The organism is Streptomyces sp. NPDC060194 (genome assembly GCF_042728285.1).
Taxonomy (GTDB): Bacteria; Actinomycetota; Actinomycetes; order Streptomycetales; family Streptomycetaceae; genus Streptomyces.
The window spans coordinates 1-55,901 of the sequence record NZ_JBHWZH010000005.1; the positions used below are offsets into that span (position 1 = coordinate 1).

General features: G+C 74.4%; 49 protein-coding genes and 2 riboswitches (1 of these 51 running past the window's edge). Of the genes, 23 read left to right on the plus strand and 26 right to left on the minus strand.

Annotated features, from left to right (window positions below; translation table 11 throughout):
• Positions 1–74: 74 nt before the first annotated feature.
• Positions 75–2,414 (minus strand): glycosyltransferase, encoded by a 2,340-nt coding sequence (locus ACFWEG_RS01830; protein WP_387208043.1) that lies wholly within the window; start codon positions 2,412–2,414, stop codon positions 75–77.
• Positions 2,411–3,883 (minus strand): hypothetical protein, encoded by a 1,473-nt coding sequence (locus tag ACFWEG_RS01835; RefSeq protein WP_387208045.1) that lies wholly within the window; start codon positions 3,881–3,883, stop codon positions 2,411–2,413. Before ACFWEG_RS01835 ends, ACFWEG_RS01830 begins: the two co-directional genes overlap by 4 nt.
• A gap of 197 nt (positions 3,884–4,080) precedes the next feature.
• Here ACFWEG_RS01835 and ACFWEG_RS01840 point away from each other — a divergent pair, with 197 nt between their 5' ends.
• Positions 4,081–5,253, plus strand: a complete 1,173-nt coding sequence (locus ACFWEG_RS01840; protein ID WP_387208047.1) for an acyltransferase family protein — start codon at positions 4,081–4,083, stop codon at positions 5,251–5,253.
• Here ACFWEG_RS01840 and ACFWEG_RS01845 read toward each other — a convergent pair.
• Together ACFWEG_RS01845 and ACFWEG_RS01850 are read right to left on the minus strand one after the other, a co-directional pair.
• Positions 5,201–6,601: a GntP family permease gene (locus ACFWEG_RS01845; protein WP_387208049.1), complete on the minus strand. Its 1,401-nt coding sequence runs from the start codon at positions 6,599–6,601 to the stop codon at positions 5,201–5,203. The genes ACFWEG_RS01840 and ACFWEG_RS01845 overlap by 53 nt on opposite strands.
• A 41-nt stretch (positions 6,602–6,642) precedes the next feature.
• Complete coding sequence (locus tag ACFWEG_RS01850; RefSeq protein WP_387208181.1) at positions 6,643–7,164, minus strand: gluconokinase; 522 nt, start codon at positions 7,162–7,164, stop codon at positions 6,643–6,645.
• A gap of 189 nt (positions 7,165–7,353) precedes the next feature.
• On the opposite strand from ACFWEG_RS01850, the gene ACFWEG_RS01855 reads away from it, so the two are divergent.
• Positions 7,354–8,061 (plus strand): FadR/GntR family transcriptional regulator, encoded by a 708-nt coding sequence (locus ACFWEG_RS01855; RefSeq protein WP_387208051.1) that lies wholly within the window; start codon positions 7,354–7,356, stop codon positions 8,059–8,061.
• A gap of 6 nt (positions 8,062–8,067) precedes the next feature.
• On the opposite strand, the gene leuE is transcribed toward ACFWEG_RS01855, so the two are convergent.
• The 5 genes from leuE to cobN form a co-directional block, all read right to left on the minus strand.
• Positions 8,068–8,718 carry a leucine efflux protein LeuE gene (gene leuE / locus ACFWEG_RS01860; RefSeq protein ID WP_387208053.1) on the minus strand — a complete coding sequence of 217 codons (651 nt, stop codon included), beginning with the start codon at positions 8,716–8,718 and terminating at the stop codon, positions 8,068–8,070.
• Between the two features lie 342 nt (positions 8,719–9,060).
• Positions 9,061–10,008 carry an FkbM family methyltransferase gene (locus ACFWEG_RS01865; protein WP_387208055.1) on the minus strand — a complete coding sequence of 316 codons (948 nt, stop codon included), beginning with the start codon at positions 10,006–10,008 and terminating at the stop codon, positions 9,061–9,063.
• Positions 10,009–10,189: 181 nt separating this feature from the next.
• Positions 10,190–11,500, minus strand: a complete 1,311-nt coding sequence (locus tag ACFWEG_RS01870; protein WP_387208057.1) for a hypothetical protein — start codon at positions 11,498–11,500, stop codon at positions 10,190–10,192.
• Complete coding sequence (locus tag ACFWEG_RS01875; RefSeq protein ID WP_387208059.1) at positions 11,497–12,138, minus strand: RNA polymerase sigma factor; 642 nt, start codon at positions 12,136–12,138, stop codon at positions 11,497–11,499. The genes ACFWEG_RS01870 and ACFWEG_RS01875 overlap by 4 nt, the downstream gene beginning before the upstream one ends.
• Before the next feature lie 421 nt (positions 12,139–12,559).
• A complete protein-coding gene (cobN, locus tag ACFWEG_RS01880) occupies positions 12,560–16,279 on the minus strand; it encodes a cobaltochelatase subunit CobN (RefSeq protein ID WP_387208061.1) in 3,720 nt (1,239 codons plus the stop codon).
• 55 nt (positions 16,280–16,334) lie between these two features.
• A riboswitch (cobalamin riboswitch) is annotated at positions 16,335–16,412 on the minus strand.
• 90 nt (positions 16,413–16,502) lie between these two features.
• Here cobN and cobG point away from each other — a divergent pair.
• From cobG to ACFWEG_RS01895, 3 genes are read left to right on the plus strand one after another with little or no spacing between them, the layout of a single operon-like run.
• A complete protein-coding gene (cobG, locus tag ACFWEG_RS01885; protein WP_387208063.1) occupies positions 16,503–17,924 on the plus strand; it encodes a precorrin-3B synthase in 1,422 nt (473 codons plus the stop codon).
• 56 nt (positions 17,925–17,980) lie between these two features.
• On the plus strand, positions 17,981–18,613 hold the full coding sequence (locus ACFWEG_RS01890; protein WP_387208065.1) for a precorrin-8X methylmutase: 633 nt from the start codon (positions 17,981–17,983) through the stop codon (positions 18,611–18,613).
• Complete coding sequence (locus ACFWEG_RS01895) at positions 18,610–20,112, plus strand: precorrin-2 C(20)-methyltransferase (RefSeq protein WP_387208067.1); 1,503 nt, start codon at positions 18,610–18,612, stop codon at positions 20,110–20,112. The genes ACFWEG_RS01890 and ACFWEG_RS01895 overlap by 4 nt, the downstream gene beginning before the upstream one ends.
• Before the next feature lie 55 nt (positions 20,113–20,167).
• Here the strand turns inward: ACFWEG_RS01895 and ACFWEG_RS01900 are convergent, their stop codons facing one another.
• The 6 genes from ACFWEG_RS01900 to ACFWEG_RS01925 all read right to left on the minus strand — a co-directional run bounded on the left by ACFWEG_RS01900 (position 20,168) and on the right by ACFWEG_RS01925 (position 26,821).
• On the minus strand, positions 20,168–20,947 hold the full coding sequence (locus ACFWEG_RS01900) for a cobalt-precorrin-6A reductase (RefSeq protein ID WP_387208069.1): 780 nt from the start codon (positions 20,945–20,947) through the stop codon (positions 20,168–20,170).
• Between the two features lie 201 nt (positions 20,948–21,148).
• A complete protein-coding gene (gene cobM / locus ACFWEG_RS01905; RefSeq protein WP_387208071.1) occupies positions 21,149–21,898 on the minus strand; it encodes a precorrin-4 C(11)-methyltransferase in 750 nt (249 codons plus the stop codon).
• Positions 21,895–23,187: a precorrin-6y C5,15-methyltransferase (decarboxylating) subunit CbiE gene (gene cbiE / locus ACFWEG_RS01910; RefSeq protein WP_387208073.1), complete on the minus strand. Its 1,293-nt coding sequence runs from the start codon at positions 23,185–23,187 to the stop codon at positions 21,895–21,897. Before cbiE ends, cobM begins: the two co-directional genes overlap by 4 nt.
• 179 nt (positions 23,188–23,366) lie before the next feature.
• A complete protein-coding gene (locus ACFWEG_RS01915) occupies positions 23,367–23,867 on the minus strand; it encodes a hypothetical protein (protein ID WP_387208075.1) in 501 nt (166 codons plus the stop codon).
• 80 nt (positions 23,868–23,947) lie between these two features.
• On the minus strand, positions 23,948–24,979 hold the full coding sequence (locus ACFWEG_RS01920) for a DUF4328 domain-containing protein (RefSeq protein WP_387208077.1): 1,032 nt from the start codon (positions 24,977–24,979) through the stop codon (positions 23,948–23,950).
• 216 nt (positions 24,980–25,195) lie between these two features.
• A complete protein-coding gene (locus tag ACFWEG_RS01925; protein ID WP_387208079.1) occupies positions 25,196–26,821 on the minus strand; it encodes a glycoside hydrolase family 20 protein in 1,626 nt (541 codons plus the stop codon).
• A gap of 341 nt (positions 26,822–27,162) precedes the next feature.
• Between ACFWEG_RS01925 and ACFWEG_RS01930 the strand changes: the two genes are divergently transcribed.
• From ACFWEG_RS01930 to ACFWEG_RS01955, 6 genes are all read left to right on the plus strand, one after another.
• The gene (locus ACFWEG_RS01930) at positions 27,163–27,831 is read left to right on the plus strand and encodes a 2-oxo-4-hydroxy-4-carboxy-5-ureidoimidazoline decarboxylase (RefSeq protein WP_387208081.1); all 669 of its coding nucleotides are present in this window, start codon (positions 27,163–27,165) and stop codon (positions 27,829–27,831) included.
• A gap of 135 nt (positions 27,832–27,966) precedes the next feature.
• Positions 27,967–28,347 carry a succinate dehydrogenase, cytochrome b556 subunit gene (gene sdhC / locus ACFWEG_RS01935; RefSeq protein WP_387208083.1) on the plus strand — a complete coding sequence of 127 codons (381 nt, stop codon included), beginning with the start codon at positions 27,967–27,969 and terminating at the stop codon, positions 28,345–28,347.
• A gap of 5 nt (positions 28,348–28,352) precedes the next feature.
• Positions 28,353–28,832 carry a succinate dehydrogenase hydrophobic membrane anchor subunit gene (locus ACFWEG_RS01940; RefSeq protein ID WP_387208085.1) on the plus strand — a complete coding sequence of 160 codons (480 nt, stop codon included), beginning with the start codon at positions 28,353–28,355 and terminating at the stop codon, positions 28,830–28,832.
• A gap of 21 nt (positions 28,833–28,853) precedes the next feature.
• On the plus strand, positions 28,854–30,608 hold the full coding sequence (sdhA, locus tag ACFWEG_RS01945) for a succinate dehydrogenase flavoprotein subunit (protein WP_387208087.1): 1,755 nt from the start codon (positions 28,854–28,856) through the stop codon (positions 30,606–30,608).
• Positions 30,608–31,384 (plus strand): succinate dehydrogenase iron-sulfur subunit, encoded by a 777-nt coding sequence (locus ACFWEG_RS01950; protein WP_387208089.1) that lies wholly within the window; start codon positions 30,608–30,610, stop codon positions 31,382–31,384. Before sdhA ends, ACFWEG_RS01950 begins: the two co-directional genes overlap by 1 nt.
• 175 nt (positions 31,385–31,559) lie before the next feature.
• A complete protein-coding gene (locus ACFWEG_RS01955; protein WP_387208091.1) occupies positions 31,560–32,108 on the plus strand; it encodes a hypothetical protein in 549 nt (182 codons plus the stop codon).
• Here the strand turns inward: ACFWEG_RS01955 and ACFWEG_RS01960 are convergent.
• Positions 32,080–32,796 (minus strand): maleylpyruvate isomerase N-terminal domain-containing protein, encoded by a 717-nt coding sequence (locus ACFWEG_RS01960; RefSeq protein ID WP_387208093.1) that lies wholly within the window; start codon positions 32,794–32,796, stop codon positions 32,080–32,082. The two genes, ACFWEG_RS01955 and ACFWEG_RS01960, sit on opposite strands and share 29 nt — an antisense overlap.
• Before the next feature lie 149 nt (positions 32,797–32,945).
• Between ACFWEG_RS01960 and ACFWEG_RS01965 the strand changes: the two genes are divergently transcribed.
• From ACFWEG_RS01965 to ACFWEG_RS01975, 3 genes are all read left to right on the plus strand, one after another.
• Positions 32,946–33,365 (plus strand): hypothetical protein, encoded by a 420-nt coding sequence (locus tag ACFWEG_RS01965; protein ID WP_387208095.1) that lies wholly within the window; start codon positions 32,946–32,948, stop codon positions 33,363–33,365.
• Positions 33,362–33,919, plus strand: a complete 558-nt coding sequence (locus tag ACFWEG_RS01970; RefSeq protein ID WP_387208097.1) for a thiol-disulfide oxidoreductase DCC family protein — start codon at positions 33,362–33,364, stop codon at positions 33,917–33,919. Before ACFWEG_RS01965 ends, ACFWEG_RS01970 begins: the two co-directional genes overlap by 4 nt.
• A gap of 86 nt (positions 33,920–34,005) precedes the next feature.
• Positions 34,006–34,788 carry a TetR family transcriptional regulator gene (locus ACFWEG_RS01975; RefSeq protein WP_387208099.1) on the plus strand — a complete coding sequence of 261 codons (783 nt, stop codon included), beginning with the start codon at positions 34,006–34,008 and terminating at the stop codon, positions 34,786–34,788.
• A 48-nt stretch (positions 34,789–34,836) separates the two neighbouring features.
• Here ACFWEG_RS01975 and ACFWEG_RS01980 read toward each other — a convergent pair whose 3' ends face one another.
• The 3 genes from ACFWEG_RS01980 to ACFWEG_RS01990 all read right to left on the minus strand — a co-directional run bounded on the left by ACFWEG_RS01980 (position 34,837) and on the right by ACFWEG_RS01990 (position 38,103).
• Positions 34,837–36,390: an ABC transporter substrate-binding protein gene (locus ACFWEG_RS01980; protein ID WP_387208101.1), complete on the minus strand. Its 1,554-nt coding sequence runs from the start codon at positions 36,388–36,390 to the stop codon at positions 34,837–34,839.
• A 112-nt stretch (positions 36,391–36,502) separates the two neighbouring features.
• Positions 36,503–37,846, minus strand: a complete 1,344-nt coding sequence (locus tag ACFWEG_RS01985; protein WP_387208184.1) for a metallophosphoesterase — start codon at positions 37,844–37,846, stop codon at positions 36,503–36,505.
• 2 nt (positions 37,847–37,848) lie between these two features.
• On the minus strand, positions 37,849–38,103 hold the full coding sequence (locus tag ACFWEG_RS01990; RefSeq protein WP_387208103.1) for an SCO4848 family membrane protein: 255 nt from the start codon (positions 38,101–38,103) through the stop codon (positions 37,849–37,851).
• 67 nt (positions 38,104–38,170) lie between these two features.
• On the opposite strand from ACFWEG_RS01990, the gene ACFWEG_RS01995 reads away from it, so the two are divergent.
• Positions 38,171–39,670: a D-alanyl-D-alanine carboxypeptidase family protein gene (locus ACFWEG_RS01995; RefSeq protein WP_387208105.1), complete on the plus strand. Its 1,500-nt coding sequence runs from the start codon at positions 38,171–38,173 to the stop codon at positions 39,668–39,670.
• A gap of 7 nt (positions 39,671–39,677) precedes the next feature.
• On the opposite strand, the gene ACFWEG_RS02000 is transcribed toward ACFWEG_RS01995, so the two are convergent.
• On the minus strand, positions 39,678–40,610 hold the full coding sequence (locus tag ACFWEG_RS02000; RefSeq protein ID WP_387208107.1) for a YihY/virulence factor BrkB family protein: 933 nt from the start codon (positions 40,608–40,610) through the stop codon (positions 39,678–39,680).
• A gap of 610 nt (positions 40,611–41,220) precedes the next feature.
• On the opposite strand from ACFWEG_RS02000, the gene ACFWEG_RS02005 reads away from it, so the two are divergent.
• Positions 41,221–42,621: an FAD-binding protein gene (locus ACFWEG_RS02005; protein WP_387208109.1), complete on the plus strand. Its 1,401-nt coding sequence runs from the start codon at positions 41,221–41,223 to the stop codon at positions 42,619–42,621.
• 74 nt (positions 42,622–42,695) lie between these two features.
• Positions 42,696–43,451 (plus strand): decaprenylphospho-beta-D-erythro-pentofuranosid-2-ulose 2-reductase, encoded by a 756-nt coding sequence (locus ACFWEG_RS02010; protein ID WP_387208111.1) that lies wholly within the window; start codon positions 42,696–42,698, stop codon positions 43,449–43,451.
• Between the two features lie 46 nt (positions 43,452–43,497).
• Here the strand turns inward: ACFWEG_RS02010 and ACFWEG_RS02015 are convergent, their stop codons facing one another.
• Both ACFWEG_RS02015 and trpS read right to left on the minus strand, forming a co-directional pair.
• A complete protein-coding gene (locus ACFWEG_RS02015) occupies positions 43,498–44,076 on the minus strand; it encodes a 2'-5' RNA ligase family protein (protein ID WP_387208113.1) in 579 nt (192 codons plus the stop codon).
• Positions 44,077–44,240: 164 nt separating this feature from the next.
• Positions 44,241–45,254 (minus strand): tryptophan--tRNA ligase, encoded by a 1,014-nt coding sequence (gene trpS / locus ACFWEG_RS02020; protein WP_387208115.1) that lies wholly within the window; start codon positions 45,252–45,254, stop codon positions 44,241–44,243.
• 202 nt (positions 45,255–45,456) lie between these two features.
• On the opposite strand from trpS, the gene ACFWEG_RS02025 reads away from it, so the two are divergent.
• The 3 genes from ACFWEG_RS02025 to ACFWEG_RS02035 all read left to right on the plus strand — a co-directional run bounded on the left by ACFWEG_RS02025 (position 45,457) and on the right by ACFWEG_RS02035 (position 47,945).
• Positions 45,457–46,017: an RNA polymerase sigma factor gene (locus ACFWEG_RS02025; RefSeq protein WP_387208186.1), complete on the plus strand. Its 561-nt coding sequence runs from the start codon at positions 45,457–45,459 to the stop codon at positions 46,015–46,017.
• Positions 46,018–46,022: 5 nt separating this feature from the next.
• Positions 46,023–47,036 carry a hypothetical protein gene (locus ACFWEG_RS02030; protein WP_387208117.1) on the plus strand — a complete coding sequence of 338 codons (1,014 nt, stop codon included), beginning with the start codon at positions 46,023–46,025 and terminating at the stop codon, positions 47,034–47,036.
• Between the two features lie 165 nt (positions 47,037–47,201).
• On the plus strand, positions 47,202–47,945 hold the full coding sequence (locus ACFWEG_RS02035) for a hypothetical protein (RefSeq protein WP_387208119.1): 744 nt from the start codon (positions 47,202–47,204) through the stop codon (positions 47,943–47,945).
• Between the two features lie 98 nt (positions 47,946–48,043).
• Here ACFWEG_RS02035 and ACFWEG_RS02040 read toward each other — a convergent pair whose 3' ends face one another.
• Complete coding sequence (locus ACFWEG_RS02040) at positions 48,044–49,504, minus strand: glycine hydroxymethyltransferase (protein WP_387208121.1); 1,461 nt, start codon at positions 49,502–49,504, stop codon at positions 48,044–48,046.
• 44 nt (positions 49,505–49,548) lie between these two features.
• Positions 49,549–49,639, minus strand: a riboswitch (ZMP/ZTP riboswitch).
• 196 nt (positions 49,640–49,835) lie between these two features.
• Here ACFWEG_RS02040 and rocD point away from each other — a divergent pair.
• The gene (rocD, locus tag ACFWEG_RS02045; RefSeq protein WP_387208123.1) at positions 49,836–51,068 is read left to right on the plus strand and encodes an ornithine--oxo-acid transaminase; all 1,233 of its coding nucleotides are present in this window, start codon (positions 49,836–49,838) and stop codon (positions 51,066–51,068) included.
• A 397-nt stretch (positions 51,069–51,465) separates the two neighbouring features.
• Here rocD and ACFWEG_RS02050 read toward each other — a convergent pair whose 3' ends face one another.
• The 3 genes from ACFWEG_RS02050 to ACFWEG_RS02060 all read right to left on the minus strand — a co-directional run bounded on the left by ACFWEG_RS02050 (position 51,466) and on the right by ACFWEG_RS02060 (position 54,996).
• Complete coding sequence (locus ACFWEG_RS02050) at positions 51,466–52,647, minus strand: glutathionylspermidine synthase family protein (protein ID WP_387208125.1); 1,182 nt, start codon at positions 52,645–52,647, stop codon at positions 51,466–51,468.
• 46 nt (positions 52,648–52,693) lie between these two features.
• A complete protein-coding gene (locus tag ACFWEG_RS02055; RefSeq protein WP_387208127.1) occupies positions 52,694–53,116 on the minus strand; it encodes a hypothetical protein in 423 nt (140 codons plus the stop codon).
• Positions 53,117–53,316: 200 nt separating this feature from the next.
• A complete protein-coding gene (locus ACFWEG_RS02060) occupies positions 53,317–54,996 on the minus strand; it encodes a PLP-dependent aminotransferase family protein (RefSeq protein WP_387208129.1) in 1,680 nt (559 codons plus the stop codon).
• On the opposite strand from ACFWEG_RS02060, the gene ACFWEG_RS02065 reads away from it, so the two are divergent.
• Both ACFWEG_RS02065 and ACFWEG_RS02070 read left to right on the plus strand, forming a co-directional pair.
• A complete protein-coding gene (locus ACFWEG_RS02065; protein ID WP_387208131.1) occupies positions 54,995–55,507 on the plus strand; it encodes a carboxymuconolactone decarboxylase family protein in 513 nt (170 codons plus the stop codon). The genes ACFWEG_RS02060 and ACFWEG_RS02065 overlap by 2 nt on opposite strands.
• 132 nt (positions 55,508–55,639) lie before the next feature.
• Positions 55,640–55,901 carry the 5' portion of a hypothetical protein gene (locus ACFWEG_RS02070; protein WP_387208133.1) on the plus strand. It continues 512 nt past the right edge of the window, so the window shows 262 of its 774 coding nt (coding positions 1–262); the start codon lies at positions 55,640–55,642; its stop codon lies beyond the right edge, outside the window.

The following is a 55,901-nucleotide window of genomic DNA, read 5'->3' on the forward strand; positions in this document are numbered from 1 at the left end:
CCGCCGAACTCCTCGGCGGAGGGCCCCGTCGCGTGCGGCGGGCCCGTCGGGTGCGGCGGGCCCGTCGGGTGCGCTCAGCCGGTCAGCCGGCGCAGCACCTCCGCGTTGGCCTGGGTCACCTTCCACAGCTCCTGCTGCCGCCCGTGGACGTCGGCGACGGCGGCTGCGTGGTCGCCGAGCAGCCCCGCGGCGCGCTCGACGAGGACCGCGCCGAGATCGCGGTCGTGCACCGAGATGCCCCACTCGGGGCGCTCGATGTCGGCGAGGAAGTACGCCATCTTCGGGTGCGAGATCAGGCTGACGATCGGCGTGCCGCAGCCGAAGGGGATCATCCCGGCGTGGCCGCGCATGCCGATGACCAGCTTCGTCCGGGCGTAGGTGTCGCGGATCGCGTCGTTGTCGAAGTCGTACATCGGGACCACCGGCAGCGAGATGCCGTGCACGCGCCGCAGGTCGAAGGCGATGGTCTCGTCGTCGAGCGAGTGGGCCGCGCAGAGCACCTCGGCGTGCTTGCCCAGCTCGCGGACGGCGTGCGCCATCTGGGCGAGGAAGTGGGCGTAGTCGTGGCCGAAGCGCAGCCCCGCGCGGTCGTACGCCGCGTTGATCATGACGGTGTCCTCCCGCTCGGCCGGGTCCGTCCAGCCGTCGACGAGCTGACGGGTGACGGTGGTCGGGCAGGGCTGGAAGCGCACCTTGTCGTGCAGCGAAGGGGGCAGCATCGCGCGGACCTTGGCGATGGATCCGTGGTTGCGCAGCCCGAAGAAGGACGACTTCTCCACCAGGGCCCGCAGGCTCTGCGAGAAGCGCGCCGCCCGGTAGGACTGGCCGTCGAAGGCGTTGAAGCCGACGGCGTAGACCATCACCGGCACGTCGATGCGCTCCAGGTGGGCGTCGGGGACGTTCCACTGCCAGGCGCTGTTGCCGTTGGGCATGGTGTCGGGGATGAAGAGGCCGCCCCCGCCGATGACCAGTCCGCGCCGGGCGTTGACGCGTTCGAGGGCCGCCTCGTCGAAGAGGCGGTGGGCGTGGACGGAGTGCCAGCGCCGGGCGGAGGCGTCCGGGTCGAAGGCGAGGCGGACGGACTCCGGCAGCAGCTTGTCGCCGGCGTTGCCCTGCCGCTCCATGTAGAACGCGACGTGGGCGAGCTGGTCGGAGGGCGAGCCCTCCTGCGGGGCGGGAACGGCCGAGGTGCGGGTGTGCATCAGCCGGGCGGGCCGGTGGGTCGGGTCGATCCCGAGCGCGGTGAGGGCGTGCGCCCGGGCGGTGGCGTCGTCGCCGTGGATCCAGGCGATCTGCGCGAGCCGGGAGTGGGCGGTGGCGCCCCGGTTGGGGGCCGAGGCGGCGAGCAGCAGGTGCGCGCGGGCCTCGTCGTAGCGCGAGACGCTCATCAGGGCGTGGCCGAGGACCTCGTGCGGCCAGGCGGCGTCGACGGGGATGTGCACCCGGCCGAGGATGTCGGCCGCCTCCTGGTAGTCGCCCGCGGAGATGTGCGCGGCGGCGACCCGGCGCGCGCTCTCCACGTCGGAGGTCCTGGCGACGTGCGCCGTGCCGAAGTGGACGAGGAGGTCGTGGTGGGCGCCCTTGCCCGCCGCCATGAACGCGGCGTGGAAGGCGGCCTCCGGCAGGTCGAACTCGTGCCAGCGCGCCTCGGCCTGCTCGTAGCCGGCCTCACCGCCCTGCCAGGGCTTGTGGCGGCCGGTGAAGTGCAGGATCGCGGTGTCCTCGGGGACGGGCTTGTCGCCGGAGAGCCGCCGCTTGACGAAGTTGTACCGGTGGTCGAGCCGGACGAAGTCGCCGTCCAGGGCGGCGTTCAGGATGCCCTGGTCGTGCTTGTCCAGCTCGTAGGCGCCGCTGCGGCCGATCTCGTCGATCCGGGCGCAGAACGCGTCGCTCAGGTACTCGCGCTGGATGACGAGCAGCCCGCTGTTGAGCTTGTGCTGCCCGTAGAAGAACTGCGGGACGGCCGCCAGCCCCTCGCGGAGTCTCAGCAGCTCGCCCAGGTCGTCGAGGACGACCATGTCGGTGTCCAGGGTGATGACGGTGTCGTAGTCGCGGATCCTGAAGACGTCCAGGATGAAGTACGCCTTGCGCACCAGGTAGTTGTCCTGGTCGCCCTTGGCGTACGCGTCGTAGCGGGCCGCGTCGACGCGGCGCGGCACGATCCTGGGGTGCAGGGCGCGGATCCGGGCGATCGACGAGGGCTTCAGGTCGTCGTGGAGGACGACGAAGTCCTCGCAGACCTCGGGGTTGGTGAGGGCGAGGCTGCGCAGCAGGGCGAGGAAGCCGGGCAGGTAGTTCTCGTCGACGAAGGACGCGAAGGCGATCCGGCGCCGGCCGGTGAGGGCGGCGGTGCTCGCGGCGGCCGCCCGGTCGGCGACGGCGGGGGCGGGCGGTGCGGTCGTGGTGGTGGTCATCGCAGGGAGATCCTCATGTCGGTGACGCTCCGGGCGCGTTCCATGACCCACGCCTTCTCGCTGGTGTACTCGTGCACGGAGGTGATGGGCATCTTCATGGCGCCGGCCAGCCGGTAGGCGCCGCTCTCGTAGAAGTCGAAGCCGATCAGGTCGAGCGTGGGGCTCACGTCGAGGAAGTCGAGCAGCCACAGCATGTTGAAGCCGCTGGTGGGGATCGACGGCCAGAGGTCGGTGCCGATCTTGCCGATGTTGCGCACCGGCCAGCGCAGGGACTCGTCGCCCAGGTGTATCTGCGCGCCGGGGACGAGCCGGTTGCGCAGGGAGTGCTTCCAGTCGCCGGAGATCCCGCCGAACACGAGCCGGGTGTCGACGTGCTGCTCCCAGTTGAACCCGTGCTTGTGGATGGTGGCGTGGATGTCCGTGCGGCGGCCGGTCGCCTTGGCGTCGATCTTGTAGGAGTTGAAGCGGACGACGAGGTCGTAGGCGTCGATCTCGGCGCCCATCGTGCTCTCGCCGACCCGGGCCGAGTTGGCGATCAGGCAGACGGACTTCCCCGCGATCCGGTTGCGGAACTCGCCGAGGGTGAGCCACCGGACCCCGCCGAAGGTGGGGTCCGCGACCGGGCCGCGGTGGCGGTTGCGGCGCTGCTCGGCGTAGTGGGCGAGGGCGGTGTGCAGACCCGCGGTGTCGCCGCCGGTCGCCGCGAGCCGCAGGTCGAGGTACTGGGTCAGGGCCGCGTGCAGGTCCGGCACGGGAGCGTTGTCGTCGCGGAGCCGGACCAGCGCGGCGACGAGCAGCGGCTCGGCGGCCGACCAGTCGCCGCGACCGTCGGCGTTCGCCTCAAGCCCCTGCGCCCACAGGTCGGTGGCGGGCCCCTCGGCGAGTTCCGCGGCGCGCGGGCAGCCCTGTGCGAGCAGGCCGACGAGGTCGTCCCGGTGCCGTCCTGCGAGACGCAGGCCCGCGATCCGCGGCGCCACGCCGAAACCGTCCTCGGTGGTGTTCGCGAGGTACTGCTGGTAGGCGGCGATGGCGGCCTCGTCGTCGCCGAGCGCCTCCAGGGTGCGGGCGCGCAGACGCCAGCCGGCCCGGGAGTTCCTGCGTTCGGTCAGGACGGCGTCGGAGATCAACCGGGCCAGCGCCAGCTCGTCGGCGTACCCGCACTCCAGGGCCTTGTTCCCGACGGCGAGCAGCGCGTCGAGCACGTTCGCGTCCAGGGCGGACGCGGGCTTCGCGGCGCGCCGGACCAGGGCGCCGACCCCTGAGGCGGCCCGTACGGGCGCGGGCCGCGCCTGCACCTGTGCGGCCAGCAACTGCCGCAGTTTCTCGCCCAGTTCGGCGCGGCGGCGGTCCATGGACCCGACCGTCTTGCCGCTGTGCACCGCACACGCGGCCAGGCACTCCTCCAGTGCGACGGCTCCGACCTCCGCGGTCGACTCCGTCCCGCGCGGCTCGGGCGGGTGGTTGCGCATTTTCGTCACGGTGCTCCCAGCATCTGCTCCCCCGCGACCGGACGGCGGGACAGCGACACGGTAGGAAGCCAGCGCGGCCGGGAGGTGAACTCCCCACGACGGCACGGGGAACGGAACCGCGGAGGAGGTTTCGCACCGGAATCGCTGGTCTACCGTCGCACGGAAGTCGATCGTCCGTTTCCCGAGGAAGAGCTCCGTTGCCCCGACCGTCGCACTCCCCCACCCTGCGGAAGGCGCCGCCCCGCGCCCCCACCGTCGCGCCGGCCGCGGTGCGGGCGCCCCGGCTGCGCGCGCTCGACGGGCTGCGGCTGCTGGCCGCGCTGATGGTGGCCGGCTACCACTTCGGCGGCCGCGGCGGGGAGGTCACCCAGGCCTGGGGCGCTTCCCCAAAGGCGCTCTTCCCCACCGCGCACGCATGGCTGGCCTACGGCTGCCTCGGCGTCCAGGTGTTCTTCGTGATCAGCGGATTCGTGATCGGCATGAGCGGCTGGGGGCGGACCCCGCGGGCGTTCTTCGCCTCGCGGGCGGCCCGGCTCTACCCGGCGTACTGGGCCGCGGTCGCGCTCGTCACGGCCGTGTTCGCGCTGCCGTGGGTGGCCTTCGAGGCGGTCTCGCCCAGCGACGCGCTGGTGAACCTGACGATGCTCCAGCAGCCGCTCGGCGTCGACCGGGTCCTCGGGGTCTGCTGGACGCTCTGGGCCGAGCTGCGGTTCTACGCCCTCTTCGCGCTCTTCGTGGTGGTGCCCGGGGTGACCCGGGGCCGGGTGGTGCGGTTCTGCGCGGGGTGGACGCTCGCCGCGGCGGCGGCCGCCGGCCTGGACGAGCCGCTGCTCGACCTGGTGCTCATGCCCGAGTACGCGCCCTTCTTCGTCGGCGGGCTCGGCCTCTACCTGGTGCACCGCGACCGGCGGGACCTCACGGCCTGGGGCGTCGTCGCGATCAGCTGGCTGATCGGCCAGCACCAGGCCGTGGCCGGGCTCTGGCACCCGGCGGACGCGTCCGCGTTCTCGTTCCGCTCGTCGCTGGTGATCGTGGCGGTGGTGACGTCCGGCTTCGCCGCCGTGGCGGCGGTGGCACTCGGCCGGCTCGGCTGGGCCGACCGGCCGTGGCTGACGGTCGCCGGGGCCCTGACCTACCCCTTCTACCTGGTGCACGAGCACCTCGGCTGGGTCGTCATCGACACCCTGCACCACCGGCTCGGCCTGCCGCCCCTCCCGACGGCCGCGCTGACCGTCACCGGCCTGCTCGCCCTCGCCTGGCTGCTCCACCGCTGGGTGGAGCAGCCGCTGACACCGCTGCTGCGGAGGGGGCTGAGTGCTACAGGACCAGCGACAGCAGCATCACGAAGCCAAGGCCCACCACCGAGATGACCGTCTCCATGACCGACCACGTCTTGATGGTCTGGCCGACGTCCATCCCGAAGTACTCCTTCACCATCCAGAAGCCCGCGTCGTTGACGTGGCTGAAGAACAGCGACCCGGCGCCGACGGCGAGGACGAGCAGGGCGACGTGCGGGACCGACATGTCCGCGGCGAGCGGGGCGACGAGGCCGGCCGCGGAGATGGTCGCGACGGTCGCGGAGCCGGTGGCGAGGCGGATGAGGACGGCGATCAGCCAGGCGAGGAGCAGCGGGGAGATGTTCCAGTTCTCCGAGAAGTCCATGATCATCTGACCGACGCCGATGTCGACGAGCGTGGTCTTGAAGCCGCCGCCCGCGCCGACGATCAGGACGATGCCGGCGATCGGGACCAGCGACCTGTCGACGGTCGAGGAGAGCCGCTCCCGGGAGAACCCCGCCGCCCGGCCGAGGGTGAACATGCCGACCAGGACGGCGGCGAGCAGGGCGATCAGCGGTGAGCCGACGACGTCGGTGACCCGCTGGACGTGGTTCTCGGGGTCGTTCACGACGATGTCGACGAGGGCCTTCACCAGCATCAGGACGACCGGCAGCAGCACGGTGGCGACCGTCGCGCCGAAGCTCGGGCGCCTCTCCAGGTCCTCGCTGGGCCGCTGCGGGATCATCTTCTCCGGCGGCGCGATGTCCACCCAGCGGGCGGCGTACTTCGAGAACAGCGGGCCCGCGATGATCGCGGTCGGGATGCCGATGAGGACGCCGAGCGCGAGGGTGACGCCCAGGTCGGCGTCGACGGCGTCGATCGCGGCGAGCGGTCCGGGGTGCGGGGGCACCAGGCCGTGCATGACGGAGAGTCCGGCGAGCGCCGGGATGCCGATCCGCATCACGGAGTGCCCGCCGCGCTTGGCGACCAGGAGCACCACCGGGATCAGCAGCACGATGCCGACCTCGAAGAACAGCGGCAGCCCGATGACGCCCGCGATCAGGACCATCGCCCACGGCATCGTCCGGTCCGACGCCCTGGCCAGGATGGTGTCGACGATCTGGTCGGCGCCTCCGGAGTCCGCGAGCAGTTTGCCGAGGATCGCCCCGAGCGCGATCAGCACGCCCACGCCCGCGACGGTGTCGCCGAGTCCGTTGCCGAAGCTGAGGAGCGTCTTGTCGAGCGGCGCGCCCGCGGTCGCGCCGAGGACGATCGAGCCGATCGTCAGGGCGAGGAAGGCGTGCAGCTTGAACATGGTGATGAGCAGCACGATGACGGCGATGCCGACCAGCACGGCGATGCCGAGCTGGGCCTGTCCGGCGGAGGTGATCGGCTCGGCGGCCGGTTCCGCCGCCAGCATCTCGACGCTGAGACGCGACATGGGAAGTCCCTACGGTGGTGGGTGGGATCGGACTGCGGGGGTCAGGGGGCGGCGGCCTCGGGGACGCCGCACCCGGGCGCGACGATCCGAGGGACCGCCGCCGCGGCCCGCTCGGCGATGGCCTGCGGCGGATGCGCGACGCTGATCGCGACGCCCTCCTCGTCGGCCGCGAGCGGTTCGAGCGCGGCGAACTGCGAGTCCAGCAGCGCGCCGGGGAAGAAGTGCCCGGTGCGGTCGGCCAGCCGGGACGCGATCAGCGCCCGGTCGCCGGTCAGGTGCACGAAGAACAGCCGGGCGCCGGGGACGGCCGCGCGCAGCCGGTCCCGGTAGGCGCGCTTGAGGGCCGAGCAGCCGATGACGCCGCCGCCCGCGCGGTGCGCGCGCGCCCAGTCGCCGACGAGGTCGAGCCAGGGGGCCCGGTCGGCGTCGTCGAGGGGCGTGCCCGCCGCCATCTTCGCGATGTTCGCCGGCGGGTGGAGGACGTCGGCCTCCGCGTACGGGACGCCGAGGCGCTCGGCGAGGAGCGTGCCGACGGTGGACTTGCCGGTCCCCGACACGCCCATCACGACCACGAGCGGCCCGCCCGGGTCCGGCGGCGTGCGATCTGTTCCCTGCACGGCGGCTTGCACCTCGCTGTCTCCCTCGACCTCGATGTCCCGTCCACCTAACGCCATACGTACGACATATTCAAGGGACTGTGGTCCATACGTCATACGTATTCGCTCCGTGGGATCCGCGTACGCTGGGTGACCATGGACAACAGCGGCACCCGGCCGGGCCTGCACGCCCGCCTGCTCGACGCCCTCGGCCCGGCCATCACGGCGGGCGAGTACCCCGCGGGCAGCGTCTTGCGCACCGACGAGCTCGGGGACCGGTTCTCGGTGTCGCGGACGGTGGTCCGGGAGGTGGTCCGGGTCCTGGAGTCGATGCACCTGGTGGAGTCGCGGCGGCGGGTGGGCGTGACCGTGCGGCCGCCGGAGGAGTGGAACGTCTTCGACCCGCAGGTCATCCGCTGGCGGATGGCGGGCGCGGACCGCCCCCGCCAGCTGCGCTCGCTGACCACCCTGCGCTCGGCGGTCGAGCCGGCCGCGGCGGGGCTCGCCGCCGTCCACGCGGACGCGGAGCAGTGCGCCGCCATCACCCGGCACGCGATGGACATGGTCGCCAACTCCCGCGGCGGGCGCCTGGAGGCGTACATGGTCCACGACATCGCGTTCCACCGGGAGGTGCTGCGGGCGTCGGGCAACGAGATGTTCGCCCGGCTCGGGGACGTCGTCGGCGAGGTGCTGACCGCGCGGACCCGCTACGAGGTGACGTTCCCGGACCCCGACCCGGCGGCCGTGACCCTGCACGTGCGGGTCGCGGAGGCGATCCGGGCGCGGGACGCGGCGGCGGCGGAACGCTACACGCGGGAGATCACCGAGGGGGCGCTGCAGGAGCTGGACGTCCTGGCCCCCTGAGGCGCGTCAGGCGCTGCTGAGCGAGAGCTTCGCCGCGAACCCGAGGAACAGCACCCCGGCCGCGGACGTCGCCCCCGCAGACAGCGCCTTGCGCCGGCGGAACGCGGCGGAGAGGCGGGTGCCGGCGAATATCAGCGTGCTCAGGTAGAGGAAACTCGCCAACTGCGCGAAAGCGCCCAGAGTGACGAACGAGAGCGCGGGATAGGCGTAGTCGGGGTCCACGAACTGCACGAAGAACGAGATGAAGAACAGGATCGCCTTCGGGTTCAGCAGGCTGACCACCAGCGCGCGCCGGTAGGGCCGCTCGTGGGCCGGCACCTCCTCGGTCAGGCTCTCCGCGGCCCGCTCCCGCCGGGTGCGCCACAGCGACCACGCCGCCCGCATCATCCCGACCGCGAGCCAGGTCAGATAGCCCGCGCCCGCGTACTTCACGATCCCGAACAGCACCGCGTTCGCCTGGAGCAGCGAGGCGACCCCCGCCGCCGACAGCGTCATCAGCACCGCGTCCCCGCAGAACACGCCCGCGGCCGCCACGTACCCCGTCCGCACCCCGCGGCGGGCCGCCACCGAGAGCACGTACAGCGAGTTGGGGCCCGGCAGCAGGATGATCAGCGCGAGGCCGGCGAGGTAGGTCGGGAGATCCGTGATGCCGAACATGTCCCGCAGTGTCGCACGCGGGTCCGACAACCGGCCGGGCAGTTTCGGAATGCGGTCCTCCGCATGGGGAGACCTCCGCGCGGCCGCAACGTTTCCGCGGCCCCTGCGCATCAGAGAGGTGAGGGGCGCGGACGGGACCGGGGGAACGTGTCCCGCCCGCGCCGGGTGCGCAGAGCCGTGGGTACGGGGGGAACCCCGGCTCGTCGCGCCGCCGATGACCAGTCGGCTCACTCCGTACTGCGCCGCCTCGACCGAAAGCGTTACACCGGCCCGCGCCCGGCGAACTGATCGGTCGGTCGGTATCCGAGGGCGGGCGGTTCCGGGGCGGCCGTGTGGCGGTCGTCAGCCGGCGTCCGTCCCGCGCGGGGCGAACAGCAGGTTGCGGCTCTTCTCGGGGCGCGCTTCCGTGATCGGGACGAGGCCGCCGTCCTTCTCCGCGATCCAGTGGAACGTGTAGTCGAGGCCCTTGAAGTGCGCGGTGAGGCCGTCCAGCTCGCTCTCGCGGAGCGCCTCCAGAAGGACGGTCGGGCGGTGGCGCTCCAGAAGGCGGCGGGCTCCGGTCAGGACGTGCGGCTCGTGCCCCTCTACGTCGATCTTGATCAGGTCCACCGGCTTCTCGGGGAAGGCCTCGTCCAGGGTGGTGAGCGGGACGCGGTAGGTGGAGGCGCCCTGGAGCGGCTCCGTGAACTCCTCCAGAGTGGATCCCGTGGAGAGCAGGTTGTTCATCCGGAAGCGGATGTTGATGTCGGCCCGCCCGCCCCGGTCCGAGACGCCCTCGGCGTGCAGGTGCAGGTTCCTGAGCCCGTTGGCGCGGTGGTTGACCGCGAGCCGCGCGTGGACCGGCGGCACCGGCTCGAAGGCGTGGACGGCGGCCTTCGGCGCGGACAGCGCGGCGACCATCGCGTAGTAGCCGACGTGCGCGCCGACGTCGACCACCGTGCTGGACGCGGCGGCCAGCCGGCTCCAGTGCCCGAGGCTCCCCCGCTCGTACCCGAAGCGCCCGTTCCAGACGGTGTCCAGGGCGACGGCCTCGTCGTTCCCGCAGAACATGACGAACGGCGGGCACAGGCCCGACTCGACGTCCACCCAGCCGTGGTACGGGAAGGCCTTGCGGTGGGTGTGCAGGATCTCCTTGGTGGTCACCGGCCGGACCCGCCCGCCCTCCTCGACGGCCCGCCGGTTCGCCGTGTCCAGGCCACTGGCCCGGACTCCCGCCGACTGCGCGGGCGACCGTTCCGGCCCGCTGCGCGCGGCCGTCGTACCCGACCGGATCTTGCGGAGGATCTTCACACGTACTCCTGGGGACGGTGCCGGGGAGGGTGGGTCCGTCGATCCTGCCGAAGTCCAGGGGCCTCCGGGTGAGGGGCGGGTGAACACGCGGCGAAGCCGCGGGCCCCGGCGGGTGTCCGAGGCCCGGCGGGCGCGGTGCGGGGCGGCGGTTGCGGGCGGGGCCCGGTCCGGTCCGGTCGGTTCAGGAGCGGGGCGCGGGTGCGTCGCGGGACGGCTGGGCCGGCTGGTCGCGGAGGTGGGGACGGGCCGTGCCGCGCCGCACGTCGGCGGTCTGCTCGCGGCCGTCACGGCCCGCGCGGGGCACCGCGGCGTGGCGGGGCCGCGTGCCGGGGGTGTCGTCGGTCGCGGGGGTGCAGGCCCTGCCGCGGGGGGAGTCACCGCGGGTGTCGCGCTTGCCGGGGCGGGCGGCGCCGCGGGCCTTGTCGGGCTTGGTGGCGCGGGCCTTGTCGGGCTTGGTGGCGCGGGCCTTGTCGGGCCTGGTCGCGCGGGCCTTGTCGGGATTGCCGCCGCGCCCGTCGCCGCCCTTGTCGTCGCGCTGGGCGTCACGCTTGACCTCGCGCGGCCCCGTCGCGGGCTCGGAGTGCGGGGCGGGACCTCCCTGGGCGAGGAAGCGGGTGCAGAAGCGGCGGGCCGCCTTCGCGCCGCCCGCGACGCGTTCCAGGAGGCGGCGGTCGGGGGTGTCGGGTCCGGGGCCCTCGCCGACGTACGCCCGGCAGACGTCGGCGGTCCTGGCGCGGCCGTCGGGGTCGGCGGACCAGGGGCCTTCGGGGGCCGGCGCGGCGAGGTCGGTGGAGCGGGGGGACGGCTGCGGGGACGGGGCGGGGCCGCCGGCCGTGGGGGCCGGGGAGCCGCCGGGGCGGGGGCCGTCGTCCGGGGCGGGGGCGCGGCGGGCGGTGCGGCCCGAGGAGCCGGCGCCGGCGGGGCCGGAGGCCTCGGACGATCCGGCGGCGGGGTCCCGCGGGTGCGCCCCGCTCGCGGCGACGGTCGGCTCGTCGCGGAACGGCGCGGGCAGCGCGCCGGTACCGGCCGCGACGGCGACCCCGCCGACGGTGCAGACGGCGAGCGCGGCGGCGAGCCCGAACCGCACGGGTCGCGCCCAGCCGGCGGCGGTCCGCGCGGACCGCCGGTCGGGGGCTCCCGCGGACGCGGCGAGCAGGACCGTGCCGCCGGCCCGCGCGGCGCGGTACGCGGCCACCGCGGCGGCCTCGCCGGGGAGTTCGGGCGCGGTCCGCGCGGCGGCGGCGGCGCGCGGGCGGGTGCCGCTCGCGTCGACCCCGGGCAGCGCGTGGGCCAGCACCCGCTCCAGGCGGGCCGCCCGGGCCCGGGCGTCGCCCATGGGCAGGACGGCGGCCACCGGGCGGCCGTCCAGGAGGCGTTCGGCGGTGTCGCGGTCGAGCCAGCTCAGGTCGGGAAGGACGCGCGGCAGGTCCGTCAGGCCGTGCGACCGCAGGTCCTGGACACCGTCCCGGGCGCCCCCGTGCTCGTCGGTCATCGCACGCCCCTCTGCGCCCTCGACCGCATGCGCAGCGCCCCGCCGGCGGCGGCCGGGGCGGGGACGGGGCGCGGGACGTGGTCGTAGGGGCCCTCGCCGATGAGTTCGGCGAGCCGCTTGAGGCCGCGGTGGGCGGCGGTGCGGACCGCGCCGGGGCGCTTGCCGAGGGTCCGGGCGGCGCTCTTGGCGTCGAGCCCGACGACGACCCTCAGGACGACGGCCTCGGCCTGGTCCTGGGGCAGTTGCGCGATGAGGGCGAGCGTGTGGTCGGTGGAGACGGACTCCATGGCCTCGCCGAAGGTGTCGGAGGGGGCGGGCCGTTCGGCGAGTTCGGTGTCGTCGCTGCCGACCGCGGGGCGCCGGCCGCGCATGCGGATGTGGTCCAGGGCGCGGTTGCGGCCTATCCGCGCGGCCCAGCCCCGGAAGCGGTCCGCGTCGCCGCTGAACGTGTCCAGGTCGCGGGCGATCTGGAGCCACGCCTCGGAGGCGACGTCCTCGGCCTCGCCCTCGCCGACGAGCGTCCGCAGGTATCCGAGCAGGCGTGGGTGCACGGCGCGGTACACAGTACGGAAGGCGGTCTCGTCCCCGTTCTGCGCTGCACGCACCGCGGCGGTCAGTTCCGCGTCGTCCCCCAGCACACCCTCACCCTGCCTGCCGGCGCGTTCCCCTGCGGTCCGCCGGCACGGATATGCACAGCACGCTACGACGTGTCACCGCCCCGCGTCCATGGCCCACGGACTTCGCGATCGTAGAACGTGCAACGATCGCGTCACGGGCCCCTCGCGCACCGCGCCGCGGCCGGTCGGCGCCCTGGTGTGACAGAAAACGCTTGCCCGGCGCTGAGTGGAGTACGGGCCGCTCGTCGGCCCGCGTGGCGGCGGCCGGGGTCTCTCCTGTGGGGGGTGGCGACCCCGGCCGTCTCCGCTCCGGGCCGCCGTCCGGTGCCGCGCCGGGAGGGGCGGCGGCGGGGCGGCCGGTTGCCGTCGCGACCGGGGAACGGTTGCGGACGGGACCGTGGAGCCATCAACCAGTCGCAGCAGCCAGCAGTTTGACGGAACGTCAGTCGCCGCCCTCCAGGTCGCCCTCCGTCTCCAGGTAGACCTCCCGCAGCGCCGCGAGGGCCGCCGGGTCGGGCTCGGCCCACATGCCGCGCGACTCGGCCTCCAGGAGGCGCTCCGCGATGCCGTGCAGGGCCCAGGGGTTTGCCTCCTGGAGGAACGCGCGGTTGACGGGGTCCATGACGTACGTCTCGGTGAGCTTGTCGTACATCCAGTCCGCGACGACGCCGGTGGTGGCGTCGTAGCCGAAGAGGTAGTCGACGGTGGCGGCGAGCTCGAACGCGCCCTTGTAGCCGTGGCGACGCATCGCCTCGATCCACCGCGGGTTGACCACCCGCGCGCGGAACACGCGCGAGGTCTCCTCGACCAGGGTGCGGGTGCGGACGGTCTCGGGTCGGGTGGAGTCGCCGATGTACGCCTCGGGGGCGCTGCCGCGCAGCGCGCGGACGGTCGCCACCATGCCGCCGTGGTACTGGAAGTAGTCGTCGGAGTCGGCGATGTCGTGCTCGCGGGTGTCGGTGTTCTTCGCCGCGACCGCGATCCGCTTGTACGCGGTCTCCATCTCCTCCCGGGCGGGACGCCCGTCCAGCTCGCGGCCGTAGGCGTACCCGCCCCAGACGGTGTAGACCTCGGCCAGGTCGGCGTCGGTGCGCCAGTCGCGCGAGTCGATGAGCTGGAGCAGACCGGCGCCGTAGGTGCCGGGGCGGGAGCCGAAGATGCGGGTGGTGGCGCGGCGTTCGTCGCCGTGCGCGGCGAGGTCGGCCCGGACGTGCGCCCGGACGTGGTTGGCGTCCGCCGGCTCGTCCAGGGAGGCGGCGAGGCGTACGGCGTCGTCGAGCAGGGCGACCACGTGCGGGAACGCGTCCCGGAAGAAGCCGGAGATCCGCAGGGTGACGTCGATACGCGGCCGCCCGAGCTCGGCCGCCGGGACGGCCTCAAGACCCGTCACCCGCCGCGAGGCGTCGTCCCACACCGGACGCACGCCCAGCAGCGCGAGCGCCTCCGCGATGTCGTCCCCCGCTGTCCGCATGGCGCTCGTCCCCCACAGGGACAGCCCCACCGACGTCGGCCACTCGCCGTTGTCCGCCCGGTACCGCTCCAGCAGCGAGTCCGCCAGCAACTGCCCCGTCTCCCACGCGAGCTTCGACGGCACCGCCTTGGGGTCCACGCTGTAGAAGTTCCGCCCCGTCGGCAGCACGTTCACCAGCCCCCGCAACGGCGACCCCGACGGCCCCGCCGGCACGAACCCCCCGTTCAGGGCGTGCACGGCGTGATCGATCTCTGCGGTGGTCCCGTCGAGCCGCGGCACGACCTCGGTCGCGGCGAACCGCAGCACAGCGGCGACCTGGTCGGCGGCGACGAAGTCGCTGCCTTCAGGGGCGCGGGGCTGTGACATCTGCGGCTCCGCAGCGTGGGCGCGACCAGCCCCGACGGCGGGAAGGTCGCGCGACGACCGATCCACCCCGACCGCCGCGTACTCCGCGACGACCCGCTCGACCGCCGCCGGATCCCACCCCGCGTCCTCCATCGCCTGGACCAGCGTCCGCGCATCCGCCTCGACCGCATCCGCCGCGGAGCGGGTCGCGGCGGACTCGTCCAGCCCCAACGCCTCCCGCAACCCCGGCAGCGACGCGTTGCCGCCCCAGATCTGCCGCGCCCGCAGGATCGCGAGGACGAGGTTGACCCGCGCCTCCCCCGCCGGCGCCGCGCCGAGCACGTGCAGCCCGTCACGGATCTGCGCGTCCTTGATCTCGCAGAGCCACCCGTCGACGTGGAAGATGAAGTCGTCGAAGCCGTCGTCGTCCGGCTGGTCCTCGAGCCCCAGGTCGTGGTGGAGCTTCGCGGCCCGGATGAGCGTCCAGATCTGCGCCCGGATCGCCGGCAGCTTCGCCGGATCCATCGCACCGATCTGCGCGTACTCGTCGAGCAGCTGCTCCAGGCGCGCGATGTCGCCGTAGGACTCCGCGCGGGCCATCGGCGGCACCAGGTGGTCGACGAGCGTGGCGTGGACGCGGCGCTTGGCCTGGGTGCCCTCGCCGGGATCGTTCACCAGGAACGGGTAGACGAGCGGCAGGTCGCCGAGCGCCGCGTCCGGCCCGCACGCGGCGGACAGGCCCGCGTTCTTGCCGGGCAGCCACTCCAGGTTGCCGTGCTTGCCGAGGTGGACCACGGCGTCCGCGCCGAACCCGCCGTCGTCCGCCCGCGCGGCGATCCAGCGGTAGGCGGCCAGGTAGTGGTGCGAGGGCGGCAGGTCGGGGTCGTGGTAGATCGCGATCGGGTTCTCGCCGAAGCCGCGCGGCGGCTGGATCAGGATCAGCAGATTGCCACGTCGCAACGCGGCGAGGACGATGTCGCCCTCCGGGTTCGCCGACCGGTCGACGAACATCTCCCCCGGCGGCGGCCCCCAGTGCTCCTCCACCGCCTCCCGCAGCTCCTGCGGCAGCTCGGCGTACCAGCGCCGGTAGTCCGCGGCGGGGATGCGGACCGGGTTGCGGGCCAGCTGCTCCTCGGTGAGCCAGTCCTGGTCGTGCCCGCCGGCCTCGATGAGCGCGCGGATCAGCTCGTCGCCGTCGCCGGAGGCCAGTCCGGGGACGTCCCCGGAGCCGAAGTCGTAGCCCTCCGCGCGCAGTCGGCGCAGCAGGGCGACCGCGCTCGCGGGGGTGTCGAGGCCGACCGCGTTGCCGATCCGGGAGTGCTTCGTCGGGTAGGCGGAGAGGACCAGCGCGAGCCGCTTCTCCGCGTCGGGTATGTGTCGCAGGCGTGCGTGGCGGAGCGCGATCCCGGCGACGCGCGCGGCCCGTTCGGCGTCGGGGACGTACGCCGGAAGGCCGTCGCCGTCGATCTCCTTGAACGAGAACGGGACGGTGATCAGCCGGCCGTCGAACTCGGGGACGGCGATCTGGGTGGCCGCGTCGAGCGGGGACACGCCCTCTTCGTTGGCCTCCCAGTCCGCGCGGGACGAGGTCAGGCAGAGCGCCTGGAGGATCGGTACGTCGAGGTCGGTGAGCGCGCCCGCGTCCCAGGACTCGTCGTCGCCGCCCGCGGACGCCTCCGCGGGGCGGGTGCCGCCCGCCGCGAGGACCGTGGTGACGATCGCGTCGGCCGCCCGCAGCTCCGCGATCAGCTCGGGCTCGGGGACGCGCAGGGAGGCCACGTACAGGGGCAGCGGGCGGGCGCCCGCCTTCTCCAGGGCGTCGCAGAGGGCGTGCACGAACGCGGTGTTGCCGCTCATGTGGTGCGCGCGGTAGTAGAGCACCGCGACGACGGGTCCCCCGGCCTCCGGTGCGGGGGTGCGCTCCAGGCGGCCCCAGGAGGGCGCGGGCGCCGGGGACTCGAAGCCGTGGCCGGTCAGCAGCACGGTGTCGGAGAGGAACCGGGCGAGCTGCTCCAGGTTCGCGGGGCCGCCGTGCGCCAGGTAGGCGTGCGCCTCGGCGGCGATCCCGACGGGGACGGTCGAGGCGGCCATCAGCTGGGCGTCGGGGGCCTGTTCGCCGGTTAGGACGACGACGGGACGGCCGTCGGCGAGCAGCAGGTCCAGGCCCTCCTGCCAGGCGCGCACCCCGCCGAGCAGGCGGACGACGACGAGTCCGGCGCCGTCCAGGAGCGCGGGCAGCTCGTCCAGGGCGGTGCGGGAGGGGTTGGCGTAGCGGTAGGGCACCGGTCCGTCCGCCGCGCGGGCGCTGAGCAGATCGGTGTCCGACGTCGACAGGAGCAGGATCATGCGGCGTCTGGCCTTCCTCGGGGTGTCCACGCCCCGGGCGGTTGAGAGACGGCGGGAGTTCCTGGCTCGTGCGGCCACACAGTGGCCGGACTCACAGTGGCGGGACCGCGCCGGATTCGCACCGGGCTTCCTCCCTGTCGCCGTCTCGGCGGCGGGGGCACCGGGTGGATCCCCCCGCAGGCATAGTAAGGGGCGCCGCAAGAGGTCAGGGAGTACGCCCGATATGACCATCGGTATGCTCGCCGCCATGTCCACCCCCCGCCCCGCTCCGGCCGCTCCGGCTGCCCGGCCGGTCGTCCCGCAGGCCGCCCCGGCGGCCCCGGACGCTGCCCCGGCGGGCCCGGCCGACGTCGCGCCGCGCGGCGCGCAGGAGGCCGTACGGGGCCGGCAGGACGCCTGTCCCGGCACGCTGCGGCTGCACGCGGCGGACGACGGTGCGCTGGCGCGGGTGCGGATCCCCGGGGGCGTGCTCGACGTGCGCCGGGCCCGCGCGCTGGCCGACGCCGCGGCGCGCCTCGGCGACGGCGACCTGCACCTCACCTCGCGCGGCAACGTCCAGCTGCGGGGCCTGCGCGACGGCTGCGGCGGGGAGTTGGCCGCCGCGCTCGACGCCGCCGGGCTGCTGCCCTCGCCCGCGCACGAGCGGGTGCGCAACGTCGTCGCCTCGCCGCTGTCCGGCCTCGACGGCCAGGGGTCGCGCGACGTCCGGCCGTGGCTGACGGCCCTGGACGCCCTGCTGTGCGGCAGCGCGCCCGCGCGGGACCTGTCCGGGCGCTTCCTGTTCGCGCTCGACGACGGCCGGGGGGACGTCGCCGGACTCGGTGCGGACGTCGTCGTCCAGGCTCTGGAGGGCGCGCACGCGCGGCTGCTCCTGGGGCCGCGCCGGGAGTCCCTGCGAGTCCCTGCGGAGCACGCCCCCGAGGCCGCGCTGACCGCCGCGCACACCTTCCTCGACCTCGCCCGGGACACCGAGGGCCGCACGTGGCGCATCAGCGATCTCGCGCTGCCGGACGGGGAGTTGCGGAACGCGGTGGCAGGACGGCTCGCAGCGGCGGGCATCCCCGCGCGCAGGGACGCCGAGCCGGCCCGCGAGCCGCACGCCGAGGGTGCCGCCGCGCGGGGGCCGCGCCCCGGGCGCGTCGGGGACGCGCTCTGTGTGCACGTCCCGTTCGGGCGGCTGACGGCCCTCCAGTGGGACGTCCTGATCCGGCTCGCCGCCGCGCACGCCGGGGAGTTGCGGCTGACGCCCTGGAGGGGCGTCGTCGTCCCCGTGCCGGGCATCGGCGCGGCGGACGCGGACGACGCGCTCGCGCGGTGCGCGGCCGCCGGTCTCGTGACGGGCGACTCGCCCTGGCTGCGCGTCGGCGCGTGCGTCGGCCGCCCGGGGTGCGCGAAGTCGCGCGCGGACGTGCGGGCGGACGCCGGACGGATGCTGCCCGCCGTCGTCGCGTCGCCGCTGCCGCTGTACTGGTCCGGCTGCGCACGGCGTTGCGGCGCTCCGCGCGGAGACCGTGTCGACGTCGTCGCGGCACCTGAGGGGGGCTACCGCGTCACCCGGGCCGGCGACGACGGCCAGGACGCCCGCGCGACCCCCCTGCGCACCCCCGGAGACCTCGCCGCCGCCCTCCGCGTGGCGGCCCCCTGACGCCTGATGACGACCGCCCGCCCACCGCACCACGACCGAGAGCAGCGAGACGCACCGTGACCACGTTCGACTACGAGAAGGACGGACCGGCGATCTACCGGCAGTCCTTCGCCACCATCCGCGCGGAGGCGGACCTGGGCGCCCTGCCGGCCGACGTCAGCCAGGTCGCGGTGCGGATGATCCACGCCTGCGGGATGGTCGACCTGGTCGCCGACCTCGGCTGGACCCCCGGCGTGGTGGCCCGCGCCCGCGAGGCCCTGCGGGGCGGCGCGCCGATCCTCTGCGACGTGCAGATGGTCGCCAGCGGCGTCACCCGCAAGCGCCTGCCGGCGGACAACGACGTCGTGTGCACCCTCTCCGACCCGTCGGTGCCCGACCTCGCGGCGAAGCTCGGGACCACCCGCAGCGCCGCCGCCATGGAGCTGTGGCGCGACCGCATGGAGGGCGCCGTCGTCGCCGTGGGGAACGCGCCCACCGCGCTGTTCCGCCTCCTGGAGATGATCGAGGAGGGCGCGCCCCGGCCCGCCGCCGTCATCGGAGTCCCCGTGGGCTTCGTCGGGGCCGCCGAGTCCAAGGACGCGCTGGCCGACCACCCCTCGGGCCTGGAGCACCTGGTCGTCCGGGGCCGTCGCGGAGGCAGCGCCATCGCCGCCGCCGCGCTCAACGCGATAGCGAGCGAGGAAGAATGAGCGGCAAGCTGTACGGGGTCGGTCTCGGCCCCGGGGACCCGTCCCTGATGACCCTGCGCGCCGTCGAGGCCATCGCCGGCGCGGACGTGATCGCCTACCACAGCGCGCGCCACGGCCGTTCCATCGCCCGCTCGATCGCGGCGGCGCACATCCGCCCCGACCACGTCGAGGAACTCCTCGTCTACCCGGTGACGACCGAGATCAGCGACCACCCGGGCGGCTACCAGGGCGCGATGGACGAGTTCTACACCGAGGCCGCCGCGCGGCTCGCCGTCCACCTGGACGCGGGGCGCACGGTGGCCGTCCTCGCCGAGGGCGACCCGCTCTTCTACGGCTCGTACATGCATATGCACAAGCGGCTCGCGGACCGCTACGACACCGAGGTCGTCCCCGGCGTCACCTCGGTGTCCGCGGCCGCCGCACGCCTCGGCACACCGCTCGCGGAGGGCGAGGAGGTGCTGACGATCCTGCCGGGCACGCTGCCCGAGGAGGAGCTGACGGCCCGTCTGGCCGCCACCGACGCGGCCGTGGTGATGAAGCTCGGCCGCACCTTCCCGAAGGTCCGCCGGGCGATGGAGCGCGCCGGGCGGCTGCCGGAGGCCCGGTACGTCGAGCGGGCCACGATGGCGGGCGAGCGGCTCGCCGGACTCGCGGACGTCGACGCGGACTCGGTGCCGTACTTCTCGGTGGCCGTGCTGCCGAGCCGGGCCGGCCGGGAGCGCCCCGAGCGGGCGACGGACGGCCACGGAGTCGGTCAGGTGACCGTCGTGGGGACGGGCCCCGCGGGGCCGCTGTGGCTGACGCCGGAGACGCGCGGTGCGCTCGCCGAGGCAAGCGACCTGGTCGGTTACACCACGTACCTGGACCGGGTGCCGGTGCGCGCCGGGCAGCGGCGGCACGGCTCCGACAACCGCGTGGAGGCCGAGCGGGCGGAGTTCGCCCTGCAGCTCGCCGCGCGCGGGCACCGGGTGGCCGTCGTCTCCGGCGGCGACCCGGGGGTGTTCGCGATGGCGACCGCCGTCCTGGAGGCCGCCTCGGCCGCCGATTACGCGCACGTGCCGGTGCGGGTGCTGCCCGGGGTGACCGCCGCCAACGCGGCCGCCGCCCGCGCGGGCGCGCCCCTGGGGCACGACTACGCGGTCGTCTCGCTCTCCGACCGGCTCAAGCCGTGGGAGGTCATCGCGGAGCGGCTGCGGGCCGCCGCCTCGGCCGACCTGGTCCTCGCGCTCTACAACCCGGGCTCCCGCAGCCGCACCTGGCAGGTCGGCAAGGCGCGCGAGGTGCTCATGGAGCACCGGGCGCCGGACACGCCGGTCGTCGTCGCCCGCGACGTCGGCGGCGCGGGCGAGGAGGTGCGGATCGTGCGGCTGGCCGAACTGGACCCGTCCGAGGTCGACATGCGCACGATCCTGCTGGTCGGCTCGTCCCGCACCCAGGTGGTGCGGCGGGGCGACGGCCAGGAGGTCGTCTGGACCCCGCGGGACTACCCCGAGGGGTGAGGGCGGCGGCCGCCGTCCCGCGCGGAGGCTCTCCGGGGCTGGGTCGCGACGGTGGTCACCCCTCCGCGGGCGGGCGGCCGTCGTGCCTCCGCGCGGACGCCTCCCGCACCCACCGCCGCGCCTGGAGCACGTCGGTGACGGCCGGGACCCCGGCGGGCCCCCGCGGCCGCCGCACCACCACCACGGGCAGGCCCGCCTCCCGCGCGGCCGTCAGCTTGGGCGCGGTGGCCGCACCGCCGCTGTCCTTCGTGACGACGACGTCGATGCGGTGCCTCTGGAGGAGCTCTCGTTCACCCGCCAGGGTGAAGGGGCCGCGGTCCAGGAGCACGTCCATCCGGGGCGGGTGAGGTGGCTCCGGGCAGTCGACGGAGCGGACGAGGAACCACAGGGCGTCCAGGCCGGCGAACGCGGCGAGTCCCGTGCGGCCGGTCGTCAGGAACACCCGGCGGCCGAGTGCCGGCAGCAGGTCCGCGGCGGCCGCCAGGGAGGCGGCCGGATGCCAGTCGTCGCCCGCGACCGGCGTCCAGCCGGGGCGGCGCAGCGCGAGCAGCGGGACGTGCGCGGCGGCGGCCGCCAGGGCCGCGTTCTCGCTGATCCGCCCGGCGAAGGGGTGGGTGGCGTCCACCAGGGCGTCGACGGCGTGCGCCCGCAGCCAGTCGGCCAGCCCCTCCGCGCCGCCGAAACCGCCGATCCGCACGCCGCCGGGCGGGGTCCTGGGAGCGGCGACACGGCCCGCCAGGGACGTGGTCACGCGGAGCCCGGGCAGCGGTTCGGCGGCCAGGGACTCGGCGAGCTGCCGCGCCTCCGTGGTGCCGCCGAGGATCAGCAGGTGCACGGCGGAGGTCCCTTCGGGCGCAGCAGGTTGACTCGGTTCACAGGGAGGACGATCGGGTCGGTTCACGGACCCGGCCCCGGGGCGCGGCAGCCGCCCGACGCGGCGCACGGGCTCGGCTCACGCACCCCGGTTCACGCAGCGCCCGGCACGGCTCGGTTCACAGCGGTCCGCGCGGTGAACGCGGGCGCACGCGGCCCGCTCTCAGCACGCGTGCCGGTCACGCTCCGGCGAGTACAGGTGGCTGTCCCGGAACTGCTCGGCCCCCAGTGTGCGCCCGACCATGATGACGGCGGTGCGCAGCACCCCCGCCGCCTTCACCTGGCCGGCGATCTCGCCCAACGGGCCCCGCAGCACCAGCTCCTCGGGGCGCGAGGCGTACGCGACGACCGCGGCCGGGCAGGCGGCGCCGTAGTGCGGCAGCAGCTCCTCCACGACCCGGTCGACGTACCGCGCGGCGAGGTGGAGGACGATCAGCGCGCCGCTGCGGCCGAGCGTCGCCAGGTCCTCGCCCTCGGGCATGGCGGTGGCCTGCTGCGCGATCCGGGTCAGGATGACGGTCTGCCCGACCGTCGGCACGGTCAGCTCCCGCTTCAGCGCCGCGGCCGCCGCCGCGAAGGCCGGCACCCCCGGCACGACCTCGTACGGCACCCCGGCCGCGTCCAGCCTCCGCATCTGCTCGGCGACCGCGCTGAACACCGAGGGGTCGCCGGAGTGCAGCCGGGCGACGTCCTGGCCCTGCTCGTGCGCCCGGACCAGCTCGGCGGTGATCTCGTCGAGGTCCAGCTCGGCGGTGTCGACCAGGCGTGCGCCCGGCGGGCACTCGGCGAGCAGTTCGCGCGGCACGAGGCTGCCCGCGTACAGGCAGACCCCGCAGGCGGCGAGGGTCCGCGCGCCGCGCACGGTGATGAGGTCGGCGGCGCCGGGGCCCGCGCCGACGAAGTACACGGTCATCGGTTCTCCTGGGGTGCGTGCGGGTCCTGGTCGCCGGGTGCGGGGGCGTCGTGCGGCTTGCGCGCGGTCCACTGGGTCACCGGCATCGCCTGCCGCCAGCCGGTGAACCCGCCCACCGGCACCGCGTGCGCGACGGCGAGCCTGACCAGCTCGCCCCCGTACCGCCGGCGGGCCTCCGCGAGGAGCGCCTCCGACTCCAGCGTCACCGTGTTGGCGACCAGCCGTCCGCCGGGCGGGAGCGCCGCCCAGCAGGCCTCCAGGAGCCCCGGCGACGTCAGTCCGCCGCCGATGAACACGGCGTCGGGGCGCGGCAGTCCGCCGAGGACGTCGGTCGCGGCGCCCGTCACGACCCGGAGCCCCGGTACGCCGAGCCGGTCGGCGTTGCGGGCGATGCGCGCGGCCCGCTCGGGGTCGCGTTCGACGCTGACGGCCCGGCAGGCGGGGTGGACGCGCATCCACTCGATGCCGATCGACCCCGAGCCGCCGCCGATGTCCCACAGGAGCTCGCCCGGCGCGGGGGCGAGGACGCCGAGCGTCACCGCGCGGACGTGCCGTTTGGTGAGCTGCCCGTCGTGCTCGTAGGCGTCGTCCGGGAGCCCCGGCACGGCGCCCAGGTGCGGCGCCCCGGGGGCGCGACGGCACTCCAGGGCGACGATGTTGAGCGGATCCCCGGAGGGCGCGTCCCAGGCGTCGGCCGTCGCCTCGTCGCCGACGTGCTCCTCGGGAGCGCCGAGTCGCTCCAGGACCCGCATCCGGCTCGGACCCCAGCCCCGCTCGCGCAGCAGGGCGGCGACGGCGGCGGGGGTTTCGGCGTTCGCGCTCAGGACGAGCAGCCGGCGGCCGTGGTGCAGCGCGGCGGCCAGCCGGGCCTCGGGGCGGCCGACGAGCGTGACCACCTCCACGTCCTCCAGCGGCCAGCCGAGCCGGGCGGCGGCGTACGAGACCGACGACGGGTGCGGCAGCACGCGCAGGGCGTCCGCACCAAGCTCCTCGGTCAGCGCCCGGCCGATGCCGTAGAACATCGGGTCGCCGCTGGCCAGGACGGCGAGGCGGCGGCCGGCGTGGGCGGCGAGCAGGGCGGGGACGGCGGGTCGCAGCGGGGTGGGCCAGGCGACCCGCTCGGCGGCGCATCCGGGTGGCAGGAGGTCCAGTTGGCGCTTCCCCCCGATCACTGCCTCCGCGTCGCGCAGGGCGTCCCGCGCGGTGCCGGAGAGGCCCGACCAGCCGTCGGCGCCGATGCCCACGACGGTGACGGGCGGCGGGGGCGGGGCCGTCGGGCCGGGAGTCACTGCGCGGTACCTCGTGCCTCGGAGCGTCGCTGTTCGAACGGACTCGGCGCAGTTTACGGTCCGCCGCCTGTAGCGGGGCTGTCGGGTGCGTCACGCCCTCGAACAGGTCCCGGACGGCGGACGGGCGGGAACCGCCCCAGGGGGTTCCCGCCCGACGGCCTCTCGACCGGAGTGCGGCCTCAGATGCCGAGCCGCTCCAGGAAGTGGAAGAAGAGCAGTTCGGCGGAGGGTTCGGCCGGGGCCCGGAAGACCGGGACGAGCACGTCCGCGGAGGTCTCCCGGCCGGTGCCCTCCTCCGCCCACGCCGCGGCCCGCTCGGCGGCGTCCTCCGGGCTGAGGAAGAGGTCCTCCACGCCCGGCCCCTCGGGGGCCAGGTAGTCGCCCATCGCGTCCCGCGCGAGCGCCGCGTTCCAGCCGCCGGTCTCCGGCGCCGCGGCCTCGACGACCACGCACGCGCTGTCCATGACGAACCCGAAGAGCGCCGGTGCGCCCGTCTCCTGCGCCAGCTTGTTCATGTCGCCGACGTCCGGCACGTCCGGGCGGCTCGGGTGCTCCCACACCTGCCAGCCGTCCGCGCGGCGTTCGTGCAGCGTCAGGCCCTCCCGTACGCCCGCGAGCGCGTCCAGCTCGTTCAGGGCGCGCTCGCTGCGCGCGACGACGTAGTAGCCCCAGTAACCCATGCCCGTATCCCCCACTGTGATCGACGGCCGCGGCACGCAGTGACTCCAGCACACACTTGCGATGTCCGCCACCCATACCGTCAGACGAACTGATGCCCGGTCCCGTTCCGTCCGTGCGCCTTGTCGTCCTGAAGCGCCGTCAGCTTGCGGACGAACAGGAGCGCGGACACGGCGGCGGCGAGGAGGAGCATGTCCCCGGCGATGCACACTCCGGTCGCCGACCGCACCTCCTCCGCACCCTCGGCCCGGTCGTACAGCCTGCCGCCGAACTCGGTGAACCAGCAGCCGAGCAGCCAGAACGTCCACCAGGCGTTGATGCCGCTGTTCGGCACGTCGACGGTGCCGTGGTCGGCGACCGGCGGGCGGCTCGCCTCCCAGACGTCCAGCGCGATCCGGCGCGGGAACCACAGGTTCACGATCGGCACGAACCAGGACCAGACGGTCCACCCACGCCTCTTGGAGTGGTACTCGGGCGCGAACACCTCGGCGTTGACGCGGACCCGGTGGAACCAGACCAGGAAGACGACCCCCGTCGCCAGCAGGCCGGCCGACCACACGAGGGACGCCACGGTCTCCAGGGTGTCGGCCCGGTCGGCCGCGGCCTGGACCTCGGCCCCCCAGGCGCCGCCGATCAGATCCGTCATCACGCCGTAGGTGTGGAACTCCGCGGCGAGGCAGAACAGTCCCGCCGCGATCATCACCGCGAGCAGCGTCACCACGGCCTGGCTCAGCCCCACCGGGGACTTCAGCACCGCGGAGGGCCCCGCCGGGTAGGCCCACGGCGGCGGCTCCGGGTACAGGGGCAGCGCGCCGGGCGCGGGATACGGGTGCGCGTACCCCGGAGGAACCGCCACGGCGGGCCCGCCGACGGAGACGGGCGCACCGGCGGGGACGGGGGCACCGGCGGGGACGGGCGCTGCGCGGTCCGCGCCGGCCGCCCCCTCGGCGTCGTCGGCCTCGTCGTCGTCGGCCCCGGGGCCGACCGCCGACTCCGGGTGCGGGTCCGCGTGGCCGGGCGCGGCCGTCGACCCGCCGGGCCCGTACGTGGCGCAGCGCGGGCACAGGCCGTCCGCGGTCGCCGCGGCTCTCGCCCGGCAGTGTGAGCACAGCATGATCCGGTCAACCCCCCACAGGTCCCGCCCCTCACCGAGCGGCGCGGGCGCCAGCGGAAGATACGTGACCTCAGGTGACCGCGTCCACCGGCTTCCGCGCAGCTCAGCGGGGTCCCGGGCGCCTCTCGACGCGGACCCGGGCCCGCCCTCCGCGCCGCGTCCCCGCGCACGGCCGGCGCACCCCGCGCCCCGCGCCCCGCACCCCGCGCCCCGCCCTCAGCGCACCGCGCGCGCCCGCGCCGCGAACTGGTCCCACGTCAGCGGCCGCTCCGTGTCCCACACGCGCTGGGCGAGCGCGGCGAGCGGGAGGCGGATCGCGGTGGCGATCTGCTCGGGGGTCTGCGCCTCGGCCTGGTCGCACCAGATCGCGAACACGCCGCCGAGGATCTGGTCGTCGTACCGCGCGGGCACCGGTTGCGTGCCGCGCAGGACGAGCGGGGACCACTCCTCGTAGATGCGCCGCCCGGTCGGGTACCGGAAGGTGTTGGGCTCGCCGAGGACGTAGTACAGGTACTCGTCGTTGAGGTTGACGACCTTCCAGTCGTCGTCCAGGTACTCGCGCGGCTCGCGGGCGCCGATCTCCTTGCCCGTCCAGTACTCGACCTCGCGGTCCCGGTTCGGCCGCACCGCGCCGTCGGGGTGCAGGCCGTCGTTCCAGACCTTCACCGTGGTCTTGCCGGCCTTCTCGACGGTCTCCTGCCGGTCGTTCAGCCACGCGGTGGCGAGGTCCTGGACGGTCGCGTCCGCCCCGTACCGCTCGCGGGCGAGCGCGGCGAGGCGGGGGTAGGACGCCTCGGGGTCGGACTTCACGAGCGCCTGGTACTCGTCGCCGCCCAGGTGCCAGGAGCGGCCGGGGAACAGCTCCGCGTACTCGCGCAGCAGCGAGTCGATCAGCCGCGCGGAGGCGGGGTTGCCGATGTCGATGGCCCCCCTGGTGGCCCGGCCGCTCGCGTCGCGCAGCTGGAGGTCCGGGTACGCGTCGATGACCGCTCCCAGGTGCCCGGGTGAGTCGATCTCCGGGACCACGGTGATGTGCAGGCTGTCCGCGAGCCTGAGGATGCGGCGCACCTCGTCCTTGGAGAGCGCGTCCTCGGACACGATCTCCGGGTGGTCGTCCGACTCGATGCGGAAGGCCTGGTCGTCGGAGAAGTGCAGTCCGAACTGGTTCAGCTTCAGGTCGGCCGCCTCGCGCAGCCGGTCCTCGATCCACCGCGCGGTGAACGGTTTGCGCGCGTTGTCCAGCATCAGGCCGCGCTGCGGCTTCGCCGGACGGTCCTTCACCGTGCCCTCGGGAACGCGCCCCTGGGCCCGCACCGACTGCTTGACGGTGCGGGTCCCGTAGAACGCGCCCGCCTCGTCGGCGCCGGTGATCCGCACCCGCCCGTCGCGGACGGTCATGGTGTACGACTCCGCGGGACCGCCGCCCGCCACGTCCAGCTCGACGTCGCCCGCCCGGGCGTCGGCGTCCCCGCCGTAGTCGATGCCGAGCTCCCCGGCGAGCAGCCTGCCCTCGTCGGCGAGGCCGTCGTCCCGGACGAGCACCCGGCTGTCCTCGGCCGGCCGCCAGCCAGGACCGCGGGCCGCGGTGTGCTCCCGGACGGCCGGGACGGCCCGGGGCGGCTTCGACAGGGCGTAGGAGCGGGACGGCGAGGGGGACGCCGACGCGGGCGCGGACGACGACGGGTCGGCGGCCTGTTCGCGGCCGGTGTCCTGCCCGTCGCCCCCGCACCCGGCCAGGAGCAGTCCCAGGGCCGCCGCTCCGGCGACCCCGGCCGTCACCGCCCCGGTGACCACCGCGCCGCGCGTCGGCCGCTCCGCCCGCCTGCGCCGACGGCCGGTCACCGGGCACCGCCGCCGCGCACGCGGTGCGCCCTCGCCTGGTGTCGCCTGCTGTGGGTTCCGGGGTTCACGTCGTCGACCTCGCCTCGCTCGTCGTCCTCCCGATCGTCGTCCCGCGCGGGGTGCTCCCGCACGGCGGCGACGGCCGTCCGTGGCTCCTGGGGCGCGCGCCCCGGGGCGGCACCGGATCGCGGATGGCCGGATTCCACCCCGGTCCTCGGCCGGTCACCGGCCGCCGGGTGTCGTCGAAGTCCACTCCGTGCATCCAAACTCTCCCGTTCAGGTGAAATTCGCGCATCCGTCGGACAACTCCCGTCACCCGCGGATACCGTGCCTCTGATGTCGTGACGCACTCCGGCTCGACGAGCCGCACCCTTCCGGCCACCCGCGGCCGGACCGCCGCGACCCTTCCGGCCGCCGCCCGCCCCTTCCACCGCCGGCACGCCGTCCTCCGCTCACCGCTCACCGCTTCCCAGGAGCCTCCGCTGTCCTCCCGACCCGACCGGCGCCCTCCGGGCCTCGACCGGCTCAACGCGGCCCCTCTCTCCGACGCCCTCGACCAGCTGCTGGCCTGCTGCGCCTGCCCCGAATGGGCCGCTCGCATCGCCGCCCACCGCCCCTACCCCGATCTGGGCTCCCTGCTCGCCGCCGCCGACGAGGCGGCCTACGACCTCTCCCCCGCGGCCCTGACGGCCGCGCTGGCGGCCGAGTCCGCGCCCCGGCTCCCACCGGGCTCCCCCGGCCCGCCCGCGGCCGCCCACACGGCGCTGAGCGCCGCTTACTCCGCCTACGAGAGCCGCTTCGGGCACGCCTTCGTGATCTGCCTGGACGCCTTCGACCCGTCCCGGCGCCTCGACCAGCTGCTCGCCGCCGTCCGCACGCGCCTCGCCCTGGCGCCGGAGGACGAGCGGGCGCTGGCCGCCGACGAGCTGCGCGCCCTGGTCCGCGGTCGGCTGGCCCGCGCGCTGGCCCGCCCCGGAACACGCTCCGATAGCCCGTACGTGCCTGTTTGATCACACCCGCAGGGCCGGGGTGAAGGATCCGACAGCGCGTCGATACGATGACCCACGGCCGGTGGACCGTACCCGGCCGGGTCAGACCGACATCGAAGCCGGCAGGCCCCCGATCCGCTCCCGGAGGGTATTTCCGTGCCGGCTGGAACGCTGTATCGCGGCCGGGAAGGAATGTGGAGTTGGGTGGCTCACCGAGTCACCGGCGTCCTCATCTTCTTCTTCCTGTTCGTCCACGTCCTCGACACCGCACTCGTGCGGGTCTCCCCCGAGGCGTACGACGAGGTGGTCGCCACCTACAAGACGCCGCTCGTCGCGCTCATGGAGTACGGCCTCGTCGCCGCCGTCCTGTTCCACGCGCTGAACGGCCTCCGGCTGATCGCCGTGGACTTCTGGTCGCAGGGCCCCCGCTACCAGAAGCAGATGCTCTGGACCGTGGTGGGCCTCTGGGGCGTGCTGATGCTCGGCGCGCTGTACCCGGTCCTCGGCCACGCCTTCGCTGAAGTCTTCGGGAGCTGACGACGATGTCCACTGACACCACCGCGTCCGGCGTCGGGCCCGTAGAGTCCGCGCCCCGCTTCGACCGCGACAACCCGGCGCCCTACATCGAGCCGCCGCGGCTGCGCACCTCCAAGACCCCCAAGTCGACCCGCGGCAACTTCGAGCTCTACGGCTGGCTGTTCATGCGCCTGTCGGGGATCGTGCTCGTCGTCCTGGTCCTCGGCCACCTGCTGATCCAGCTCGTCCTCGACGGCGGCGTCTCCAAGATCGGCTTCGCGTTCGTCGCGGGCCGCTGGGCGTCCCCGTTCTGGCAGGTCTGGGACCTGCTGATGCTGTGGCTGGCCATGCTGCACGGCGGGAACGGCCTGCGCACGGTCGTCAACGACTACGCGGAGCGCGATTCCACCCGCCTGTGGCTGAAGGGCCTGCTCTACACCGCCACGGTGTTCACCATCCTGCTCGGCACGCTGGTGATCTTCACCTTCGACCCGAACATCCGCTAGAGCCCGGGGCTGACGCGACCAATGAAGATCCACAAGTACGACACCGTCATCGTCGGCGCGGGCGGCGCCGGCATGCGCGCGGCCATCGAGTCGACCAAGCGCAGCCGTACCGCCGTGCTGACCAAGCTGTACCCCACCCGCTCCCACACGGGCGCCGCGCAGGGCGGCATGGCCGCCGCGCTCGCCAACGTGGAGGAGGACAACTGGGAGTGGCACACCTTCGACACCGTCAAGGGCGGTGACTACCTGGTCGACCAGGACGCCGCCGAGATCCTCGCGAAGGAGGCCATCGACTCCGTCCTCGACCTGGAGAAGATGGGCCTGCCCTTCAACCGGACGCCCGACGGCACGATCGACCAGCGCCGATTCGGCGGGCACTCCCGCAACCACGGCGAGGCCCCCGTCCGCCGGTCCTGCTACGCCGCGGACCGCACCGGCCACATGATCCTCCAGACGCTGTACCAGAACTGCGTCAAGGAGGGCGTGGAGTTCTTCAACGAGTTCTACGTCCTCGACCAGCTCCTGGTCGACGTGGACGGCGTGCAGACCTCCGCCGGCGTCGTCGCCTACGAGCTCGCGACCGGCGAGATCCACGTCTTCCAGGCGAAGTCCGTGATCTACGCCTCCGGTGGCACCGGCAAGTTCTTCAAGGTGTCCTCCAACGCGCACACCCTGACCGGCGACGGCCAGGCCGCCGTCTACCGGCGCGGGCTGCCCCTGGAGGACATGGAGTTCTTCCAGTTCCACCCGACGGGCATCTGGCGCATGGGCATCCTGCTCACGGAGGGCGCCCGCGGCGAGGGCGGCATCCTGCGCAACAAGGACGGCGAGCGCTTCATGGAGAAGTACGCGCCGGTCATGAAGGACCTCGCGTCCCGTGACGTCGTCTCGCGCTCGATCTACACCGAGATCCGCGAGGGCCGCGGCTGCGGTCCCGAGGGCGACCACGTCTACCTCGACCTCACGCACCTCCCGCCGGAGCAGCTCGACGCCAAGCTGCCCGACATCACCGAGTTCGCGCGGACCTACCTCGGCATCGAGCCCTACACGGACCCGATCCCGATCCAGCCGACCGCGCACTACGCCATGGGCGGCATCCCGACCAACGTCAAGGGCGAGGTCCTGCGGGACAACACCACCGTCGTCCCCGGCCTGTACGCGGCCGGCGAGGTCGCCTGCGTGTCCGTGCACGGCGCCAACCGCCTGGGCACCAACTCGCTGCTCGACATCAACGTCTTCGGCAAGCGGGCCGGCATCGCGGCCGCGGAGCACTCGCAGACCGCGGAGTTCGCCGAACTGCCCGAGGACCCGGCCGGCCTCGTCGTCGCCCAGGTCGAGCGGCTGCTGAGCTCCACCGGGTCCGAGCGGGTGGCGGACATCCGCCGCGAGCTCCAGGAGACGATGGACGCCAACGTGATGGTCTTCCGCACGGAGCAGACCATCAAGACGGCCGTCGCGAAGATCGGCGAGCTGCGCGAGCGCTACCTGAACGTGTCGGTGCAGGACAAGGGCAAGCGGTTCAACACCGACCTCCTGGAGGCGATCGAGCTGGGCAACCTGCTCGACCTGGCCGAGGTCATGGCCGTGTCCGCGCTGGCGCGCAAGGAGTCCCGCGGCGGTCACTACCGCGAGGACTTCCCCAACCGCGACGACGTCAACTTCATGCGCCACACCATGGCGTACCGCGAGGTCGGCGACGACGGCGCCGAGTCGATCCGGCTCGACTACAAGCCGGTCGTGCAGACCCGCTACCAGCCGATGGAGCGTAAGTACTGATGGCTACCCCCACCCTGACCAAGTCCGACAGCGCGGACGCGCCGGAGCCCGGTTTCGCCGACTCGCCGTACATCGCGGTCACCTTCCGGATCCGCCGGTACAACCCCGAGGTGTCCGCCGACGCCGAGTGGCAGGACTTCGAGATCCAGATCGACCCGAAGGAGCGTGTCCTCGACGCCCTTCACAAGATCAAGTGGGACGTCGACGGCACCCTGACGTTCCGGCGCTCCTGCGCGCACGGCATCTGCGGCTCGGACGCCATGCGCATCAACGGCCGCAACCGGCTGGCGTGCAAGACGCTGATCAAGGACCTGAACCCGAAGAAGCCCATCACGGTCGAGGCCATCAAGGGACTGACGGTCCTGAAGGACCTCGTCGTCGACATGGAGCCCTTCTTCCAGGCCTACCGCGACGTCATGCCGTTCCTCGTCACCACGGGCAACGAGCCGACCCGTGAGCGGCTGCAGAGCGCCGAGGACCGGGAGCGGTTCGACGACACCACCAAGTGCATCCTGTGCGCCGCGTGCACGTCGTCCTGCCCGGTCTTCTGGAACGACGGCCAGTACTTCGGCCCGGCGGCCATCGTCAACGCGCACCGGTTCATCTTCGACTCGCGCGACGAGGCCGGCGAGCAGCGCCTGGAGATCCTGAACGACAAGGACGGCGTGTGGCGCTGCCGTACCACGTTCAACTGCACGGACGCCTGCCCGCGCGGCATCGAGGTCACGAAGGCGATCCAGGAGGTCAAGCGCGCGCTGATCACGCGCCGCCTGTGACCAGGCGCTGACGCCCCCTCAGGGCCCGTCCCCGGTTCGTCCGGAGGCGGGCCCTTCGGCGTCGCGGTGTCCCGCGTATCCCACCCCGGGGCGATGGCTTCCCGGGCGACGGGGTCGGTAGGCTCGAAGGGCGGTCGACCAGGGCCGGCGGTGGCGAGATGGGGGACGCAGGGCGATGAGCGATCCGAACCAGAACCCGTACGCGGGCGACTCCGGGGCCTACGGGTACCCGGGCGGCGACCAGGGCCAGTACGGCTGGGGCCCCGGCAAGCAGCCCCCGCAGCCGCCGGGCTACGGCTACCCGGCCCCGGCCTACGGGCCGCCCGCCGGCGGCTACGGCTACCCGCAGGACGCCGGCTACCCGGTGCCGGCGGCGGGCGGCGCGCCCCAGGTCGCGATCGGCGACATCTCGGTGGTCGGCGACCAGATCCTCACCCCGAGCGGCCCGATGCCGCTGCGCGGCGCGGTCTGGAACGCCGTCGACATGTCGCGCACCGAGGAGAAGATGCCGGCCGTCGCGATCGTCCTCGCGGTGCTCTTCTTCTTCGTCTGCTTCCTCGGGCTGCTCTTCCTCCTGATGAAGGAGAAGACCACCACCGGCTACATCCAGGTCACCGTCACGAGCGCGGGCCGCACCCACCAGACGATGATCCCGGCCACCGGCCCGGACTCGTTCGCCTGGGTGATGGCGCAGGTCAACTACGCCCGCACGCTGAGCCTGTAGGCGCGTTCGCCGGGGGCGTCCCATACCAGCGCCAGGAGGTGCGTCGGGCGCGCCCCGGGAGGTCCCCGCGGCCGGTGGCCCACAGGAGCGCCGGCCAGGGGGCCGCCTCCGCGCGGGGGACGTCCGGGAAGAGCCGGTCCAGTGAGCGGGCGACCAGATCGGCGGGCGGCTCCCAGGGGAGGCCGAGTCCCGCGGCGATGTCGTGCGCGTGCACAAGGGTCTCGACGACGCCCATGGCGGCGAACCCCTCCGGGTCGGACGCCCCGTAGCCGTGGTGCGAGCGGACCGCGGGCGGCGTCGTGCGCGTCATGGCGACCAGCAGCGCGCCGCAGGCCTCCAGGACCTGCAGCAGGCCCGCCGGGCCGGCGGCGCGGTCGGCGTGGACGGCGTTTGCCGGTCCCCCGGGTCGCCGGGCCTCCCAGACGAAGGGCACCTCCGCGTCCCGCGGCGGCGTGCGCGGACCGAGCTGCGCCGCGTAGGCGAAGAGGTCGTCCGCCAGGTGCTCGACCGTCTCCCAGCAGGTCCACTCCAAGGTGCCCGCCGGCGCGTCCCAGGCGTCGTCCGGGACGTCCTCCAGAAGCGCCACCGCGAGCCCGACGGCCACGTCCACGTCGTCGGGTGCGACAGGGGCGCGTTCCGCGTCCGAGTCCCTAAGGGGCTGTGGCGCGCGTTGCGCTGATCCGTCCATGGCCGGACCCTACGGCGATCTCCATCGGGTGTCCAAGGACTTCCCTCTCCACTTGAACATGTTCAAAAGCAGGGCTACCGTCACTCCTGACAGCGTTTTTGAACGCGTTCAACGAGGCCGCCAACGGCCGCGCACAAGGGTGGGACCCCATGGACCTCACAGTCGTCTCGTACGTCGTCTACCTGCTCGTCAGCATCGGGCTGACCGTCTGGGTCGCCAGGACGCTCAGCCGGAACGGCAAGGTCTTCCTGTCGGACGTCCTCAAGGGCAACGAGAAGCTCGCGGACGCCGTCAACCACCTGCTCGTCGTCGGCTTCTACCTGGTGAACCTCGGGTTCGTCGCGCTCTTCCTGCGGGCCGAGCGCGAGGTCGGCGAGACGGCGGGGCTCTTCGAGGCCCTGTCGGTGAAGCTCGGCGTCGTGCTCCTCGTGCTCGGCGTGCTGCACCTGGGCAACGTCTTCGTCCTGAACAAGATCCGCCGCCGGGGCCTGATGGAGCGTGAGCAGACCCCGCCGGTCGACCCGCAGGGCTGGATCGGCGGGACCGCCCCCACCGGTGCGGGCGCGTGACCGCGCAACGCACCGCCGTAGGCCGGGGCGCCGCCCGCACCCCGGTCCGCGGGCTCACCGTGCTCTACGACGCGAACTGCCCGCTGTGCGCCTTCGTGCGCGCGTGGATGGGTCGTCAGCGGGCCCTGGTCCCGCTGACGTTCGTCCCGGCCGGCTCGCCCGCCGCCGTCGAGCGGTTCCCGACGCTCGACCCGGCGGCGACGCTGTCGGAGGTCACCGTCGTCGGCGACGCGGGGCAGGTCTACACGGGCCAGGCAGCCTGGGAAGTGTGCCTGTGGGCGCTCGCCGAACACCGCCCGATGGCGCACAGGCTCACCACGTCGGGGGGCGCCGCGTTCGCCAAGGGAGCCGTCCTGGCCGCGGCGAAGTACCGCCGGTCGCAACGGAAGCTCCCGGACCCGCCGCCGCCTCGGCAGCCCGCGGGCTCCTGGGGCGGCGGACCGTACATCAGCGCGGACGGCTGGTCGTACGACCCCGCCCGGGACTGGGTCCTGCGGCAGCCGCCCCCGCCCCAGGACCCCGACTGCGGCGGCTCGTGCCCCGCGCCGAGCTGAGCGCGCCGGTGGCGCGAGGCCGGGTTCAGGGGCCCGCGGACGGGGAGTCGCCCGAGGTCCGCGGGCCAGGCTCTAGGCTCGGGACCGTGTCGGAGAAGCCAGAGCAGAACGAGACCCCCGAGAACGCGACCCCAGGGCCGGACACGGCCCCGGCCGCGGGCGACGCGGCCGGGACCGGCCCCGCGAAGGGCGAGCAGACCAGGGCGCTCATCCTGGAGACGGCGCTGCGCCTGTTCCAGGAGCGGGGGTACGACAGGACCACGATGCGGGCCATCGCCCAGGAGGCCGGGGTCTCGGTCGGCAACGCGTACTACTACTTCGCCGGCAAGGAGCACCTGATCCAGGGGTTCTACGACCGGATCGGCGTCGAGCACCAGGCCGCCGTGCGGACGGTCCTGGAGCGGGAGACGGACTTCGAGGCCCGGTTCGCCGGGGTCCTCACCGCCTGGCTCGACGTGGCGGGTCCCTACCACGAGTTCGCGGCGCAGTTCTTCAAGAACGCCGCCGACCCGGAGAGCCCGCTGAGCCCGTTCTCGCCGGAGAGCGAGCACGCGCGGGTCGCGGCCGTGCGGACGCACCGGGAGGTGCTCGCGGGCTCCCGGGCCAAGGTCGCGCCGGAGCTGGCCGACGCGGTGCCCGAGCTGATGTGGCTGGCCCAGATGGGGCTGGTCCTCTACTGGGTGTTCGACCGCTCGGAGGACAGCGAGCGCACCCGCCTGCTCGCCCTGCGCGGGGCCCGGCTCACCGCCCACGGCGTGCGGCTGTCCCGCTTCCGCCTGCTGCGCCCCCTGGTCCGCGAGGTGCACGAGCTGTTCGTCGACTTCCTGCCCGGGATGGCGGAGACCGTCGCCCGCCGCGCGGGGGCGTGACGCGGGGGCGTGACCCGCGCGGACCGTCGTCCGCGCGGGGTTGTTCCGTCAGATGCGCTCCAGTTCCCACAGCCGGTACACGCCCGAGCCGTCGGTCATGTTCTGCGTCCCGCCGACTCCGTTCGTGCTGAGCACGTAGTCCTTGCGCTGCCAGAGCGGGATCAGCGGCACGTCCCTCGCCACCTCGCGCTGAAGCGCGGCGAAGTCGTCCACGGCCCGCGCCCGGGCGCTGTAGCGCTGGGTGTCGACGACGAGGGCGTCGATCGTCCGGTTGGAGTAGCCGTTGGAGAGGCTGTTCTCGGTGCCGACCAGCGGCTGGGCGAAGGTGTCGGGGTCGGGGTAGTCGGCGAGCCAGCCCACGACGTAGGCGTCGAACTTCCCGTTGAGGTAGCCGCTCTGGAAGTCCTGCCAGTCGTGGTAGCTGACGTCGACGTCGAAGAGGCCTCCCGTCTCCAGCTGCTTCTCGATGAGCGAGGCCTCCTTCCTGATCTCGCCGCCGCCCGCCCGGAACCCGATCCCGATCTTGACGGGCAGCTCGGCGCCCGATTCCTGGAGCAGCTTCCGCGCCTTGGCCACCGACGGCTTGGAGTAGGCGTCGAAGAACGGGGTACGGTGCCCCTCGATCCCGCGCGGGATGACCGAGTACAGCGGCTCCACGGTGTCGAGGTACGCGCCCGAGGCCACCTCGGGCCGGTCGACCAGCCACGCCGCCGCCTGCCGCGTCGCCCGCTGCGCGAACGGCGTCCCCTTGCGCACGTTGAGCACCAGGTTGCGGATCTCGGCGCTGTCGCCCTCCGCGACCCGCACGTCCCGGTCGGTCGCGTCCGTGTCGCTGATCACCTTCGGCGGCAGCTGGCGCGAGGCGACGTCGACGTCCCGCTTCTGCCAGCTCGCGTCGAGCGCGTCGGCGTCCTCGAAGTACCGGATGGTGACCGGCAGACCCGTCTTGTGCGCGGCGCCCCGGTAGTCGGGGTTCGGCGCCAGCTCGGCGTACTGCTTCTCCTTGTACTTCTTCAGGACGTACGGTCCCGAGCCGTCGACGCCGGTCCCCTCGCGCAACTTGTCTGCGGGGTACTCCTCGCGGTCCACGATCGAGCCGGCGCCGGTCGCGATACGCATCGGGAACGTGGCGTCGTCGGTCTTGAGCCGGAAGACGACGTCACGGCCGTCGGGCTCCACCGACTTGATGTTGGTGAGCAGCGAGGCGGCGCCGTTCTCGTCGTCGATGGCGAGCAGCCGGTCGAAGGAGTACTTGACGTCCTCGGCGGTCACCTCGCGGCCGCTGGAGAACTTCAGGCCCTCGCGCAGCGTGCAGCCGTAGGTGCGCAGTCCGTCGCCGATGAACGCGCACGACGACGCCGCGTCGGGGACGGGCTGGGTGCCGCCCGGTTCGAAGCTCAGGAGCGACTGGAAGAGGTTGCTGTAGAGGGCCCAGGAGCCGGTGTCGTAGCCGCCCGCCGGGTCCAGGGAGGTGACCGCGTCCACCGTTCCCACGGTCACGGGATCGGCCTTCTCCTCGCCCGGTAGGAGCTGCCAGGCGCCCACGCCGGCGGCCGCGAGGGCCGCACAGCTCGCCAGTATTCGTATGCCGACCGCTTTCATGACCTGTTCCTGTTTCGAGCCCCACCCGGAAGTTGCGGCACACTGAACCACAGGTGTTTCCGGTGAGGGAAGGGGATCGGGGAGCGGTCCGGTCAAATGTTCCCCAGCCGTGTCACGCCTGCCGGGAGGCGAGCTGGACGACGGTGATGTCGGCGGGGGCCCCGACCCGTACCGGGGGTCCCCAGGCGCCCGCGCCGCGCGTGACGTAGAGCTGGGTGTCGCCGTACCGGTCGAGCCCCTCGAGCGTCGGGTTCGCGGCGGCCGCCACGTAGTTGAGCGGCCACATCTGGCCGCCGTGGGTGTGCCCCGAGAGCTGCAGGTCCACGCCGTGCTCGACCGCCTCGTGGATCATCACCGGCTGGTGCGCGAGGAGGACGGACGCGCGCCCGGGGTCGCGGTCGCCGAGGGCCCTGCCGTAGTCCGGGGCGTCGCCGTGGTCCTCGCCGGAGACGTCGTTGACGCCGGCCAGGTCGAAGCCGGGGATCTCCACCCGCTCGTTGCGCAGCGGCCGCAGGCCCAGTTCCCGCACGTGGTCGACCCACTCCTCGACGCCGGAGTAGTACTCGTGGTTGCCGGTCACGAAGAAGGAGCCGTGGCGCGCCCGGAGGCCGGCCAGCGGCTCCGCCGCGGTGCCCAGGTCGGCGACCGTGCCGTCGACGAGGTCGCCGACGACGGCCACCAGATCGGGCCCGGTCGCGTTGATGGTGTCGACGATCCGCTGCGTGTGGGCGCGGCCCAGGACGGGTCCCAGGTGGATGTCGCTGACCACGGCGATCCGGTAGCCGTGCGCGGAGCGCGGCAGCTTGGCCAGCGGGACGGTGACGCGCTTGACCGTGGGTCCGCTCAGCACGTTGGAGGTGCCGTAGGCGACCGTTCCGGCGGCGGCCAGGGCCGCGGCGCCGCCGACGACGCGGGAGACGAACAGGCGGCGGGAGGGCAGGTGGAGGCCGGCGGCCGGGGCGGGGGCCTCGGGGGCGCGGTCGGGGCCCTCCGCGGCCGGTGCGTCCGCGGACGGCGGCGCCGGGTGCTCCGCGGCGGCGACGCCGGCCGGAGCCGCCGCCGGCACCGGCCGGGCGGCCGCATCCCCTTCCGCGCGGTCGTCGGCGGGCCGGGAAGCCCCCTCGGCCTCCCGCGCGGCGGCGCGACGGGCGAGCACCCGCAGCAGCACCGGGCGGACGAGTTCGGCCACCGCGAGCGCGAGCAGCAGGTAGAGCAGGAGCGCCGCCCAGAGGAAGCCCGGCCAGGCCAGCGTCTGCTTGAGCACGAACGGCAGGTCGGAGCGGGCGGAGACCTGCGCCGCGATCATGGCGAGCGGGAGCGCGACGAAGGCGGCGGCGCCGACCCGCCGCCAGGGCGAGCCCTCGCTCGTGGTGTCGCGCACCAGCCGCCGCCAGAGGTACCAGTGGGCCGCCCCCACGACGCCGAGCGCGACCAGGCCGACCAGCACGAAGACGATGATCACGCGGACCCCCCGGCGGTGCGGCGCAGGGCCCGCACACCGCGGAACCCGATCACGCCGACCGCCGTCCCCAGGAGGAAGGACGTGACGGCGAGCATCAGGTGCACCCAGAAGTACCCGGTCGGGTCACCGGCGTCGTCGAAGGCGAGACCGCTTCCGTCCTGCCACAGATTCTTGACGAAAGTGGTCCAAATGACCCACGACCAGGCTCCGAAGGCGAGCAGGAACCAGGAGACGGGGCGGCTGAGCTTCATGGCCCAAGTATGGACAAGGCCGGTCTCGGCGCAGTCACCACCCTCCGCACCCTGTACTTTCTCGAACATGTCCGCGTTCAGGAAAGCTTTTTCGACGGCCGTCGCCGCCGTTCTCGTCACCGTCCTGGCCGCCCCGGGGGCCCTCGCCGACGAGAAGCCGAAGCCGTCGAAGACGCCCGTCCCGCCCGCCTCCATGTCGACGGTCGGCGGCGAACTCCTCGGGCGGCCGGGCACCCAGGTGTCGCTGGGCGCGGGTGCGCCCGTGCTGCCGAAGGACCTGACGGGGCGCTCCTGGATCGTCGCCGACGCCGAGTCGGGGCAGGTGCTCGCCGCCCACAACGCGCACTGGCGGCTGGCCCCGGCGAGCACCCTGAAGATGCTCTTCGCCGACACCCTGCTGCCGCGCTTCCCCCGGGAGACCGTGCACAAGGTGGCGCCGGAGGACCTGCTCGGCATCGGCGCGGGCAGCAGCATGGTCGGCATCAAGGAGCGCCTCAGCTACACGGTGCACGACCTGTGGCTCGGAGTCTTCCTGAGGTCGGGCAACGACGCCGTGCACGTCCTGTCCGCGATGAACGGCGGCGTCCCGAAAACCGTCCAGGACATGCAGGCGCGCGCCGAGGAACTGCAGGCCCTGGACACCCACGTGAAGTCCCCGGACGGCTACGACGCCAAGGGGCAGGTGTCGAGCGCCTACGACCTGACGCTGTTCGCGCGGTCGGGCCTGCAGAACGCCGACTTCCGGGAGTACGCGGCCACCGCGACGGCGGACTTCCCGGGCGAGATGAAGAAGCCCAAGAAGGGCGACAAGGCCAAGAAGCCCGCCAAGAGGGAGAAGTTCCAGATCCAGAGCACGAACCGGCTGCTCACGGGGGACGCGGGCCTGGAGCCGTACCGGGGCATCGCCGGGGTGAAGAACGGCAACACCACGCACGCGGGCGCGACCTTCACCGGGGTGGCCGAGCGGAACGGCAAGTGGCTGCTGGTGACGGTCATGAACCCCTCGGGCAAGGAGTCGAACGCGGTCTACAAGGAGACCGCGCGGCTGCTCGACTGGGGGTTCGCGGCCGCGGACAAGGTGGCGCCGGTCGGCGAGCTCGTCCCGCCGCGGTCCGTGCCCACCGACGGCGGCGACGCGGGCGGTGTGCAGGCCTCCGCGGGGCCCGGCGCGTCCGCCTCGGCACCGGCGCCCTCCGGAGCCGCGGCGGCTCCCCGGGCGGGCACCAAGGGCGGCCAGGTGGCCGCGGGTGGCTCCGCCGGGGGCATGGGTGTGGCCGTGGCGCTCGCCGGCGGGGTGCTGGTCCTGGTGGCCGCGGCCGTCTTCCTGGTCAACCGCCGCTGGCCCGCCCGGGCGGCGGCGGTGTCCTCGGGGTCGCCTGCGGGCTCGGTGTCGTCGCCCCCCTTGGAGGCGTCCGCGCCCTCGAAGTCGTCGGCACCCTTGAAGGCGTCCGCGCCCTCGGAGTCGTCGGCGTCTTCCAAGTCGTCGGCGTCTTCGAAGGCGGCGCCCCCGGCGGACCCGGCCCCGGAGTCGCCGGCATCCTCCGAGCCGGGCTCCGCGAAGGACTGACGCGCGGCTAGGCCGTGCCCTTCGCGTCGGCGGCGGGTGCGGTCCCGGGGTCCGTCGCCGGATCGGCGTCGGCGTCCTTGCCGCGTTCCGGGGTGGCCGTCCAGGCCGAGCAGAACAGCAGCAGCTTCGCCATGAAGTTGATCCACAGGAGCAGCGCCACGGGCACGCCGAACGCGCCGTACATGCTCTTGCCGGCCACCCCGCTCATGTAGCCGCTGAGCAGCAGCTTCAGCAGCTCGAACCCGACCGCGCCGATGACGGCCGCGGTCAGCAGGTGACGGCGCGTCGGCTCGACCGAGGGCAGCACCTTGAGGATGTAGAGCAGCAGCAGGAAGCCCGCGAGGGCGGCGACCGCCAGCGCGGCGATCCTCAGGAGCACCGCACCCACGCCGTCGTCCGGGATGCCGATCGCGTCGCTGACCGCGCCGACCGCGAGCGAGGCCAGCCCGGAGGCGGCGAACGAGGCGAGACCGGCGGCGCCGAGCCCCAGCAGGATGCCGGCGTCCTTGGCCTTGCGGACGACCGGGTTCTCCTCGGTCCGGTCGTCGAGCTCCTCCAGCTCCCAGACGGCCCGCAGGCACTCGCGCATGGAGCCGATCCAGCCGACGCCCGTGAACAGCAGCAGCGCACCGGCGATCAGCCCGACCGTGCCCGCGTTGGCGACCAGGCTGTCCAGGCCGAGCTGGTCCGAGATGCCGGGCACCTGCTCGGCGAGCTTGTCCTGGAGGTCGTCCAGCTGCTTGTCGCTCAGCAGCGCCGCGCCGATCGCCGCGCCGACCGCGATCAGCGGGAACAGCGCCAGGAAGCTGATGAACGTCATCGCTGCGGCCAGCCGCGTCCAGTGCACCCGGTCCAGGCGCTCGTACGACCGCCAGGCGTGGGTGAGCATCAGCCGCTCCACCAGCGGGCCGATCACGGGGAGTTTCTTCAGCCAGTCCATGTCGGGCTCCTGCCCTGAGTCGTGCGGAACACCAGCGTGCGGGCCCGCCGGGAGCGGGGGACCGCCCAAGGGACCCTGCCCGCTGTCGGCGCGGTTACCTGGTCCCGGCGGAGGAGATCGTTCCGGGGTGATGCGCGGCCCGCCGTCACCGACCGCCGCCTGAGGGCGTACGGGCCTTCACGGGTCCGACCGGGCCGGCGGGGCCCTGGGGCCGCCGCAGCGCGTCCAGGGCCGCCCTGGCGGCGCTCCTGACGCTTCTGAGCGCGGCGAGCGGCCGGCCGTCGGCTGCCCGGGCGGCCGGACGTGCGTCCTGCCGTGCGGACTGCCGTGCGTCCTGCCGTTCCGGCGACGGGCGTCCGTCCGGCGCGCTCCCCAGGTGCGCGCACCGGCGGGCGCGCGCCCGTCCCCGTGCGGACGGGTCCTGCGGACCGCCCGGCGTGTCGCGTGGCTCGCTCATGTCGCCCCCTCGGCTCGGCTGGTACCCCGACTCTCGTCCGACGGCGGTGCGCGACGGCGCTGCAAAGCCGCGAAACACCATCAATCACCCATTTCGGTGAGGCGGCCTGGAGGGTCGCACAACCTTCGCGAAGCGGACGATACGGTCGCCGTCATGCCCGCCCAGACCGAACCCGCCGCGGCGACGCCGCGCCCCGCGCCCGCCGCCGACAGCGCCGTCCGGTCCGTCAGCGGCTGGGGGCGCACGGCGCCCAGCACGGCGTACGTGATCCGCCCGCGGACGTACCAGGAGGCCGCGGACGCCGTCCGCTCCGGCGGGGTGCGCGGCGGCATCCCGCGCGGACTCGGCCGCGCGCACGGCGACGCGGCGCAGAGCGCGGGCGGCTTCGTGCTCGACATGACCGGACTCGACCGGGTGCACACCATCGACGCCGGCCGGGGCGTCGTGGTGTGCGACGCGGGGATCTCCCTGCACCGCCTCCTGGAGGTGCTGCTGCCGCTCGGCTGGTTCGTGCCGGTGCTCCCGGGGACCCGCCACGTGACGGTCGGCGGCGCGATCGCCGCCGACGTCCACGGCGCGAACCACGCCTCCGCCGGGTCGTTCTCCCGGCACGTCGCCGCGTTCGAACTGCTCACGGCCGACGGGCAGGTGCGGTGGGTCGAGCCGGGCACCGACCTCTTCGACGCCACCACCGGCGGCATGGGGCTCACCGGCGTCGTCCTGACCGCCACCCTGAGGCTGCTGCCGGTGAGCACCTCCTTCATGGCGGTGGACACCGAGCGGGCGACGGACCTGGACGACCTGCTGGCCCGCATGACCGCGACGGACCGCCGGCAGCCGTACGCCACCGCCTGGATCGACCTCCTGGCACGCGGTGCGTCGACCGGGCGCGGGGTCCTCACCCGCGCCGACCACGCCCCCTTGGAGGCGCTCCCGCCCCGCGCGCGCCGGTCGCCCCTGGCGTTTCGCCCGGCCGTGCTCCCCGCGGCGCCGCGCTTCGTCCCCGAACGGCTCGCCGGCCGCACCACCGCCGGCCTGGCCAACGAGCTGCGCTACCGCACCGCGCCCCGCTCGCGCACCGGCGAGATCCGCCGCGCGTCGGCCTTCTTCCACCCCCTCGACGGGGTGCCGCACTGGAACCGCGTCTACGGCCGCGGCGGGTTCGTGCAGTACCAGTTCGTCGTGGGGCACGGCCATGAGGAGACGCTGCGCAACGTCGTGCGGCGCGTCTCCCGGCGGGGCTGCCCGTCGTTCCTGGCCGTCCTCAGGCGGTTCGGGGAGGGCGGTCCGGGGTGGCTGTCGTTCCCGGTGCCCGGCTGGTCGCTGGCGCTGGACGTCCCGGCGAGGCTGCCGGGCCTCGGGGCCTTCCTGGACGAGCTGGACGAGGAGGTGGCGGCGGCCGGCGGGCGGGTCTGTCCGGCGAAGGACGCCCGGCTGCGGCCGGAGGCGCTCGCGGGCATGTACCCGCGGCTGGCGGACTTCCGCGCGCTCCGCGCGGACCTCGACCCGCACGGCGTCTTCCGCTCCGACCTCTCGCGCCGGCTCGGGCTCTGACCGCGGCCCCTCGAGGACGCCCGGCCGCACTCCGCCCGAAACCCGTACCCCACCGCCCGCAAAGGAGACCTCCCGTGAAGGACGCGTTCGGCGCTCCGCAGTCCCTGCTCGTCCTCGGCGGCACCTCGGAGATCGCCCTGGCGACCGCCCGCCGGCTCGTCGCCCGCCGCACCCGCACGGTCTGGCTCGCCGCCCGCCCCTCCCCCGCCCTCGACGCCGCGGCGGACGGGCTGCGCGCCCTGGGAGCCGAGGTGCGCACCCTGGAGTTCGACGCGCTCGCGCCCGACACCCACGAGGAGGTCCTCGGCAAGGCGTTCACCGAGGGCGACATCGACATGGTGCTGCTCGCCTTCGGGGTGCTCGGCGACCAGGAGCACGACGAGTGCGACCCGATGTCCGCCGTGCGCGTCGCGCAGACCAACTACACCGGCGCCGTGTCGGCGGGCCTGATCTGCGCCGGCGCCCTGCAGGGCCAGGGCCACGGAGCCCTGGTGGTGCTCTCCTCGGTGGCCGGGGAACGGGTGAGGCGCTCGGACTTCATCTACGGCTCCAGCAAGGCCGGCCTCGACGCCTTCACCCAGGGCCTCGGGGACGCGCTGCACGGCTCCGGGGTGCACGTCATGGTGGTCCGGCCGGGATTCGTCCGCACGAGGATGACCGCGGGCCGCGACGAGGCCCCGCTGGCGACCACCCCCGAGGCCGTCGCGGAGGCGGTCGAGCGGGGGCTGCGCCGGCGGGCGGAGACGGTGTGGGTGCCCGGGGCGCTGCGGGTCGTGATGGCGGGCCTGAGGCACGTCCCCAGGCCGGTGTTCCGGCGGCTGCCGCTCTGAGGGACGCCACGGGGCCCCTTCGGAGGGCCGGTGGTACGGGGGCGGCTCAGCTCGTCGGCAGCGTGCCGCGGGTGCGGGGCGGGGCGGACTGCGGCGGGACGGCGCCGCCGAAGCGGTAGGTGTGCAGCGTCCGCCAGACGCCGTCGGGGCCCTGCTCGTAGAGCGCGAACCCGGTGCACGCCCAGGCGGCCTCGTACTCGGCCAGCTCGGCGTAGGCGCGGTCCATGGCCTCCTCGGCGATGCCGTGGGCCACGGTGACGTGCGGGTGGTAGGGGAACTGCAGCTCCCGGGCGACCGGCCCGGAGCCGTCCCGCACCTGCTTCTGCAGCCAGGTGCACTCGGCGGCGCCCTCGACGACCTGCACGAAGACCACCGGCGACAGCGGCCGGAACGTGCCCGTCCCGGACAGCCGCAGCGGGAAGGGGCGCCCCGCGGCGGCGACCTCCGCGAGGTGGCGCTCGACGGCCGGCACGTCCTCCGCGCGGGCCTCGGTCGGCGGCAGCAGGGTGATGTGCGTGGGGATGCCGTGCGCGGCCGGGTCCCCGAAGCCCATGCGCCGCCGCTGAAGCAGGCTGCCGTGTGGCTCCGGGACCGCGATCGAAACGCCGAGCGTTACGGTCCCCACGTCGTTCTCCTCCGTCGTGTCCGTCGTCCGAGGCCGTCGTCCCTGTCGCGCCGGCCGGTGAAACGGGTTCCTCCAGTGTGCCGGGAGCGCGGGGCGACCGGCGAGGGCCCTTGGTCCGTACCTCGCCGCCCGGCGCTCGGGGCGCCGGGCGGAACGGGGGCCCTTCAGTGCTTGGCGGGCAGGAAACCGACCCTGTCGTACGCCTGCGCGAGGGTCTCGGCGGCCACCGCGCGGGCCTTGTCCGCACCCTCGGCCAGGATCGAGTCCAGCGTCTCCGGGTCACCCATGTATTCCTCGGTGCGCTCCCTGAAGGGCATGACGAAGTCCACCATGACCTCGGCGAGGTCGGTCTTGAGCGCACCGTAGCCCTTGCCCGCGTACCGCTGCTCCAGTTCCGCGATACCCGCACCGGTGAGCGCGGAGAAGATCGTCAGGAGGTTGCTGACGCCGGGCTTCTGCGCCGCGTCGAAGCGCACCTCGCCCTCGGTGTCGGTCACCGCGCTCTTGATCTTCTTGGCCGTGACCTTGGGGTCGTCGAGCAGGCTGACCAGGCCCTTGGGGCTGGACGCGGACTTGCTCATCTTGATCGTCGGGTCCTGGAGGTCGTAGATCTTGGCGACCTCCTTGACGATGTGCGGCTGCGGCACGACGAAGGTCTCGCCGAGCCGGCCGTTGAACCGCGTCGCGAGGTCGCGGGTGAGCTCCACGTGCTGCCGCTGGTCCTCGCCGACGGGGACGTGCGTGGCCTGGTAGAGCAGGATGTCGGCGACCTGCAGGACCGGGTACGTGAACAGGCCGACGGTGGTGCGGTCGGCGCCCTGCTTCGCGGACTTGTCCTTGAACTGGGTCATCCGCGACGCCTCGCCGAACCCGGTCATGCAGTTCATGATCCAGCCGAGCTGGGCGTGCTCCGGGACGTGGCTCTGCACGAACAGGGTGCACCGCTGGGGGTCGAGCCCCGCGGCCAGGAGCTGCGCGGCCGCGAACCGGGTGTTCGAGCGGAGCGCGGCGGGGTCCTGCGGGACGGTGATCGCGTGCAGGTCGACCACCATGTAGAAGGCGTCGTGGGTGTCCTGCAGGGCGACGTACTGCCGGATCGCGCCGAGGTAGTTCCCGAGGTGGAACGAGCCTGCGGTGGGCTGGATGCCGGAGAGCGCACGGGGTCGGTCAGAGGCCATGCGCACATTGTCTCAGGTGCGACGACCCCGGACGGAACCGATCGGGCGCGGGCGGTGTATCAACCGTGTGAGGACACTGGAGGGGGCCGGAAAAGGGGGGACGGTCGCGGGCATCATCGCGGGCGAGGACGCCGCCGCGGCCGCCGAGGCCGAGGCGATCACGCGGGTGCGGGCCGGGGAGGCCGAGGCGTACGCGGCGTTGATGCGCGCCCACACCGCGGTCGCGCTCCGGGTCGCGGTCGCCCTCGGCGCCGGGTCCGACGCCGAGGACGTGGTGCAGTGCGCGTTCATCAAGGCGTACCAGGCGCTGGGCGGCTTCCGCGCCGGCGAGCGGTTCCGTCCCTGGCTGCTGCGGATCGTGGCCAACGAGGCGAGGAACGCGGTGCGCGCGGCCCAGCGGCAGCGCTCGGCCCTCGGCCGCGAGGCGGGGACGCTGGAGGCCGAGCCGCTGATACCGGAGGCGGTGGACCCGGAGCTGGAAGCCCTGCGCCGGGAGCGGTGGTCGGCGCTGTCGGCCGCGCTCGGCGCGCTGAGCGAGGAGCACCGGCTGGTCGTGACCTACCGCTACCTCCTGGAGATGGACGAGCCGGAGACCGCCGCGGCCCTGGGCTGTCCGCGGGGCACGGTGAAGTCCCGGCTGAGCAGAGCGCTCAGGCAGCTCCAGCGGCTGCTGCGGGAGGCGGAGGCGGGCCCGGGGGCGGCGTCGGAACCGGGGTCGGCGTCGGGACATCGGTCGGCATCGGAAGGGGGCGGAGGGAGGTGAGGGACGTGGGAGCGGACGACGAGCGGCCGGCGGGCGAGCGGTCCGGCGGTGCGGTGCCGGACGGCTCCGGGCCGGGCGGGCTGGAGGCGGAGCTGCGCGAGCTGGGGCGCGGGCTCAGGGTGCCGCAGGTCAGCGGGGAGACGATGGCCGAGCGGGTGCTGGCGCAGATCATCGCCGACGGGGTCCGGGTCGAGGAGCCCACGGCCCGGGACGAGGCCGGCTCCGGCGCCCGGCGGCGCGCCCGGGCGGGCGTGCGGCCCCGGGCGGGCGTGCGGCCCCGGGCGGGCGCGCGGCCCCGCGCGCCCCGGCGGCCACCGACCTGGTCGGACCGGCTGCGGGCCCGGCGCAAGGCGCTGGCCACCGCCCTGTGCGGGCTGCTCACCGTGCTGGCGCTCACCCCGCCGGTCCGGGCGGCCGTCGTCGACTGGTTCGACTTCGGCGGGGTCGAGGTGCGCTACGACCCCACGGTCCCGGCCCCGGGTGCGGCGGTCGTGCCCGGCTGCGGGGAGCCGGTGCCGCTGCCCGAGGCCGAACGGCTGGCCGGGTTCCGGCCGGCGGTGCCCGAGAGCGAGCTCGGGGCCCCGGACGCGGTGTCGGTGTCCGGGGAGGAGGGGCGCCGGGTGGTCAGCCTCTGCTGGCGGTCGGGGTCCGGCGGCGTCGCGGGGGCGGTGCGGCTCGACCAGTTCGAGGCGTGGCTCGACCCGGCCTTCGGGAAGGTGTCGTCCGCGCGGCCCGAGTGGGTGCCGCTGGGTACGGGCAGCGGGCTGTGGTTCGCGGAGCCGCACCGGCTGGAGATCCCGCTGCGGGACCCCGCGGGCCGCACCTGGGTGACGGAGCACCGCACGGCCGGGCCGACGCTGCTGTGGGTCCACGGCCGGGGGCTGACCCTGCGGCTGGAGGGGATCGGATCGGTCGGCGAGGCGATCCGCGTTGCCGACGCGGCGGAGGACGCGGCGGAGGACGGGGCGGACTCGACCACGGCGGCCCCGGCGGAGTCCGCCCGGAGAAGTCCGCCGTGAAGGGGAACCCCTCGCCCTCGGGCGGTGTACCAGGAGTGACCGGCGCGGAGGGCCGCGGCGGCGGACCTGGCAGGGGGAGCGATGCGGATGTCATGGCGAACGGAAGGGACCTGTCGCGGCGGGCGGGGGCCGAGCGGGGGCCGGGGCCGCCGACCGCGGTCGGCGATGCGGACGTGGTGGGCGCGGGCCCTGCGGGGCCCCGCCGCGCTCCTGGGGGCGCTGGCGATACTCCTGGCCCTCGGCCCCTCCGCGGCGGCCGGCGGACCGACCAGCGTGCTCCTGGTCCAGCCGGGCAGCACGGAGGCGGTCGCGCTCTACTACTCGCACGAGGACTACGAGCGCCTGCGGGAGCTGCTCGGGGAGGCCGAGGGTGATCGCGGGGAGCGACCGCTCATGCCGGAGAGCGGTGTCGGGGCCGGCGACGCCCGGGTGATCAACGCGACCTGGCTCCTCCACGACGTGCAGCCCTGGCGGGTGGACCGCATCCACGCCTCCCCGAGGAAGGGGCAGCCGGTGTGGATCCACTCGGCCACCGGCTGGAAGGACGACGCGCTCGACATCAGCCAGGGCTACTGGCACCAGGCGGACCGGCCCGACGAGCTCAGGACCCTGCTGAGCGAGCTGGGCGTGATGGGGCTCCCCTCGGCCGACGGAGGCAACGCGGTGCCGTGGCCGAGGGCCGACTCCGCGGCCCCCTCGGCCACCGGGGACGGCGGGGCGGGCGATCCGTCCGAGCGGGCCGAACCGGTCGCGGCGGCCGGGGCCGGCGCCACCACCGGATGGTGGTGGGCCGGACCGGGGCTCGTGGTCGGCGCGGCGGCCGCGCTGCTGATCCGGTCCGGTCACCGGATCCCCTGGCCCCGCCGGACCAGGGAGCCGGGCCCGCGTCAGCAGGTGCTGGACCTGTGAGCGGGGCCGCCGCCCGGGAGCCCGGCCCGCGCGCACCCCGCCGGAGCGCGCGTCGTCGGAGCGCACCCCGCCGGAGCGCGCGCCGCGGCCGCCGCGGTTCAGCTCAGGTCGATGCCCGGGTAGAGCGGGAAGCCGTCGAGGAGGTCGGCCGCCCGGCGGGAGACCTCGTCGGCGATCTTCGGGTCGAGGACGTGCTGGGCCTTGGACGGGGCGCCCTTGGCGGTGGTGCCGGGGCGGGTCTCCCGCAGGACCCGGTCGATCAGCGCGGCCGTCTCGTCGAGCTGCTCGGGACCGAAGCCGCGGGTGGTGAGGGCGGGGGTGCCGATGCGGATCCCGGAGGTGTACCAGGCGCCGTTCGGGTCGGCGGGGACGGCGTTGCGGTTGGTGACGATGCCGGAGTCGAGCAGGGCCGCCTCGGCCTGGCGGCCGGTGAGGCCGTAGGAGGCGGCGACGTCGATCAGGGAGAGGTGGTTGTCGGTACCGCCGGTGACGAGGGTGGCGCCCCGCCGGATCAGCCCCTCGGCCAGCGCCCGGGAGTTGTCCACCACCCGCTGGGCGTAGTCCCGGAAGTCGGGGCGGCGGGCCTCGGCGAAGGCGACGGCCTTGGCGGCCATCACGTGCGGCAGCGGTCCGCCGAGCACCATCGGGCAGCCGCGGTCGACCTGCTCGGCCAGCGAGTCGTCGCAGAGGACCGCGCCGCCGCGCGGGCCGCGCAGCGACTTGTGGGTGGTCGTGGTGACGATCTGGGCGTGCGGGACCGGGTCGAAGTCGCCGGTGAAGACCTTGCCGGCGACCAGGCCCGCGAAGTGCGCCATGTCGACGAGGAGCGTCGCGCCGACCTCGTCGGCGATCTCCCGCATCAGCCGGAAGTTCACCTTGCGGGGGTAGGCGGAGTACCCGGCGACCAGGATGAGCGGCTTGAACTCGCGGGCGGTGGCGCGCAGGGCGTCGTAGTCGACGAGGCCGGTGGCGGGGTCGGTGCCGTAGCTGGCCTGGTGGAACATCTTGCCGCTGATGTTGGGGCGGAAGCCGTGGGTGAGGTGGCCGCCGGCGTCGAGGGACATGCCGAGCATCCGCTGGTTGCCGAGGTCGGAGCGGAGCTGCGCCCAGTCGGCCTCGGACAGGTCGTTGACCTGGCGGGCGCCCGCCTTCGCCAGGGCGGGGGCCTCGACCCGGGCGGCGAGTACGGACCAGAAGGCGACCAGGTTGGCGTCGATGCCGGAGTGCGGCTGGACGTAGGCGTGGGAGGCGCCGAAGAGGTCGCGGGCGTGCTCGGAGGCGAGGGACTCGACGGTGTCGACGTTGGCGCAGCCGGCGTAGAAGCGGCGGCCGACCGTGCCCTCGGCGTACTTGTCGGAGAACCAGTTGCCCATCGTGAGCAGCACGGCCGGGGAGGCGTAGTTCTCGCTGGCGATGAGCTTGAGGGAGGCGCGCTGGTCGGCGAGCTCCTGGCCGATCGCGTCGGCGACGCGCGGCTCGACGCCCCGGATCACGTCCAGGGCGCTGCGGAAGGAGGTGGAAGCGGTGGTGGCGGAAGCGGCTGCGGGGTCGGGCGACATGGTGTCCTCCGGGGGCGATCCGACGTGGGTCTGCGGTTCGGTTCCCGGAGTGCCCAGGCGGTCGGCACGTCCTGCGGTCCTGCGCGCACGGCTCCCTCGCGGTCGATTCCGCGTGCGCCAGTCACCGTGCGTGGGAACAGACTAGCGGGGTGCCGGTCGGCGTGCCGGGGAGAAGCGGTCGCCGCGGGCGCGAGCGGCGCGGGCGACGGGCCGGTCGGCGAGGTTTCCCCGCCCGGCCGGCTGCGCGACGATACGAAGGGACCCCACCCTCGGTCCCAGGCCGCGCCCGCCCCGGCTCGGTGCGGCTCCCCCCGCGTGAACGGAGACCCCGTTGACCCACAGCGAAGCCACCCCAGGAAGCCCCACCCGGCAGGCGATCGCCGACGCCGAGGCGCACAGCGCGCACAACTACCACCCGCTCCCCGTCGTGGTCGCCTCCGCCGAGGGGGCGTGGATGACGGACGTCGAGGGCCGCCGCTACCTCGACCTGCTGGCCGGCTACTCGGCCCTCAACTTCGGCCACCGCAACCGGCGCCTGATCGACGCCGCCCGGGACCAGCTGGAGCGGGTGACGCTCACCTCGCGTGCGTTCCATCACGAGCGGTTCGCGGAGTTCTGCGCCGAGCTGGCGGCGCTCTGCGGCAAGGAGATGGTCCTCCCCATGAACACGGGGGCGGAGGCCGTGGAGACCGCCGTGAAGACCGCCCGCAAGTGGGGCTACCGGGTGAAGGGAGTGCCCGACGGCCGGGCGAAGATCGTCGTCGCGGGCGACAACTTCCACGGCCGGACGACGACGATCGTCAGCTTCTCCACCGACCACGAGGCGCGCGCGGACTTCGGCCCGTACACCCCCGGCTTCGAGATCGTCCCGTACGGCGATCTGACGGCCATGGAGGCGGCGCTGACCGCGAACACGGTCGCGGTGCTGATCGAGCCGATCCAGGGCGAGGCGGGTGTGCTCGTCCCGCCGGCCGGCTATCTCGCGGGGGTCAGGGAGCTGACCCGTGAGCGCGGGGTGCTGCTGATCGCCGACGAGATCCAGTCGGGGCTCGGCCGGACCGGAAGAACCTTCGCCTGCGAGCACGAGGACGTGGTGCCGGACGTCTACCTGCTGGGCAAGGCGCTCGGCGGCGGGGTCGTCCCGGTGTCCGCGGTGGTGGCGGACCGTTCGGTCCTCGGTGTGTTCCGGCCGGGCGAGCACGGTTCGACGTTCGGCGGGAACCCGCTCGCCTGCGCGGTGGCGCTCGAGGTGATCGCGATGCTGCGGACCGGGGAGTTCCAGGTGCGGGCGGCGGAGTTGGGCGACCACCTCCACCGCGAGCTGGGGGTCCTCGTGGGGCAGGGGGCCGTCACCGCCGTCCGGGGCCGGGGGCTGTGGGCGGGGGTGGACGTGGACCCGTCGCTGGGCACCGGCCGGGAGGTCTCCGAGCGGCTGATGGCCCGGGGCGTCCTCGCCAAGGACACCCACGGCTCGACGATCCGGTTCGCCCCGCCGCTGGTGATCAGCAAGGAGGACCTGGACTGGGGCCTGGCCCGGTTCCGGGAGGTGCTCGACGCGGGCTGACCGCGACGACCCAGGGGTGCGGGGCGCACCGTCGCACCGGCTCCGCACCCCGCGCGCCGTGCGCCCGCCCCGCGGCGTGCGATGCGAGCCGGGCGCCCCGGACCGAGCCGTCCTCGCCGCACCCGCCCCGTGCGGCGCACCACCCGCACCGTGCGGCGCGCGCCCCGCCCCGCGACGGCGCCCGTCCCACCCCGCGCCGTGCGACGCGCAGCCGGGCGCCCCGGACCGAGCCGTCCTCGCCGCACCCGCCCCGTGCGGCGCGCGCCCCGCCCCGCGCGGCGCCCGGCCCCCCGCCCCGCGCCGTGCGACGCGCAGCCGGCCGCCCCGGGCCGGGCCACCCGCGCCGCGCGCCGTAGCGCCCCGCACTCCGTCCCGCCCGCCGCCCGCACCGGCCCCCTCAGAGGATCACGTGCGGCAGGAACCTCGCGTACTCGTCCGTCACCAGCCCCGCCGACTCCCGGATGCCGAGCCCCGCCGCCTCGTCCTCGACGACCCAGGCGCCGAGCACGACCCGGTTGCCGTCGAAGTCGGGCAGCGGGGCGAACTCCTGGTAGCACAGCGGCCCTTCGGCGACCGCGACCTCCGGACCGCCCGCCTGGTGGACGCTCACGCCCGCCCCCTCGCGCCCGAGGAGCGGCTTGGCGACGTACGCCGCCATGTCCCGCGGACCGTCCAGGTAGGCGGGCAGGAGGTTCGGGTGGCCCGGGTAGAGCTCCCAGAGGATCGCGAGCAGCGCCTTGTTGGAGAGGAGCATCTTCCACATCGGCTCGATCCACAGGGTCGAGCCGGTGCCGCCGCCGTTGTCGAGGGTGTCCAGGACGTGCGGGCCGAAGCGGTCGGTGGTCAGCCACTCCCAGGGGTACAGCTTGAAGCAGCTCCGCATGAACTTCAGCCGTTTGTCGACGAATCGGCGGGACATCCGGTCCCAGCCGATCTCCTGCATGGCGATCTGCTCGGTCTCCAGACCGGCCTGCTCGGCCGTCTCCCGCAGGTAGGCGACGGTCATCAGGTCCTCGCCGAGCTTGTCCGCGGCGGAGTGCGCGAAGTACAGCGGAGAGCCCGGCGGCAGCAGCTTCGCCTGCTTCCGCCAGGCGTCCACGAGGCGTTCGTGGAGCGAGTTCCACTGGTCGGCGCCCGGGAAGCGCTCCTCCATCCAGAACCACTGCGGGCTCGCCGCCTCGACCAGCGAGGTCGGGGTGTCGGCGTTGTACTCCAGGAGCTTCGCCGGACCGCCCCGGCCGTCGTACCGGAGGTCGAACCGGCCGTAAACGGACGGGAGTTCGGCCCGGCGCTCCCACGCCTCCGCCACGAGCTCGGCCACCCTGGGATCGGTGATGCCGAGGTCCGCGAACCGGTCCTCGGCGACGATGTGCCCGGCGGCGGCCAGGCACATCGCGTGCAGCTCCTCGACGACCTCCTCCAGCGCCTCGACCTCGGGCAGCGAGAAGACGTAGTACGCGCTCTCGTCCCAGTACGGGCGCAGCACGTCGTCCGGGTAGCGGGTCAGCGGGTAGATCAGACCCTGCTCCTCGACGGTCTGCTGCCAGCCGTCGCGGGGCTGTATGGTGCGGCGCTCCATGGCGGTGATGTCCTCGGGTGGTGGGTGGGCCGTGGGCGGGGCCGCGTCAGCCGCCGGAGGAGCCGTCGTCGTCGTCGCCGAACCCGTCGCGGTCGACGGCGTCCTTGTCGAACGAGCCGTCCTTGACCCAGCCGCCGGACTCCTTGCCGCCGTAGTACCACTCGGCGTCGCCGGAGCCGGAGCGGGAGCCCGCGCCGACCGCCTTGCGCTTCTTCTTCTTGCTCTTGCCGGAGGAGCCGCAGTCGTCCGAGGAGACGACCTTGTAGCCACGGGCGGCGTCGTAGCTGTCCTCGTCGACGCAGCGCTTGTCCGGCTCCGAGCCGCAGGCCGTCAGCGCGGTGGCGAGCAGGCCCACCCCGCCGAGCACGACCGTGCCGGACCGCAGCCGGCGGCCCGCCGTCCGGCTCCGCTCCGGGCGCTCCGCCGCCTGCTCCCGATCCCGTGCCGTCGCAGCCTCTGTCGCCGCCATGTCGTCGCCTCTCCCCCGTCGTGTCCGCACCGGACGTGCGAACGGTCCCGTGTCCGCGATGGATGCCCAGCGTAGGTACCGACGCGTGCGGACGCCGCATCGGCTCCCTACCCCGCGCGAATTGCGCCATGACAACCCGGCGTTTCACGCCTTTCGTCAGTGGAAGTCCCGTTCGGGGACGGCCGGTCGGCCGCGGGTCGTCACTCCAGCGCTCGGCACAGCGCGTCCAGCGCACCCGGCCAGGCGTGGTCCGGCGGCGTGCCGTAGCCGACCACCAGACCCTCCCCCGGGCGGCCGGGCGCGTCCCCGACCGGATCCGACGCACCCGTCGGGTGGCGGAACCGGGAGAGGCCGTGGACCGTCAGCCCCTGCCAGGCCGCGGCCCGCAGTGCCGCCTGCTCGGCGCCCGGCGGGAGGCCGAGCACGGCGTGCAGCCCGGCGGCGATGCCGGTGACCCGGACGTGGGGCGCGCGCGCGGCGAGCGCGGCGACCAGCTGGTCGCGGCGGCGCCGGTACCGCAGCCGCATCCCCCGCACGTGCCGGTCGTACGCGCCGGACTCGACGAACCGGGCCAGCGTCAGCTGCTCCAGCGCGCTGCCGCTCCAGTCGACCTGCCCCTTCACCGCGAGCACCTCCCCCGTCAGCGCCTCCGGCAGGACGAGCCAGCCGATCCGCAGGCCTGGCGCGAGGGACTTGCTCACCGTGCCGAGCAGGACGACGTGGTCCGGGTCGAGGCCCTGCAGCGCGCCCACCGGCTGCCGGTCGTAGCGGAACTCGCCGTCGTAGTCGTCCTCCAGGACGACTCCGCCGGTCCGGCGCGCCCAGTCGGTGACGGCGGCCCGCCGGTCGGGGTGGAGCGGGGTGCCGGTCGGGAACTGGTGGGCGGGGGTGAGGAGCACGGCGCCCTGCCGGCCGAGACCGTCCGCGCAGGTGCCGAGCCGGTCGGAGCCGAGCGCGGTCGTGCGCAGATCGGCGTCGTGAAGCAGGTCCCAGTGGATGTCGAGCCCGTACGCCTCCACGGCGACCTCCCGGACCCGCCGCCTGCGCAGCACCCCGGCCATCAGGGACAGGCCGTGGACGAAGCCCGCGCAGACGACGATCCGCTCGGGGTCGGCGTGCACGCCCCGGGCCCGGGCCAGGTAGTCGGCCAGCGCGGCCCGCAGCTCCGGCCGGCCGCGCGGGTCGCCGTAGCCGAACGCCTCGCTGGGCGCGGCGGTCAGCGCGGCGCGGGCCGCCTTCAGCCAGGCGGCCCGCGGGAAGTGCGAGGTGTCGGGGCGCCCCGGCGTCAGGTCGTACGTCGCCGACCCGGCGCGCCTCGGCTGTGCGGGAGCGGACCGCGGCGCGCGGGCCCGGGCCGCACCCCGGCCGGCCGGGGGACGCCCGACCACGGCACGGCCCGCCGGGGCGACACCCCCACGAGCCCCCGTCGCGCCCCCATCCGCCGGGAAACGACCCGCCCGCGTCGCACCCGCACCCGCACCCGCACCCGCACCCGCACCCGCACCCGCCGGGGAACGACCAGCCCCTGCCACGCGCCCACCCCCCGCGGTACGCCCCGCCGCCGGCCCCCGCTCCGCCACCCGCGTGCCCGACCCCTGCCGCGCGGTCAGCCACCCTTCCGCGACCAGGTCCGCGTACGCGTCCGCCACCGTGTTGCGCGCGATCCCGAGGTCCGCGGCGAGCTGCCGGGACGACGGCAGCCGGCTGCCCGGCGCGAGGCGCCCCCCGCGCACCGCCTCCCGCAGCGCCCGTGTCAGCCCCTCGCGCAGACCACCGCTCCGCGGCAGCTCCAGGTGCAGGTCGGCTCCGAAAGTGGCCCGGTCATCCGTCACGGAAATGGACCATACCCCTGCGCCACCCTGACCATAGGGTCGAGTCATGACCGACACCGCGAACACCCCGGCCCGTACCGACCTCAACCCCGAGCACACCCCCCGGATCTCCTGGGCCGAGCAGGCCCCCGAGGTCTACCGCGCGATGGTCCGCCTCGACTCCGCCGCGGCCAAGGGCCTGGACCCGGTCCTCTTCGAACTGGTCAAGATCCGCGCCTCGCAGCTCAACCACTGCGCCTTCTGCCTCGACATGCACACCAAGGACGCGCTGGCCGCCGGCGAGTCGGTCGAGCGGATCCTCCAGCTCGCCGCCTGGGAGGAGTCGCGGCACTTCTACACCGCGAAGGAGATCGCCGCGATCGAGCTGACCGAGGCCGTCACCGTCCTCACCGACGGCTTCGTCCCCGACGAGGTCTACGCCCGCGTCGCCCCCCACTTCGACGACAAGGAACTGGCCCACCTGATCGCCGCGATCGTCGCCATCAACTCCTGGAACCGCTTCGCCGTCACCACCCGCATGGTCCCCGGCCACTACACCCCGGGCGACTTCGCGCACTGACGCCGCGCACGGAACGGCCGGAACGCACCGGTACCGGCCGTTCCGTTTCTGTTGCGGCGGTGTGACGCATACACGGAGGTTTCGCGGTCACCCGATCACCACTGATCACGGAGCGAATGGGGAGGACCGGAGATGCGGAGCACGTCGGCACGGTGGGTCATGGCGGCGACGGCGACGGTCATGGCGACCGCACTGAGCGCCTGCGGCTCGGACGGGGGCTCCGGGAACGGGCTGGCCGACCAGAGCGCGCAGCAGATCTCCGACAAGTCGGAGAAGGCGTTCAAGGAGGCGAAGTCCGTCCACATGAAGATGGACGGCGCGGCCGTCGGCGGGCAGGGCGGCAGCGGGAAGATCGACCTGCACCTCGATCGCGAGGGCAACTGCAAGGGCACGA

What these genes read in the sequence shown, in the direction of transcription:
- ACFWEG_RS01830 (WP_387208043.1), bottom strand. Translation starts at nt 2,414, where the DNA reads ATGACCACCACCACGACCGCACCGCCCGCCCCCGCCGTCGCCGACCGG.
- ACFWEG_RS01835 (WP_387208045.1), bottom strand. Translation starts at nt 3,883, where the DNA reads ATGCGCAACCACCCGCCCGAGCCGCGCGGGACGGAGTCGACCGCGGAG.
- ACFWEG_RS01845 (WP_387208049.1), bottom strand. Translation starts at nt 6,601, where the DNA reads ATGTCGCGTCTCAGCGTCGAGATGCTGGCGGCGGAACCGGCCGCCGAG.
- ACFWEG_RS01850 (WP_387208181.1), bottom strand. Translation starts at nt 7,164, where the DNA reads ATGGGCGTGTCGGGGACCGGCAAGTCCACCGTCGGCACGCTCCTCGCC.
- ACFWEG_RS01855 (WP_387208051.1), top strand. Translation starts at nt 7,354, where the DNA reads ATGGACAACAGCGGCACCCGGCCGGGCCTGCACGCCCGCCTGCTCGAC.
- leuE (WP_387208053.1), bottom strand. Translation starts at nt 8,718, where the DNA reads ATGTTCGGCATCACGGATCTCCCGACCTACCTCGCCGGCCTCGCGCTG.
- ACFWEG_RS01870 (WP_387208057.1), bottom strand. Translation starts at nt 11,500, where the DNA reads ATGACCGACGAGCACGGGGGCGCCCGGGACGGTGTCCAGGACCTGCGG.
- cobN (WP_387208061.1), bottom strand. Translation starts at nt 16,279, where the DNA reads ATGATCCTGCTCCTGTCGACGTCGGACACCGATCTGCTCAGCGCCCGC.
- cobG (WP_387208063.1), top strand. Translation starts at nt 16,503, where the DNA reads ATGACCATCGGTATGCTCGCCGCCATGTCCACCCCCCGCCCCGCTCCG.
- ACFWEG_RS01895 (WP_387208067.1), top strand. Translation starts at nt 18,610, where the DNA reads ATGAGCGGCAAGCTGTACGGGGTCGGTCTCGGCCCCGGGGACCCGTCC.
- cobM (WP_387208071.1), bottom strand. Translation starts at nt 21,898, where the DNA reads ATGACCGTGTACTTCGTCGGCGCGGGCCCCGGCGCCGCCGACCTCATC.
- ACFWEG_RS01915 (WP_387208075.1), bottom strand. Translation starts at nt 23,867, where the DNA reads ATGGGTTACTGGGGCTACTACGTCGTCGCGCGCAGCGAGCGCGCCCTG.
- ACFWEG_RS01920 (WP_387208077.1), bottom strand. Translation starts at nt 24,979, where the DNA reads ATGCTGTGCTCACACTGCCGGGCGAGAGCCGCGGCGACCGCGGACGGC.
- ACFWEG_RS01940 (WP_387208085.1), top strand. Translation starts at nt 28,353, where the DNA reads ATGTCCACTGACACCACCGCGTCCGGCGTCGGGCCCGTAGAGTCCGCG.
- sdhA (WP_387208087.1), top strand. Translation starts at nt 28,854, where the DNA reads ATGAAGATCCACAAGTACGACACCGTCATCGTCGGCGCGGGCGGCGCC.
- ACFWEG_RS01950 (WP_387208089.1), top strand. Translation starts at nt 30,608, where the DNA reads ATGGCTACCCCCACCCTGACCAAGTCCGACAGCGCGGACGCGCCGGAG.
- ACFWEG_RS01955 (WP_387208091.1), top strand. Translation starts at nt 31,560, where the DNA reads ATGAGCGATCCGAACCAGAACCCGTACGCGGGCGACTCCGGGGCCTAC.
- ACFWEG_RS01960 (WP_387208093.1), bottom strand. Translation starts at nt 32,796, where the DNA reads ATGGACGGATCAGCGCAACGCGCGCCACAGCCCCTTAGGGACTCGGAC.
- ACFWEG_RS01965 (WP_387208095.1), top strand. Translation starts at nt 32,946, where the DNA reads ATGGACCTCACAGTCGTCTCGTACGTCGTCTACCTGCTCGTCAGCATC.
- ACFWEG_RS01980 (WP_387208101.1), bottom strand. Translation starts at nt 36,390, where the DNA reads ATGAAAGCGGTCGGCATACGAATACTGGCGAGCTGTGCGGCCCTCGCG.
- ACFWEG_RS01990 (WP_387208103.1), bottom strand. Translation starts at nt 38,103, where the DNA reads ATGAAGCTCAGCCGCCCCGTCTCCTGGTTCCTGCTCGCCTTCGGAGCC.
- ACFWEG_RS01995 (WP_387208105.1), top strand. Translation starts at nt 38,171, where the DNA reads ATGTCCGCGTTCAGGAAAGCTTTTTCGACGGCCGTCGCCGCCGTTCTC.
- ACFWEG_RS02000 (WP_387208107.1), bottom strand. Translation starts at nt 40,610, where the DNA reads ATGGACTGGCTGAAGAAACTCCCCGTGATCGGCCCGCTGGTGGAGCGG.
- ACFWEG_RS02005 (WP_387208109.1), top strand. Translation starts at nt 41,221, where the DNA reads ATGCCCGCCCAGACCGAACCCGCCGCGGCGACGCCGCGCCCCGCGCCC.
- trpS (WP_387208115.1), bottom strand. Translation starts at nt 45,254, where the DNA reads ATGGCCTCTGACCGACCCCGTGCGCTCTCCGGCATCCAGCCCACCGCA.
- ACFWEG_RS02025 (WP_387208186.1), top strand. Translation starts at nt 45,457, where the DNA reads ATGCGCGCCCACACCGCGGTCGCGCTCCGGGTCGCGGTCGCCCTCGGC.
- ACFWEG_RS02035 (WP_387208119.1), top strand. Translation starts at nt 47,202, where the DNA reads ATGCGGACGTGGTGGGCGCGGGCCCTGCGGGGCCCCGCCGCGCTCCTG.
- ACFWEG_RS02040 (WP_387208121.1), bottom strand. Translation starts at nt 49,504, where the DNA reads ATGTCGCCCGACCCCGCAGCCGCTTCCGCCACCACCGCTTCCACCTCC.
- ACFWEG_RS02050 (WP_387208125.1), bottom strand. Translation starts at nt 52,647, where the DNA reads ATGGAGCGCCGCACCATACAGCCCCGCGACGGCTGGCAGCAGACCGTC.
- ACFWEG_RS02055 (WP_387208127.1), bottom strand. Translation starts at nt 53,116, where the DNA reads ATGGCGGCGACAGAGGCTGCGACGGCACGGGATCGGGAGCAGGCGGCG.
- ACFWEG_RS02065 (WP_387208131.1), top strand. Translation starts at nt 54,995, where the DNA reads ATGACCGACACCGCGAACACCCCGGCCCGTACCGACCTCAACCCCGAG.
- ACFWEG_RS02060 (WP_387208129.1), bottom strand. Translation starts at nt 54,996, where the DNA reads ATGACTCGACCCTATGGTCAGGGTGGCGCAGGGGTATGGTCCATTTCC.